52 protein-coding genes (1 of these 52 only partly in view) are annotated in these 56699 nt (G+C 59.7%); 26 read left to right on the top strand and 26 right to left on the bottom strand.

The window, feature by feature from the left end:
• From ACZCWR_RS35200 to ACZCWR_RS35190, 3 genes are all read right to left on the bottom strand, one after another.
• Positions 1-1135: the 5' portion of a GMC family oxidoreductase gene (locus ACZCWR_RS35200; protein ID WP_487306890.1), read on the bottom strand. It extends 620 nt beyond the left edge of the window; the window shows 1135 of its 1755 coding nt (coding positions 1-1135); it begins with the start codon at positions 1133-1135; its stop codon lies beyond the left edge, outside the window.
• Positions 1132-2442: an MFS transporter gene (locus tag ACZCWR_RS35195; protein ID WP_487306889.1), complete on the bottom strand. Its 1311-nt coding sequence runs from the start codon at positions 2440-2442 to the stop codon at positions 1132-1134. Before ACZCWR_RS35195 ends, ACZCWR_RS35200 begins: the two co-directional genes overlap by 4 nt.
• Positions 2443-2689: 247 nt before the next feature.
• Positions 2690-3424: a GntR family transcriptional regulator gene (locus ACZCWR_RS35190; protein WP_487306888.1), complete on the bottom strand. Its 735-nt coding sequence runs from the start codon at positions 3422-3424 to the stop codon at positions 2690-2692.
• Between the two features lie 217 nt (positions 3425-3641).
• Here ACZCWR_RS35190 and ACZCWR_RS35185 point away from each other — a divergent pair, with 217 nt between their 5' ends.
• The 5 genes from ACZCWR_RS35185 to ACZCWR_RS35165 are packed head-to-tail and all read left to right on the top strand — an operon-like array spanning position 3642 to position 10494.
• Positions 3642-4445 (top strand): amidohydrolase family protein, encoded by an 804-nt coding sequence (locus ACZCWR_RS35185; RefSeq protein ID WP_487306887.1) that lies wholly within the window; start codon positions 3642-3644, stop codon positions 4443-4445.
• 7 nt (positions 4446-4452) lie between these two features.
• Positions 4453-7119: an aconitate hydratase AcnA gene (gene acnA, locus ACZCWR_RS35180; RefSeq protein ID WP_487306886.1), complete on the top strand. Its 2667-nt coding sequence runs from the start codon at positions 4453-4455 to the stop codon at positions 7117-7119.
• The gene (locus ACZCWR_RS35175) at positions 7116-8492 is read left to right on the top strand and encodes an MmgE/PrpD family protein (protein WP_487306885.1); all 1377 of its coding nucleotides are present in this window, start codon (positions 7116-7118) and stop codon (positions 8490-8492) included. The genes acnA and ACZCWR_RS35175 overlap by 4 nt, the downstream gene beginning before the upstream one ends.
• Positions 8489-9634 carry a 2-methylaconitate cis-trans isomerase PrpF gene (gene prpF, locus ACZCWR_RS35170; RefSeq protein ID WP_487306884.1) on the top strand — a complete coding sequence of 382 codons (1146 nt, stop codon included), beginning with the start codon at positions 8489-8491 and terminating at the stop codon, positions 9632-9634. Before ACZCWR_RS35175 ends, prpF begins: the two co-directional genes overlap by 4 nt.
• A gap of 23 nt (positions 9635-9657) precedes the next feature.
• Positions 9658-10494 (top strand): shikimate dehydrogenase family protein, encoded by an 837-nt coding sequence (locus ACZCWR_RS35165; protein WP_487306883.1) that lies wholly within the window; start codon positions 9658-9660, stop codon positions 10492-10494.
• Here the strand turns inward: ACZCWR_RS35165 and ACZCWR_RS35160 are convergent.
• Positions 10485-11450 carry a LysR family transcriptional regulator gene (locus tag ACZCWR_RS35160; protein WP_487306882.1) on the bottom strand — a complete coding sequence of 322 codons (966 nt, stop codon included), beginning with the start codon at positions 11448-11450 and terminating at the stop codon, positions 10485-10487. The two genes, ACZCWR_RS35165 and ACZCWR_RS35160, sit on opposite strands and share 10 nt — an antisense overlap.
• 112 nt (positions 11451-11562) lie before the next feature.
• On the opposite strand from ACZCWR_RS35160, the gene ACZCWR_RS35155 reads away from it, so the two are divergent.
• From ACZCWR_RS35155 to ACZCWR_RS35145, 3 genes are read left to right on the top strand one after another with little or no spacing between them, the layout of a single operon-like run.
• Positions 11563-12297: an SDR family NAD(P)-dependent oxidoreductase gene (locus ACZCWR_RS35155; protein ID WP_487306881.1), complete on the top strand. Its 735-nt coding sequence runs from the start codon at positions 11563-11565 to the stop codon at positions 12295-12297.
• A gap of 19 nt (positions 12298-12316) precedes the next feature.
• Positions 12317-12916 (top strand): NADPH-dependent F420 reductase, encoded by a 600-nt coding sequence (locus ACZCWR_RS35150; protein ID WP_487306880.1) that lies wholly within the window; start codon positions 12317-12319, stop codon positions 12914-12916.
• A 17-nt stretch (positions 12917-12933) separates the two neighbouring features.
• On the top strand, positions 12934-13338 hold the full coding sequence (locus ACZCWR_RS35145; protein ID WP_487306879.1) for a nuclear transport factor 2 family protein: 405 nt from the start codon (positions 12934-12936) through the stop codon (positions 13336-13338).
• A gap of 18 nt (positions 13339-13356) precedes the next feature.
• On the opposite strand, the gene ACZCWR_RS35140 is transcribed toward ACZCWR_RS35145, so the two are convergent.
• From ACZCWR_RS35140 to ACZCWR_RS35125, 4 genes are all read right to left on the bottom strand, one after another.
• Positions 13357-13752, bottom strand: a complete 396-nt coding sequence (locus ACZCWR_RS35140; RefSeq protein WP_487306878.1) for a hypothetical protein — start codon at positions 13750-13752, stop codon at positions 13357-13359.
• A 119-nt stretch (positions 13753-13871) separates the two neighbouring features.
• Positions 13872-14111 carry a hypothetical protein gene (locus ACZCWR_RS35135; RefSeq protein ID WP_487306877.1) on the bottom strand — a complete coding sequence of 80 codons (240 nt, stop codon included), beginning with the start codon at positions 14109-14111 and terminating at the stop codon, positions 13872-13874.
• 31 nt (positions 14112-14142) lie between these two features.
• Positions 14143-14397 (bottom strand): hypothetical protein, encoded by a 255-nt coding sequence (locus ACZCWR_RS35130; RefSeq protein WP_487306876.1) that lies wholly within the window; start codon positions 14395-14397, stop codon positions 14143-14145.
• A 1094-nt stretch (positions 14398-15491) separates the two neighbouring features.
• Complete coding sequence (locus ACZCWR_RS35125) at positions 15492-16376, bottom strand: LysR family transcriptional regulator (protein WP_487306875.1); 885 nt, start codon at positions 16374-16376, stop codon at positions 15492-15494.
• A gap of 118 nt (positions 16377-16494) precedes the next feature.
• Between ACZCWR_RS35125 and argC the strand changes: the two genes are divergently transcribed.
• Positions 16495-17424 carry an N-acetyl-gamma-glutamyl-phosphate reductase gene (argC, locus tag ACZCWR_RS35120; protein ID WP_487306874.1) on the top strand — a complete coding sequence of 310 codons (930 nt, stop codon included), beginning with the start codon at positions 16495-16497 and terminating at the stop codon, positions 17422-17424.
• Here the strand turns inward: argC and ACZCWR_RS35115 are convergent.
• The 6 genes from ACZCWR_RS35115 to ACZCWR_RS35090 all read right to left on the bottom strand — a co-directional run bounded on the left by ACZCWR_RS35115 (position 17411) and on the right by ACZCWR_RS35090 (position 26009).
• Positions 17411-19690, bottom strand: coding sequence for a beta-galactosidase (locus ACZCWR_RS35115; protein WP_487306873.1), 2280 nt, complete (start codon positions 19688-19690; stop codon positions 17411-17413). The genes argC and ACZCWR_RS35115 overlap by 14 nt on opposite strands.
• Positions 19687-21651: a beta-galactosidase gene (locus ACZCWR_RS35110; protein WP_487307104.1), complete on the bottom strand. Its 1965-nt coding sequence runs from the start codon at positions 21649-21651 to the stop codon at positions 19687-19689. The genes ACZCWR_RS35115 and ACZCWR_RS35110 overlap by 4 nt, the downstream gene beginning before the upstream one ends.
• Before the next feature lie 76 nt (positions 21652-21727).
• Positions 21728-22579, bottom strand: a complete 852-nt coding sequence (locus tag ACZCWR_RS35105; protein WP_487306872.1) for a carbohydrate ABC transporter permease — start codon at positions 22577-22579, stop codon at positions 21728-21730.
• Between the two features lie 17 nt (positions 22580-22596).
• Positions 22597-23499, bottom strand: a complete 903-nt coding sequence (locus ACZCWR_RS35100) for a carbohydrate ABC transporter permease (RefSeq protein WP_487306871.1) — start codon at positions 23497-23499, stop codon at positions 22597-22599.
• Between the two features lie 54 nt (positions 23500-23553).
• Positions 23554-24771: an ABC transporter substrate-binding protein gene (locus ACZCWR_RS35095; RefSeq protein WP_487307103.1), complete on the bottom strand. Its 1218-nt coding sequence runs from the start codon at positions 24769-24771 to the stop codon at positions 23554-23556.
• Between the two features lie 77 nt (positions 24772-24848).
• Positions 24849-26009 carry an ABC transporter ATP-binding protein gene (locus tag ACZCWR_RS35090; protein ID WP_487306870.1) on the bottom strand — a complete coding sequence of 387 codons (1161 nt, stop codon included), beginning with the start codon at positions 26007-26009 and terminating at the stop codon, positions 24849-24851.
• A 223-nt stretch (positions 26010-26232) separates the two neighbouring features.
• On the opposite strand from ACZCWR_RS35090, the gene ACZCWR_RS35085 reads away from it, so the two are divergent.
• Positions 26233-27255 carry a LacI family DNA-binding transcriptional regulator gene (locus ACZCWR_RS35085; protein WP_487306869.1) on the top strand — a complete coding sequence of 341 codons (1023 nt, stop codon included), beginning with the start codon at positions 26233-26235 and terminating at the stop codon, positions 27253-27255.
• Here ACZCWR_RS35085 and ACZCWR_RS35080 read toward each other — a convergent pair.
• Positions 27246-28256, bottom strand: a complete 1011-nt coding sequence (locus tag ACZCWR_RS35080) for a LacI family DNA-binding transcriptional regulator (protein ID WP_487306868.1) — start codon at positions 28254-28256, stop codon at positions 27246-27248. The genes ACZCWR_RS35085 and ACZCWR_RS35080 overlap by 10 nt on opposite strands.
• A gap of 169 nt (positions 28257-28425) precedes the next feature.
• Here ACZCWR_RS35080 and ACZCWR_RS35075 point away from each other — a divergent pair, with 169 nt between their 5' ends.
• The gene (locus ACZCWR_RS35075; protein WP_487306867.1) at positions 28426-30405 is read left to right on the top strand and encodes a beta-galactosidase; all 1980 of its coding nucleotides are present in this window, start codon (positions 28426-28428) and stop codon (positions 30403-30405) included.
• A gap of 38 nt (positions 30406-30443) precedes the next feature.
• Complete coding sequence (locus ACZCWR_RS35070) at positions 30444-31700, top strand: ABC transporter substrate-binding protein (protein WP_487307102.1); 1257 nt, start codon at positions 30444-30446, stop codon at positions 31698-31700.
• Positions 31701-31758: 58 nt separating this feature from the next.
• Here the strand turns inward: ACZCWR_RS35070 and ACZCWR_RS35065 are convergent, their stop codons facing one another.
• The gene (locus ACZCWR_RS35065) at positions 31759-32691 is read right to left on the bottom strand and encodes a LysR family transcriptional regulator (RefSeq protein WP_487306866.1); all 933 of its coding nucleotides are present in this window, start codon (positions 32689-32691) and stop codon (positions 31759-31761) included.
• A 223-nt stretch (positions 32692-32914) separates the two neighbouring features.
• Here ACZCWR_RS35065 and ACZCWR_RS35060 point away from each other — a divergent pair, with 223 nt between their 5' ends.
• The 4 genes from ACZCWR_RS35060 to ACZCWR_RS35045 all read left to right on the top strand — a co-directional run bounded on the left by ACZCWR_RS35060 (position 32915) and on the right by ACZCWR_RS35045 (position 36620).
• On the top strand, positions 32915-34351 hold the full coding sequence (locus ACZCWR_RS35060; RefSeq protein WP_487306865.1) for an NAD-dependent succinate-semialdehyde dehydrogenase: 1437 nt from the start codon (positions 32915-32917) through the stop codon (positions 34349-34351).
• Between the two features lie 10 nt (positions 34352-34361).
• The gene (locus tag ACZCWR_RS35055; RefSeq protein ID WP_487306864.1) at positions 34362-34709 is read left to right on the top strand and encodes a carboxymuconolactone decarboxylase family protein; all 348 of its coding nucleotides are present in this window, start codon (positions 34362-34364) and stop codon (positions 34707-34709) included.
• Positions 34706-35710 (top strand): NAD(P)H-quinone oxidoreductase, encoded by a 1005-nt coding sequence (locus tag ACZCWR_RS35050; RefSeq protein ID WP_487306863.1) that lies wholly within the window; start codon positions 34706-34708, stop codon positions 35708-35710. Before ACZCWR_RS35055 ends, ACZCWR_RS35050 begins: the two co-directional genes overlap by 4 nt.
• A gap of 202 nt (positions 35711-35912) precedes the next feature.
• Positions 35913-36620 (top strand): response regulator, encoded by a 708-nt coding sequence (locus tag ACZCWR_RS35045; RefSeq protein ID WP_487306862.1) that lies wholly within the window; start codon positions 35913-35915, stop codon positions 36618-36620.
• On the opposite strand, the gene ACZCWR_RS35040 is transcribed toward ACZCWR_RS35045, so the two are convergent.
• Positions 36571-38622: an ATP-binding response regulator gene (locus ACZCWR_RS35040; protein WP_487306861.1), complete on the bottom strand. Its 2052-nt coding sequence runs from the start codon at positions 38620-38622 to the stop codon at positions 36571-36573. The two genes, ACZCWR_RS35045 and ACZCWR_RS35040, sit on opposite strands and share 50 nt — an antisense overlap.
• A gap of 319 nt (positions 38623-38941) precedes the next feature.
• Here ACZCWR_RS35040 and ACZCWR_RS35035 point away from each other — a divergent pair, with 319 nt between their 5' ends.
• A complete protein-coding gene (locus tag ACZCWR_RS35035; RefSeq protein ID WP_487306860.1) occupies positions 38942-39091 on the top strand; it encodes a hypothetical protein in 150 nt (49 codons plus the stop codon).
• A gap of 376 nt (positions 39092-39467) precedes the next feature.
• On the opposite strand, the gene ACZCWR_RS35030 is transcribed toward ACZCWR_RS35035, so the two are convergent.
• The 3 genes from ACZCWR_RS35030 to ACZCWR_RS35020 all read right to left on the bottom strand — a co-directional run bounded on the left by ACZCWR_RS35030 (position 39468) and on the right by ACZCWR_RS35020 (position 43220).
• Positions 39468-40781, bottom strand: coding sequence for a DEAD/DEAH box helicase (locus ACZCWR_RS35030; RefSeq protein ID WP_487306859.1), 1314 nt, complete (start codon positions 40779-40781; stop codon positions 39468-39470).
• A 52-nt stretch (positions 40782-40833) separates the two neighbouring features.
• On the bottom strand, positions 40834-41475 hold the full coding sequence (locus tag ACZCWR_RS35025; protein ID WP_487306858.1) for a hypothetical protein: 642 nt from the start codon (positions 41473-41475) through the stop codon (positions 40834-40836).
• Between the two features lie 164 nt (positions 41476-41639).
• Positions 41640-43220 (bottom strand): isocitrate lyase, encoded by a 1581-nt coding sequence (locus tag ACZCWR_RS35020; RefSeq protein ID WP_487306857.1) that lies wholly within the window; start codon positions 43218-43220, stop codon positions 41640-41642.
• A 462-nt stretch (positions 43221-43682) separates the two neighbouring features.
• Between ACZCWR_RS35020 and ACZCWR_RS35015 the strand changes: the two genes are divergently transcribed.
• The 6 genes from ACZCWR_RS35015 to ACZCWR_RS34990 are packed head-to-tail and all read left to right on the top strand — an operon-like array spanning position 43683 to position 48829.
• On the top strand, positions 43683-44702 hold the full coding sequence (locus ACZCWR_RS35015; RefSeq protein WP_487306856.1) for an AAA family ATPase: 1020 nt from the start codon (positions 43683-43685) through the stop codon (positions 44700-44702).
• Positions 44703-44705: 3 nt separating this feature from the next.
• Positions 44706-45548, top strand: coding sequence for a DUF58 domain-containing protein (locus tag ACZCWR_RS35010; RefSeq protein WP_487306855.1), 843 nt, complete (start codon positions 44706-44708; stop codon positions 45546-45548).
• Positions 45545-46408: a hypothetical protein gene (locus tag ACZCWR_RS35005; RefSeq protein WP_487306854.1), complete on the top strand. Its 864-nt coding sequence runs from the start codon at positions 45545-45547 to the stop codon at positions 46406-46408. Before ACZCWR_RS35010 ends, ACZCWR_RS35005 begins: the two co-directional genes overlap by 4 nt.
• Positions 46405-47391 carry a vWA domain-containing protein gene (locus ACZCWR_RS35000; RefSeq protein ID WP_487306853.1) on the top strand — a complete coding sequence of 329 codons (987 nt, stop codon included), beginning with the start codon at positions 46405-46407 and terminating at the stop codon, positions 47389-47391. Before ACZCWR_RS35005 ends, ACZCWR_RS35000 begins: the two co-directional genes overlap by 4 nt.
• On the top strand, positions 47388-47921 hold the full coding sequence (locus ACZCWR_RS34995) for an MxaL protein (protein ID WP_487306852.1): 534 nt from the start codon (positions 47388-47390) through the stop codon (positions 47919-47921). The genes ACZCWR_RS35000 and ACZCWR_RS34995 overlap by 4 nt, the downstream gene beginning before the upstream one ends.
• A complete protein-coding gene (locus ACZCWR_RS34990) occupies positions 47918-48829 on the top strand; it encodes a vWA domain-containing protein (RefSeq protein WP_487306851.1) in 912 nt (303 codons plus the stop codon). Before ACZCWR_RS34995 ends, ACZCWR_RS34990 begins: the two co-directional genes overlap by 4 nt.
• Here ACZCWR_RS34990 and ACZCWR_RS34985 read toward each other — a convergent pair.
• The 3 genes from ACZCWR_RS34985 to ACZCWR_RS34975 all read right to left on the bottom strand — a co-directional run bounded on the left by ACZCWR_RS34985 (position 48826) and on the right by ACZCWR_RS34975 (position 51110).
• A complete protein-coding gene (locus ACZCWR_RS34985; protein ID WP_487306850.1) occupies positions 48826-49773 on the bottom strand; it encodes a GlxA family transcriptional regulator in 948 nt (315 codons plus the stop codon). The genes ACZCWR_RS34990 and ACZCWR_RS34985 overlap by 4 nt on opposite strands.
• On the bottom strand, positions 49770-50348 hold the full coding sequence (locus ACZCWR_RS34980) for an isochorismatase family protein (protein ID WP_487306849.1): 579 nt from the start codon (positions 50346-50348) through the stop codon (positions 49770-49772). The genes ACZCWR_RS34985 and ACZCWR_RS34980 overlap by 4 nt, the downstream gene beginning before the upstream one ends.
• A gap of 120 nt (positions 50349-50468) precedes the next feature.
• Complete coding sequence (locus tag ACZCWR_RS34975; RefSeq protein ID WP_487306848.1) at positions 50469-51110, bottom strand: dihydrofolate reductase family protein; 642 nt, start codon at positions 51108-51110, stop codon at positions 50469-50471.
• Positions 51111-51536: 426 nt separating this feature from the next.
• Between ACZCWR_RS34975 and ACZCWR_RS34970 the strand changes: the two genes are divergently transcribed.
• From ACZCWR_RS34970 to ACZCWR_RS34960, 3 genes are all read left to right on the top strand, one after another.
• Positions 51537-51905 (top strand): hypothetical protein, encoded by a 369-nt coding sequence (locus tag ACZCWR_RS34970; protein WP_487306847.1) that lies wholly within the window; start codon positions 51537-51539, stop codon positions 51903-51905.
• Positions 51906-52024: 119 nt separating this feature from the next.
• Positions 52025-52309 (top strand): type II toxin-antitoxin system Phd/YefM family antitoxin, encoded by a 285-nt coding sequence (locus ACZCWR_RS34965; RefSeq protein ID WP_487306846.1) that lies wholly within the window; start codon positions 52025-52027, stop codon positions 52307-52309.
• The gene (locus tag ACZCWR_RS34960) at positions 52309-52647 is read left to right on the top strand and encodes a type II toxin-antitoxin system RelE/ParE family toxin (RefSeq protein WP_487306845.1); all 339 of its coding nucleotides are present in this window, start codon (positions 52309-52311) and stop codon (positions 52645-52647) included. The genes ACZCWR_RS34965 and ACZCWR_RS34960 overlap by 1 nt, the downstream gene beginning before the upstream one ends.
• Before the next feature lie 132 nt (positions 52648-52779).
• Here ACZCWR_RS34960 and ACZCWR_RS34955 read toward each other — a convergent pair whose 3' ends face one another.
• The 3 genes from ACZCWR_RS34955 to ACZCWR_RS34945 form a co-directional block, all read right to left on the bottom strand.
• Positions 52780-53916, bottom strand: coding sequence for a Replication protein O (locus tag ACZCWR_RS34955; RefSeq protein WP_487306844.1), 1137 nt, complete (start codon positions 53914-53916; stop codon positions 52780-52782).
• Positions 53917-54168: 252 nt separating this feature from the next.
• Positions 54169-55155, bottom strand: coding sequence for a ParB/RepB/Spo0J family partition protein (locus tag ACZCWR_RS34950; RefSeq protein ID WP_487306843.1), 987 nt, complete (start codon positions 55153-55155; stop codon positions 54169-54171).
• On the bottom strand, positions 55152-56348 hold the full coding sequence (locus ACZCWR_RS34945) for a ParA family protein (RefSeq protein ID WP_487306842.1): 1197 nt from the start codon (positions 56346-56348) through the stop codon (positions 55152-55154). The genes ACZCWR_RS34950 and ACZCWR_RS34945 overlap by 4 nt, the downstream gene beginning before the upstream one ends.
• Positions 56349-56699: the final 351 nt, after the last annotated feature.

The following is a 56699-nucleotide window of genomic DNA, read 5'->3' as shown; positions in this document are numbered from 1 at the left end:
TGGAAAAGGTTTTGCCGACATAAGCGCTCAATGTGCCGAGGCGTTGCCCGACCGCGTGCCACGCCGATTTCACCACGACCATCATGACCATGTCGCTCGCCGGACACGGATCGAGCTTCGACGAGTAGATCAGGTTCACATAGTTATGCCGGAGGATCGGACGACTGCGCACGGCCGCTGGCAAATACGCCGAGAGCGAAATGGACGGATGATCCTGCAGATTCCGGCCCACGCCCGGCAGGTCCAGAACCGGCGCGACGCCATGCTCGCGCAGATGATCGATACCGCCAACGCCTGCGCGCAACAGCAGCCAGGGCGTATGAAGCGCGCCCGCGCACAGGATCAGCACACTGCTCGCGGGCAACGTCAGCCGGCCTCGCCCTTCGACATCGAGCGCCGCTGCCCGTTTGCCCGCCATCACGATGTGCCGCACTTGCGCATCGGTCCAGATCGCTAAGTTAGGACGTCGACGCACTTCCGCGCCCAGATAGCCGACTGCCGTCGATACGCGCCGCTTGCCGTCGTTGGCTAGGGGAATCTGCGCGAAGCCTTCCTCGAAGGTGCCGTTCATGTCCGCGCGCAGCGGGTAACCCTGATCGAGCCACGCACGCGTCACCGCGCACGTGAACGGATCCCAGTGATCCATGTCGATGCGATCGATCGGTATCGGACCGTCTTTGCCATGCAGCGGGCCGCTGAAGTTCCGGTCGCTTTCGAGCTTGCGGAAGTACGGAAGCACGTTCGGCCAGTTCCAGCCCGCCGCGCCCAGTTGCTCCCACGCGTCGAAATCGCGCGGTGCGCCGCGCAGCGCGACCTGACCGTTGATACTGGAGCCGCCGCCCATCACGCGCGCTTGCTCGTAGCGCACCGCGCCGCCGCTCGCGCTTGTTCGCTTCAGTTCGGGCCAAAAATAGCCCGAGTTATTGAACGCGAATCCGGCGTAAGTATTGGCGATGTCGAACGGAACCCGATCGGGTGGATGATCGGCGCCCGCCTCCAGCAGCAGCACGCGGTTCGCGGGGTCTTCGGAGAGGCGGCTCGCCAACACGCATCCTGCCGAACCTGCGCCGACGACGATATGCGTGGGCTCGAAGGGCAAGGTGGCGAGCGCCGCCTGTGGCAGATCACGGGTCATGTACGCGCTTCTTCGAGGGACGTTTCGTGCGGCACGAATCCGAGCAGAAAGGCCGAAATCAGGAGCGAGGCGCCGAGCGCCAACAGCGCATACGTGAAATTGCCGAAGCGCTCGTTGAGCCAGCCGACCATGTACGTCCCGAGAAAGCCCGCCAGATTCGAGAAGCCCGTGATGAACGCAATGCCGGAAGCCGCGCTGGTGCCGCGCAGGATCGTCTGCGGAATGGGATAGAAAACGGCGGAGTAACAGTAAATGCCGATCATGCCCACGGTAATCGAGGCCATGGCCAGCACCGGATCGGTGAGCAGCGCGCTGCCGAAAAGCCCCAGCGCGCCCATGATATTCGCGATCACCGCATGCCGCCGGCGATGTTTCGTGCGGTCCGAATGCGCGGCCCACGCGAACATGGCGATTGCGCCCAGCACGGCCGGAATGGCGATCGCCCATCCGACCTGCCCGTTGCTCAGCCCGAGCTTCTTGACGACCTGCGGCAGCCACAACGCCGCGCTGTACAGGCCCATGGCCCAGAAGAGATGCAGCACCGCGAGCAGCAGCACGCGGCGGTCTTTCATCGCGGCGCGGAAGGAATGCGTGTGGCGCTGATCGTTGGGATGCTCCTCGGCGCGCAGACGTTCCAGCAGCAGGTGTTTTTCGTCATCGCTCAGCCATTTGGCATGCTCGGGCTTGCTGGACATGGTGATCCAGATGTACAGGCCGAGCAGAACAGCGGGAACGCCCGCGATGATGAACGTCCAGCGCCACGGCGCCATGCCGCCGATATTGCCGAGCGCCAGCATCGCCGAACTGAGCGGGCCGCCGATGACCACGGAGACCGGCAACGCCATGGTGAACAGCGCGGTGGTCTTGGCGCGATGATCGGACGGAAACCAGTAGGTCATGTACAACAAAATGCCCGGAAAGAACCCGGCTTCCGACATGCCGAGCAGAAAGCGCATGAGATAGAAACTCTTCGGTCCGACGATGAACGCAGTCGCGGCGGTGACGATGCCCCACGTAATCATGATGCGCGCAATCCAAAGCCGCGCGCCGACCCGTTCGAGAATCACATTGCTCGGGATTTCCAGACAGATATAGCTCAGAAAGAAGAGTCCCGCGCCGAAGGCATAGCGCGTCGGCGACAGTTGCAAGTCCTGATTCATTTCGAGCGACACGAAGCTGAGGATCGTGCGGTCGAGAAAGGCAATCACGTAGCCAAGAAAAACGATTGGAATGATGCGGCGATACACCTTCCGGATCACGTCGGCGAACACCGGCTCGCTCGTCGCTAGCGCTGGGCTGATCAACATGTCGTCTCCATATTTTTGTCTTTTGCCTGTGCCTGGGAAGGCCGGGGCTTCACGTGAATCGCCTGGAGACTGGACCGGTTGCATCGCAGGAAACGGCTGTCATCAAGCTCATCAAGTTGACTACTCAGGTTGAATCCTAGTCCAACGATGTAGTCATGTCAAAACAAGAATATCGAGCGTTTACGCGAACTGCGTCACATCGGTTTCGATGTGTACGGAAACATTCGTGCGAAGCCGGAATGACCGTTCAGGTCCGGTCTGTCGAATGCAGCGCGTAGTGGATTTTGAAGTCGCCGCCGTAGATCGCCCTGCCAAACAGCAGGGGCCGATTCTGCGCCGCGAAGATGGTGTGTTCGCGCACGAGCAATGGGTCGCCCCGGCGCACATGCAACAGACTGGCGAAGCGATCCGTGGCGATCGCCGCGCTCACCGAGTTCTCGATGCGGCTGATCTTCAGCCCCAGCCGATCGCGCAGAATGTCCTGCACGGTGAGGGTACGCAGTTGCTCTTCCTCGATCCGCTGCGCGATGGGTCCGGGCAGAAAGCGCACTTCGATGGCGGTCGGCGCGCCTTCGACCAGACGCAGCCGTTCGAGCTGGTAGACATCGGCGCCTGCGGGCAGTTCCAGCCGTTGCTCCACCTCTGCCGAAGCCGTCATGGGCTTGAAGGAGAGCAGTTCGTATTCGAGCCTTTCCCCGCTGGCCAGCACGTGCTGCTCGTACGAGGCGAACTCGTTGGTATCGACGCGATCTTCGCGCCGGCCGCTGCCGACATACGTACCGCTGCCGATGCGCCGCGAGATCACGCCTTCGAAAGCGAGTTGCTGCAAGGCCTTGGCGACCGTCGAACGCGTGGTCGCAAACCGCTGCGCCAGTTCCGGCTCCGATGGCAGACGATCGCCATCCCGGAAGCGGCCATTGGCAATGCCCCCTCGGATGAAGTTCTGGATTTGGACGTAAAGAGGGACACTCGGCGCGCGCATGACTTGAAGTATGCCATGAAGTCGGAGGCGTTCCGCGTGATCGCCAAGCATCTACCGCGCCAAGTGCTCGTTCTGACTAGTCAACTTCTCAATTGACCCGAGTTGAGTAGTCAACTAAGATGGTCTCTACGCACTCGTTTTTTGGACGGCCGTTGGTTTCGGCCCACGCGAAATGACAGGGCGCGCTTCTAAGCCGTCCACGGAGGAGACAAACGCGATGAATGTGGTCGATACGCATATCCACGTATTTGTGCGTGGCCTCAAACTGGCGCCTGTTCGGCGCTACGTGCCGGAGTACGACGCCACCATTGATGACTACATCGAGCGGATGAACCGTTTCGGCATCACGCACGCGGTGCTGGTGCAACCAAGCTTTCTGGGCACCGACAACAGCTATATGTGCGAAGTGCTGCGCCAGCACCCGGAACGTCTGCGTGGCATCGCCGTGGTCGAGCCCGAAGTGTCGGAAGAAGAACTGGATGCGCTTCAGAAAGACGGCGTCGTCGGCATTCGTCTGAACCTCGACAGTCTGTCCATTCCCGACTTCGACCGGGGCGCGTGGCCCGCTCTGCTGGCGTCGCTCAAGCGCCGAGGGTGGCAAGTGGAGATTCATCGCGAGGCGCGCGATCTGGATCGTCTGGTCGATCCGCTCATCGAGGCGGGCGTGCGCGTGGTCGTCGATCACTTCGGACGTATCGACGACGATCTCGGTGCCGACGATCCGGGCTTCAGACGCATGCTGACGCACGGGGCGAGCAGGCTTTTGTGGGTCAAATTATCGGGCGCTTACCGCAACGGCTCCGACGGACGCGGTTTCGGGCACGCGCCAGCGGCCGCACAACTGCTTCTGGAACATCTGGGCGCCGACCGTCTGGTCTGGGGCAGCGACTGGCCGCACACGCGGCACGAGTCCTATATCGACATTCCGCGCATGCGGCGCGAAGTCGAATCGTGGGTGAAAAATCCCGCCGACATCGAGCGCGTGCTCGGCTCGACACCGCTGGAACTGTTCAAATTCTGAGGTCGCCATGGCGCTTTCCTGTTTCGATACCTTGCGCGATCTCAGCATCGACGGACGCACGGCGGGCCGGTTCCACTCGCTGCCGGCACTTGCCAAAAGCCTGGGCGGTTCGTTGTCGCGCATGCCTTTTTCGCTGCGCATCGTGCTCGAATCGCTGGTGCGCAATGCCGATGGCGCTGCGGTCGAAGCGCATCACGTGCGCGCGCTCGCAGGCTGGCAGCCGAACGCACCGAGAAACGACGAAATACCGTTCGTCGTGGCGCGCCTGATTGCGCCGGATGCCTCGGGCATTCCCTTTCTGGCGGACCTCGCCGCCATGCGCGATGCCACTCGGGCGCTCGGCTTTCCACCGAAGCTGATCGAACCGGTCGTGCCGGTCGATCTGATCGTCGATCATTCGATTCAGGTGGAGCGCGCCGGAAGCGCGGACGCCCTGCTCTACAACATGATGGAGGAATACCGCCGCAACGAGGAGCGTTATAAGTTCCTCAAATGGGCCGCTGGCGCTTTTCAAGGCTTTCGCATCACGCCGCCCGGTGTGGGCATCATTCATCAGGTCAATATCGAACAACTCGCGCGCGGTGTGTGGCAAAAAGACGGCGTGTTCTTCCCTGATACGCTGGTCGGCACCGACAGCCATACCTCGATGGTCAACGGCATCGGCGTGCTGGGCTGGGGTGTGGGCGGCATCGAAGCCGAAGCCGCCATGCTCGGACAGCCGGTGTATCTGCTGATACCGGATGTCATCGGCGTGGAACTGACGGGCACGCTGCGTCCCGGCGTCACCGCCACCGATCTCGTGCTGACGTTGACCGAAACCTTGCGGGCGCACAAGGTGGTCGGCAAGTTCGTCGAGTTTTTCGGCGATGGCGCAGCGCGTCTTCCCGCGCCGGACCGCTGCACGCTCTCCAACATGGCGCCGGAATATGGACCGACCGCAGCCTATTTTCCGGTCGATGAAGTGACGATCGCCTATCTGCGTTCGGCAGGCAGAACCGAAGCGGAACTCGCCCAACTGCGCGCCTACTTCGAAGCGCAGGAAATGTTCGGCATGCCGCGTGCCGGTCAGCTCGATTACACCGCCGTCATCCGAATCGATCTGGGCAAGGTCGTGCCGAGTGTCGCCGGTCCCAGCCGTCCGCAAGACCGGGTGCCGTTGACCGGACTGAAAGCGCGCGTAAAAGACTTGATCGATGAGCAAACCGCCCCGGTCGAATCCGATGAAATACGCAAGCTCGAACACGGTGACATCGTGCTGGCGGCGATCACATCCTGTTCCAATACATCGAACCCCGGCGTGTTGCTCGCGGCCGGTCTGCTGGCGAAAAAGGCCGTGAAAAAGGGCTTGCGCACGAACCCTCACGTGAAGACTTCGTTCACGCCCGGTTCGCGCGTCGTCAATGCCTATATGAACGAAGCGGGCCTGCAAACTTATCTCGACCAACTCGGCTTTCAGGTCGTCGGTTATGGTTGCGCCACGTGCATGGGCAATTCCGGTCCGCTCGACCCTCGAATCGAAGAAGAGATCGCGGCGGGCAAGCTGCTGGTGGCGTCGGTGCTTTCGGGCAATCGCAATTTCGAGGCGCGCATCCATCAGTCGATCCGCGCGAACTTTCTCATAAGTCCGCCACTGGTGGTCGCCTTCGCGATCGCGGGCAAGGTCGGCTTCGATCCCGAGACGGAACCGCTCGGCCTCGGCAGCGATGGCCAGCCCGTGTTCCTCCGCGACGTCTGGCCCTCGCTCGAAGAGATCGACGAGAGCATGCGTTTCGCGCTCGACCCGAACAATTTCAGGCGTCTTTACGCCGACTTCACCGAAGGTGATGAACTCTGGCAAGCCCTGAGCGCCCCGCAAGGCGAACTGTTCGAATGGGACGCGAAATCGACCTATATCCGGCAACCGCCCTTCTTCGAGCACTTCGAGCAGCATCCCCCCGCCGTGAGGCCGTTGCATGGCGCGCGTCTGCTTGCCGTGCTGGGTGATTCGGTCACCACCGATCACGTCAGCCCCGCATCGACCATCAAGCCGGACTCGCCCGCAGGCGCCTATCTGACCGGACACAAGGTGCTCAAGGGCGACTTCAACAGTTATATCGCACGCCGAACCAATCATGAAGTCATGATGCGCGGCACCTTCGGCAATGTGCGCCTGCGCAATCTCATGGCGCCGGGAACGGAAGGCGGAATGACGGTTCATCAGCCCGGCGGCGAAAGCATGTCCATTTACGACGCAGCCATGAAGTATCGCGAAGAACACGTGCCGCTGATCGTGGTGGCGGGCGAGGAATACGGCACCGGTTCGAGCCGCGACTGGGCCGCCAAAGGCCCCGCGCTGCTCGGCGTGCGCGCGGTGATCGCGCGCGGTTTCGAGCGCATTCACCGGAGCAATCTGATCGGCATGGGCATTCTTCCGTGCCAGTTCATCGGCGATGAAAGCGCGGCATCGCTTGCGCTAGACGGCAGCGAAACGCTCGATCTGCGCGGCATCGAAGACGGCGTGACGCCTCGGCAACAACTGGCGCTGCGCATCACCCGCACCGATGGCACGACGCTCGACACCACGGTGCTGTGCCGGATCGACACGCCGATCGAATCCGATTATTTTCGTCATGGCGGCATCCTGCCGTACATGCTGCGCAAGCTGTTGCGCGCGCACGAGGAGGTCCTTGCATGACGCTGCATTCGAATACGGCGCGCCTTGCCGCGTATATCGCCGGGACGAAGCATCGCGCGGTTCCGCCGGAAATCATGGACGAAGCGCGCAAGTGCCTGATCGACTGGACCGGCGTGTGCGTGGCCGCGCGAGACTTGCCCGAGGCAAAAGCGGTGAGCGCGCTGGTGCAGGAATGGCGCACGCCCGGCGCGGCCCTGATGTTCACGGGCGGCACGACCACCGCGGCGCTCGCCGCGCTCGTCAACGGCACGCTGTCGCACTGTCTCGATTACGACGACACGCATATTCCGACCGCCATTCACGTAAGCGGTCCGGTCTGGGCGACGCTGCTGGCGCTCGGCGCCCAGCGTCAGTGTGACGAAATCACGCTGCTCAAGGCCTACGTCACGGGTTTCGAGGTGGCCGCGCGGCTGGGTGACAACGGCATCGGCGTGCGCCTGAACAATAGCGGATGGCATGCCACCGCCACGCTCGGCATGCTCGGCGCGGCGGCGGCCGCCTGTGTCGTGATGGACTTCGACGAAGCGCAAATCTCGCACGCGCTCGGGCTCGCCGCGACGCAAGTGGGCGGCCTGACGATCTCCTTCGGCACCATGGCCAAGCCCTTTCATCCGGGCAAGGCGGCCATGGATGCGATCATCGCGGTGCAACTCGCCGCGAACGGCATGCAGGCCGCCAGCAACGTATTCGATGGCACGACGAGCGTGATCCACACGCTGCTGCAAGACCGCACGTTGGACTACGTGCTTCCCTCGTTCGACGAAGGCTGGGAGATCACGCGCAACAGCTTCAAGCCGTACGCCGCGTGTCAACTGGCGCACGCCGCGATCGACGGCGCGCGCGAGGCCCGCCAACACGTTGGCGCACGCCAGATCGAAAAGATCAAAGCCTTCGTGCATCCGCTGGCGGTGAAGATTGCGGGCATTGCCGATCCGAGGACGTCTACCGAAGGCAAGTTCAGCATCGGCTTCTGCATCGCGCTGGGGCTGGACGGCTGCGCGGTGACCACGCGCGACTTTACGCCCGAGCAACTCGCCGATCCGCGCCTGCGCGATATCACGCGGCGCGTTCAGCTTGTCGTGGAGGACGGCATCGAACGGACCGCCACGCGGCTGGAGTTCGAGATGGTCGATGGCGAGCGCTTCACGCACAATGTCGGGCATGCGTTCGGCAGCATCGGCCGACCCATGACGCGCGAGAATCTCGACGAAAAGTTCATGACGGTCGCGAGCGCGGTGCTGGGCGAGCGCGCGGCGGAGTTGCTGGAAGTCATGCATCATTTCGAAAAGCCGGGCTCGTTGGCGCGCATGTCGTCGTTATGCGCGCGTGATGCGACGCCTTCAGCGCCCCACGTCGAAGAGAGATCAACGTGACTCAACGTTCCATTCCCGCGATCTTCATGCGCGGCGGCACCAGCAAAGGCGTGTTCTTCCGCAGCGATGCCTTGCCGCCGCCCGGTGCCGAGCGCGACGCCATTCTGCTGCGTGTGCTCGGCAGCCCGGACCCTTACGGCAAACAGATCGACGGCATGGGCGGCGCAAGTTCCAGCACCAGCAAGGTCGTCATCGTCGGGCCGGCGAACCGGGCGGGCGTCGATCTCGAATATTGCTTCGGACAGGTGTCGATCGCCGATGCGCTCATCGACTGGTCGGGCAACTGCGGCAATCTCACCTCGGCGGTCGCGCCGTTCGCCGTGCATAGCGGCGTGCTGCCCATGCCTGCGGATGGCATCGCGCATATCAGGATGTGGCAATCCGGAATCCAGAAAAGGATCGACGCGCATGTGCCCATTCGCGACGGACACATCCAGGAACTCGGCGATTTCGAACTGGACGGCGTGACCTTTCCTGCCGCCGAGATCGTGATCGACTTTCTGGACCCTGGCGGTTCGGGCGATGCCGCGCTGCTGCCCACGGGCAACGTGACCGATGTGCTCGACATCCCCGGCATAGGCTCGCTGGAAGTCAGTCTCGTCAATGCGGGGAATCCGGCGGTGATCGTCGAAGCGCGATGCATTGGCCTACGTGGCGACGAATTGCAGGCCCAGATCAATCACGATGCCGCGCTGCTGGCGCGCTGCGAGATCATTCGAGCGCATGCCGCAGTGGCCATGAAGCTGGCGAAAAGCGCCGACGAAGCGAGCCGTCTTCGCCCGGCCACGCCCAAGCTCGCGTTCGTCGCGCCGCCCGCCGCTTACGTCGCGTCCAGCGGCAAAGCCATCTCGAACGCAATGATCGACCTCAACGTCCGCATGCTGTCGATGGGCGTATTGCATCACGCCATTCCCGGCACGGGCGCGATCACCATGGGCGTCGCGGGCGCGCTGCCGGGCACGCTCGTGCACCGGATCGCGCATGCGTCGGGCTGGGCGGGATCGTCGCTTCGGATCGGACATCCTTCGGGCATGCTCACGGTCGATGCCGAAGTGGAAAAAGCCGGCGATCAGTGGAATGTGCTGAAGGCCAGTGTCAGCCGAAGCGCGCGAAGCCTGATGGCGGGACACGTCTTCTATTGATTCGAAGCGCGGGAGATTTCGCGATGCTCAGGAATCCGACAGGTTCGACGCGACTACTCGGCATCGTGGGCGATCCTGTGGCTCAAGTTCTCGCGCCGCCGATCTGGACGCCGCTATTCCAAGAGAACGGCATCGATGCCGTGTGCATTCCCTTTCACGTGCAGCCGCGCGATCTTTGCGCCTTTCTCGAAGGCGTGCGTCTCGTCAGGAATCTGGACGGTCTGATCGTCACCGTTCCTCATAAACCCGCCGTCGCGGCGCTGGTCGACAAACCGTCCGAACGCGCGCGCCTCGTCGGCTCGGTCAATGTTCTCCGATGGGACGAGGATGGCGCATCGTGCGGCGACATTCTCGACGGCATCGGCTTCGTCAAAGGGCTTGGCGCGCGAGGCAAGGATATAAGTGGCAAGCGTGCGATCGTCGTCGGCAGTGGTGGCGTGGGCGCGGCCATCGCGTTCGCGCTGGCGGAAGGCGGCGTCGAAAGCGTTTCGGTTTGCGACATCGAACCGATGCGCGCGCACGCGCTCTGCTCGCGGCTTCAGGCGGCGGGTCATGTGGCGAACGTCGGCCAGGCGGTGGCGGCGGGCTTCGATATCGTCGTCAATGGAACGCCTTTGGGCATGAAGCCGGACGACCCGCTTCCGCTCGACTGCGCGGGGCTGAACCCTGCCACCCTCGTCTGCGATGCCGTGATGCATCCGCCGATTACCCGCTTGCTCGAACGGGCAGCATCTGCCGGATGCTTTGTGCAGTCCGGGACTTACCTTCTGGACTATCAACTTCAACTGATGGCGGAGTTCTTCGGCTTCGAGATGCAGATCGACCTGCCTCAGGCGATGAAGTTCGCTGCTCACGCATGACGAGCCTTGGCGCTTGTCTTGCCTTTGCGTGAGACCGGCCGCTTACTCGCCTCCCTCGATACGCGATCAGGACGCCCAAGTATCTCGACAAGCTGCTTCTCGCATTCGGAAAACGTGTAGCCGCGCCGCTGCGACACCATGAAGGTCAGCGGCCGCATATGCCACGCGCGCCGTTTGAGTTCGACGAGCGTTCCATTCTCAAGGTCTTCCGCCACCATGTGATGCGGCATGTGCCCCCAGCACAAACTTCCTCTGAGCAGATCGTGCTTCGCACCGAGGTCATTCACCCACCATTGACGTTCACTCGCAACGCCTTGTTGCGTCTTCTCCGCGTCGGGCTGATTATCGGTGACGACAAGCTGAATGTGCCGGCCAAACTCCTCCCGCCGGATCGGCCCCGCGATGGCCGCCAGCGGATGCGATGGCGCGCAGACCGTCACCATCCGCGCATCACATAAATGAAGCCTTTCGATGGTGGCCGGACTCAGTTCCGGCACGTCCATGATCGTCACCGCCAATGCACAGGTGCCTTCGAGTACGAGACGCTCGCCGCCCTGCATGGTCGTCATGCGCAGATTGATGGCGACCGTCGGAAAGTCAGCCTGAAGGGTGCGCAGACAGTCGATCAGATGCGCGCGCGGAAAGTAGGTATCCACGGCAATCGAGACTTGTGGAACTCCGGCGTCGGCAATCGAGACCGCGCGCATCTTCATTTCCTCGGTGCGCGCGATCACGCCGCGCGCATCGGGCAGAAGGCTGCGGCCCGCTGCCGTCAGCGTCGCTCGGCGCGTGTTGCGCTCGAACAGCAGCACGTCGAAGGCACCTTCGAGCGCGTTGATGGCGTGACTGATCGCGGACTGTGCGCGCCGCAACTCTCTCGCCGCGCCCGAGAAGCTCCCTTGATCGCATACCGCGACAAAGGCCCGCAGTTGATTGATGGTGACGTTATCGAGCATAAGAAGATGTATCTAAAAAGTAGATGGCATCTATGCATATTCAGTCAGTTGGCTTCATGAATCAAGCGCGTCAGAATCGTGTTTCTCGCTTTTGTTTTGGAGGACGCACGAAATGAACAGACTGAATGGAAAGACCGCTGTCATTACCGGCGGCGCTACCGGCATCGGCCTTGCCGCGGCAAAGCGCTTTATCGAGGAAGGCGCGTTTGTCTTCGTTTTCGGGCGACGGCAGGAAGCGCTCGATGCCGCTCTCGCCGAACTTGGAGCTAACGCCCGCGCAGTAAAAGGCTCGGTGTCCGATCCGGACGATCTCGACCGGCTGTACGCAGCGGTGAAATCGGAACGCGGAACGCTCGATATCGTCTTCGCCAATGCCGGAGCGGGAAGCCCGATGCGGCTCGGCGAGATCACCACCGGGCACATCGACGAAACCTTCGACACCAACGTGAAGGGCACGATTCTCACGGTTCAGAAGGCGCTGCCGCTGATGAGCGCGGGCGGTTCGATCATTCTGACCGGTTCCAGTGCCGGGACCACGGGCGCGCCCGCCATGAGCGTCTACAGCGCGAGCAAGGCGGCCGTGCGCAACCTCGCGCGGAGTTGGGCCGAGGATCTGAAGGGCACCGGCATCCGCGTGAATGTGCTGTCGCCGGGGGCGACCGCGACCGAACTCGCGAAGGAAGCGCTAGGCGAGGAAGGCCAGAAGATGTTCGCCTCGATGACGCCGCTTCAGCGCATGGCCGATCCGGCCGAAATTGGCGCGGCGGCTGTCTTTCTCGCGTCGCCGGACAGCAGCTTCATGACCGCCAGCGAAGTCGCCGTCGATGGCGGTCTGGCGCAAATCTGACACATTCAAGGAGAAACGTATGAGCTACGCAATCATCGGTTTCGGCAAGATCGGTCAGGCGCTTGCCAAGGCATTTGCCCGACGCGGGATCGAAGTATCCGTTGCCACCACGCGCGACCCGGCGAGCTTTGCGCCCGCTGCGGCCGCGATCGCATCCACCGTCATTCCCACGACGCTGGCGGAAGCGGTCAAGGCGGACATCGTGTTTCTGGCTGTAGGGTTCAAGGCCCACTCTGAGGTGGCCCGTGCGCTGCCTGACTGGCAGGGAAAGACCATCGTCGATGTGACCAATGCCTACGGCGTGCCTCCCGAGGAACTCGGCGGCCAGCCTTCCGCCCGCGTGGTCGAGCAGGCTTTCGCTGGCGCAAAGCTCGTCAAGGGCTTCAATCATCTGGGCGCGACGGTCTTGGCACAAGACCCCGCTGTGCACGGTGGCCGACGAGTCGTGTTCCTCACAAGCGATGATGACGCCGCCGCAAAGGAGATCGGGACGCTCGCGGAAAAGCTAGGCTTTGCGCCGATCCAACTCGGCGGGCTTTCGGAAGGCGGACTTCTCGTACATGGACAAGGGAATAGCTGGGGACAACTGATCTTCAAGGACTTGGTCAAATTCGATTAACTAGCACGGAGGTTTCGATGAGCATCGAAAAAAACGTTCAGATCGTGAAGGACTTTTTTGCGGCCATCGGCAGCGGTGACAGGCAAGGCTTGCTGTCGCTGTCTGCCGAAGACATCGAGTGGATCGTTCCGGGTAAGGACTGGCCGCTGGCGGGCACGCATCGCGGGCACGCGGCATTGGCGGCTTTGCTTCAGACGCATTCCGACATGATGGAAACTTCCTTGACGGAACCACGCGAATTCATCGCGCAGGGCGACCGGGTTTTGGTCGTCGGTTTCGCCCGAGGAAAAATCAAGGCCACGAACCATAACTTCGAAGACGATTGGATATTCGCCATTACCGTTCGAAACGGCAAGCTGACGAACATCCGCGAATATATCGACACGCAGGCACTGGCGCGCGCGTGCGAGACCGACGCGTGATTCCTAGAAATGATCCCCTCAACGCATTCGCTTGTGGTTTTGCGTGATTGCTTCGTATAGCTGGCTGGCTGCGACCGTGTCGTAAATCACCTCACCTAGTTTCGCCTCGGTGAATTCAATCACGCCTTCTGGCGTGATTCGCGGTGGAATAAAGAATCCTTGAGCCGCGGTTTCGGCTTTCGATAGCGCCTTGAACTCGCTATGGGTCCACACGTACAGGGCTATATGCGTCAATTCGGTCGCATCGTTAGTCGGGTCCATGTGTTCGCCATCCCTGAAAATCCACGCGTGGGGCTCAAGAATCTGCAGAGAATAGTTGATGATGAAACCGAGAACGTAACCCACATCCGGCTGCGAAATAGCGAGAGCGGCCGAATCTGAAAGCGAGTAGCCACGGCCTTTGAGCTTGAGCATTGCGCATAGCTCGGGCGACGGCGTGAGCTTTCTCCAAATCGCAGGTTTGATGCCCAAAGGGTAGGCGTAAGTGGGATTTCTATCGTGCACTGCTCATTCCTTTTCGTTGTTCTTAGTCGTTAGAAAAGACGCCCTATGAGAAGGCGATATTCCGTCGGTTTCGAGAAAGCAATCGCGCGACATAGTGCGTGCAAGCCTCCTGCTGCGGCTTGGGACTTGGCCAGGTGCGTGACTTCGTCCAGAGTCAGGCTGGCTCGATAAATTTCCTGTTCGCCAGAACAAATGCTGACTTCGAAATCAACTGTCTGCGTTTTTTCGCCGATAGCAATCTTGACGCTCACCAGTCGTACTGAATTCATTGTTCTTTATCGGCCGTGAGATGCAGATGGTCTATTGATGTCTATTGGCAAGCCATTGCGTGAAGCTTTCCTGATCTTCCTTTGTCATCGTGAGCCGGAATTTTCCGGTTTCGCGGCACCACACATCCATTTCCGCTTGCACCCACATGATGAAGCGCAGTGTTGGCAAGGCAGGGTTTTTCGCGGCATCCAATGCATATTGCGATTCCACATCTTCCGCGCCTTGAGAGGCGCAATAGGCGCGATATCGTGGCGAATGAATAAAAGACTCTTTTTTCTTAGTCATTCTTTGTCGTCCTATGTATTGCGGGCTGCTAACTATTTCTCCTGTTTGCTTGATCGTGCCAAGAAAACGATAGAATCAGTCGGGTCGATCAATTGATCTATAGGTGGTCAAATGATCGACGTATCGTATCCCAGAGATTGGCTGATGTGGTTGCACGAAACAAACGTATGTCGTTTATGGGCAAACGCTTGTCGCGTTTTGAATGGATGGAATTATTTCTAGCATGACTAATTGTTTGCGAAAAACGTGCCGATTTGAATGGTTGGTCGGGGAAGGGGCTGCTTCTGTTTGTGTCTTTATTGCAGTAGCCGCCTCCCCGGCGGGGGGTAACTTTCTTTGCTGCTGCAAAGAAAGTCACCAAAGAAAGCAGCTTTTACCCCTCCGCACGATGGCTGGAAAGGGTGGTCTGAATTAACGATACAGTTGCCGCAATAGGACGTCCCTCGGCTGGTTAAGCGTGTGGGCAACCTAGCGATCACGCGCTCGAATCCTTGAGTCTTAGTGGTCCGCAGTCATTCTTTCGGCCATGCGCTTCGCGCGCCGAGAGCTTTAGAACGGAATCCCGCAGTATATGAGCGCCCAGCCGCCTCATGCTTCCTCGCAAGATTGCTATTCGGTCCTACCTTGGTTAATGCTCCAACTAAAAGGTGACTTGCGTTGGTGTGCGTGCTTTGCCCAGAAGCGCTTACCAAGGTAGGGCCCAATGGGAGAGGTGCGATGTGGCGTGATGTGGCTGGGCACTCATACGCTGCGGGATTCCGTTCTTACGTTCTCGGCGCGCGAAGCGCATGGCCGAAAGAATGACTGCGGTCCACATAGGCTTAATGATTCGAGCGCGAAATCGCGAGGTTGCCTAAGCGACTCGATATGCGTGGCACGTCCTATTGCGGCCACTGTATCTGTTAATCCAGACCAACCCTCTCCAGCCATCGTGCATGGGGTAAAAAGCTGCTTTCTTTGGTGACTTTCTTTGCAGCAGCAAAGAAAGTTACCCCCCCGCCGGGGAGGCGGCTACTGCAATAAAAGCACCAACAACAGCAGCCCCTTGCACGACAAAACGCGGCACTATCCAACACCTCGAACAACAAACACACCTAACCCAACCGCAAATCCCACAACACATCAACCACGTGCTGAGTCGCACGCTCGACATGACCAACACGATGCGCAATCCCCAACCGACGCCACAACGCCGGCCGCAACGGCCGCATGACGACGCGCTCGCCGGGTAACGGCGTCATGGCCTCATGCGGCAAAAGCGCCGCCCCATAACCCGCCGCCACGAGACTCTTGATCGCATCGTTGTAATTGAGCTGAATACGCGGCACAGGATGATGCCCCGCCGCCGCGAACCATTCTGACGTCAGGCGCGAAAGACGGGTAGTTGCGTCATTGAGAATAAGCGGCTGGGCAGCGAGCCATTCCGGCGTGACGCGTGCGGGGCATCGCCAATGCGCGGGCACGAAAGCCATCACTGGGTCACGACGCCAAGGCTTGATCACAAGCCCGGCCACGGGTGGCTGAGGCAGCGCAACCAGCCCGACATCCAGCGTTCCATCCGCAAGCCGGGACAGCGTTTCGTGCGACGTAAGCACCGCAAGCTGAATATCGATCGCGGGATGATCCTGCCGCAACACGTGCAATGCCTGCGGCAACAGATACGCGATCACGCCAGTCGAAGCACCGAGGCGCACGCGCCCTTCCAACCCCTGCACCTGGCGTTGAATGTCGTCGAGCGCCTGCTCCGCATCCGCGAGCAGCCGACGCGCGCGCTCCACCAGCACCTCGCCTATCGCCGACGGTTTGACCTGTCCACGCTTGCGTGACAGAAGCGGTGCCCCGATGCGCTCCTCAAGTTCCGCGACATGGAGGCTGACCGTCGGCGGCGCAAGATTCAACGCGCGTGCGGCATCGGCAAACGAGCCACGTTCGGCAATGGCGATCAAAGTGCGCAAGCGGTCCAGACTGATCTCTCGCATGTCCCTGTCCAAGTTCAGAAAAACTGAATGTTCACGTCATGAAATTCAACTTTTCCTATTCTAACGATTCGGGGAACATAAGCTCCAGTCTATCAACGCCCCTCGGAGACTTCCGCACATGAGCACGCCCCTCGTTTTCATCGACGGCGATCAAGGCACGACCGGACTGCAGATCCACGAACGGTTGCGCCATCGGACCGACATCACGCTGCTCACGCTTCCTGCGGCCGAACGAAAGAATCCGCACCGTCGTGCGGACGCCATCAACGCCTGCGACATCGCCATCCTCTGTTTGCCCGATGCCGCCGCACGCGAAGCCGTGGAGGCCATCGTGAATCCCGCGGTCAGAGTCATCGATGCAAGTTCGGCGCATCGCACTCAAGCGGGCTGGACCTATGGCTTTCCGGAACTGACGGCGGGACAGGCCGGGCGCATTGCGAGTGCGAATCGCGTGACCAATCCCGGCTGCTATCCGACCGGGGCGATTGGCTTGCTGCGTCCGCTGTTGCAGGCTGGGCTGATTCCGGAGAACTATCCGATCAGCATTCACGCGGTGTCCGGTTATTCCGGGCGCGGTCGCGCGGGCGTGGAGGAACACGAAGCGCAAGGCGCGGTCAATGCGCCTGCGTTTCAGGTATATGGGCTGGCGCTCGCGCACAAGCATCCGCCGGAAATCCAGATGTACACCGGACTTGCGCAGCGGCCTGTCTTCGTGCCTGCGTATGGTGCGTTTCGTCAGGGCATCGTGTTGACGGTGGCGCTGGAGTTGCGGCTGCTTGCGCCCGGCGTTGATGGTGCGACGTTACACGCATGCCTCGCGCATCACTATGCGGATGCAGCGCACGTGCATGTCATGCCGCCGCACGAAGCACGTGACCTAACGCATCTCGATCCGCAAGCGCTGAACGGGACGAACGACATGCGCCTGAGCGTGTTCTCCAATAAGAAGCACGGGCATGTCTTGCTGTCCGCGGTGTTCGACAATCTCGGCAAAGGCGCGTCCGGCGCGGCGGTTCAGAACCTCGATCTGATGCTCACGCGACAATAAACGCTTCGGATAACTGCACTTCGTATTCCGCTATCCAGCGCACGCTGCGCACTTCGGCGATTTGATCTTCGATCGACACACGCGGATCATGCCGTGCATCGAGATAGATCGGAGCGTCCGCGCGCAGCGGCAACACGGTCAGCACGAGCGGCGCGTGCGGATCGATCGCGACATCGCGCATGCGGATACGCCATAGCAAACCGTTGTAGTAATGATCGTCGATGAGATTTGCACCTGAGAACAGGCGTCCGATATCGCCGACGTATTCGATCTCCAGCAATCCGTTTGCCTCTTTCGGAAGTTCGATACGCCACGCGGCGGCTTTGCCGAACGCTTCGGGTATCGGTGCAGTAGCGCCGATGCGAACCGGTGGCACGGCCTGCGCTTCACGAATGCGCGTCACGCTTACTTGCACGCGCGTTTCCGGCACGCTCACGACGAAGCGCGGAAATGCGTCATCGGAAAGTGTTGCTTCGAGCGGTGGAAACACCGCAACTTCGAACGATGCCGCACCCGTCGAGCGCAGTATCCACGCGCCGTCGCGCTCGAAGGCGAGTGCATCGGTTAGAACGAGATGCTTTTGATTATTTAAAGGCAGGACCGTCGCGCGCCTTGCGTCTTCGTGCGATAGCAGCAGCAAGCCAACGCGCATGCCATTCGCGCTATCGAGATAGGTCACGCGTCCTGTTGAAAGCCTCAGCGTTGAATCTTCGAATGCGAATTCAGCCGCGATGCCTTTAGTTTCGCCGAACACATACACATCACCGTCTGACGTATTCAAACAGGTGATAGGCTGCGCCGTCGCATAACGCAGGCGCATATCGCCGAGCCGCATATTGAGCGGCCACACGAACGATGTCCCCGCTTCGATCGTCACAGGCGCTTCGGGCAGCGTGATCGTTTCAGTCTCAAGCTTCACGACGAAGCGCACGTCCTCGCAAGCAGCCATGGCATGTTGCCGCACATGCCGATTGAAGAAGAGAAATCCGCTATCGCCTTCGGCACGCACTGCAAAGCGCGGCGTGTCGAGATCGTTTGCATCACGTGGAAGCACGTCGGGCGCATACACGGCGCAAGGCGCCAAATCGCGGCCCCATTGCTTGAGAAAGAGATGCCACGGCCTCACCGCGCCCAGCACCGGATGCGCCTCGCCATTGGCACCGAACGGCGCCTGAAAATCGTAATGAACGATGGGCAGATCGTTATAGCCACCGGTCGCGGTGGACTCTTGCCCGTCCAAATCGCCGGGCGGATTGCGTCCGCCATGCAGCATGTAATAGCCATAGAGATTCACGCCCGAGCCGAGTTGCACGGGCAGCATCGCGGCGATGTCGTCGATATCGAGCACGGGTCTGCGGCGGTACATCGTCGGCACGCCGCCGCCGTATTCCGCACCTAGAAACGGTGTTTCGTGCGCGACGGCATCGGCATCGCCGGGTTCGTCGTTGTGGGTTTGCGCGCCGAGATCGCCGCCTACGCGCGTGGTGAAGCGAAAGTTATACGTTTCGTTCGGCGAGGACATGGTTGTCGATGTGCCCCACGGCAAGTCAGGATAACCGCCGAACACAGGCGCTACCTCGCCATGCGGAAAGACGGCGTTATCCCAACCTGTGACCGTGTAAAGCGGCACATCGAGCCCGGCTTCGCAGGCAAGACGCTTGAGCGTCGAGATATGCGCGCGACCTTGTCGTGGTCCGCTCAGGTTGTACTCGTTTTCGAGTTGCACGCCGATGACCGGACCGCCGTCCTTCCACAACAAGCCTTCGAGTTGCCGCGCGATTTCGGCGTAAAAGCGGCGCACGTAGTCGAGGTAAAGCGGATCGTCGCCGCGCGTGGGCATCTGATCGACGATCCAGTTCGGCAGGCCGCCATAGCGCACTTCTGCATGCACCCAAGCCCCGATTCGCACGAAGAACAGCAAACCGCGTTGCGCGCAGAATTCGACGAAACGTCGCAGATTCAGCCTTCCGCTCCAGTCGAACATGCCCGCGCGCGGCTCGTGATAACGCCACATCACATACGATGCGACGATATCCACGGCTGACGATTTCACCTTCGCGAGTTGATCGTTCCAGTTCGCATCGGGGATGCGTGCGTAGTGCATCTCGCCCATGACCGGCAGCCACGGCACGCCATCGCGCGTGAGATAGCGGCTGTTGATGCCGATAATTCTTTTATCGGGCGATACGTTCGCGCCCGTCGCGATGGTGCTTTCGAGCGGCGCAGGCGCGGGACGGCTTGCATCGACGCACAAGAACGTCGTCATTGCGCGATCCATGCGCAGACGTCTGCGGTGCGAAGCGTGCGTTCGCCGAGTACGAAGCGTGCATTAACGGGCGCGGGTGCATCGACGGGATGCGCGCCGAAGTTGAATGCGAACGTCACCTCACCGCGACGACGCACGCGCACCCCTTCCGGCAGATGCTCGATAGCAAGTCTGGCATCACGCGCTGCGCCTTCCAACATTGCGCGATGCAAGGGCGCATCGAAGCACGCGGCAGCATAGCGAATGTTTTTGGCCGCCATGATCGCGGGCCACGAATCGTCGAAACGCGCGAGCACGTCGATACCCTCCCCCGCTTCCACATGTTCACGCCAGAGCAGCGCGATGCCTTCCACGCCATCCAGCGTTGTCGAAGGACGCAAAGTAGGACGAAGCGAATCGACTTCGATCACCTTGAACGGCAACAGCGATTGCAACGCGCCCGGCGGCAAATCAATAGGAATAGAAAAGTCTTGAGTCTTCGATCCGGTGCGCGGACCGATCACCCATTGCGCATTACTTGCCGCGATCTTATTGACGAAGCCCGAAGGCAACACCGCAAGACTCGGCACGACGACGAGCGCATAGTCCGACAGGTCCGCATCGGCTGAAACGATATCGACATCGAGCGCCATCTCGCGCAGCGTGCGGTAATACTCGAACGCAAGCGTCTGATAGTCGAAGCCTTTAGCGTGCGGTTGAATCTCGAAGATCCATTGCGTTTCGTAGTCGAACACCAGCGCGACCGGTGCGCGCGTGCTCGGCGCGAGCGCTTTGAGCGTGGCAAATTGCGCGATCTCCTGCGCCACGCGCGCCACTTCCTTTCCTCCGGGCGACAACGTATTGTTCGGCAAATTCAAGCCCGAATGAAACTGTTCCTGCGCAAACGGCGCTTGCCGCCAGCGAAAATACGAGACCAGTTCCGCACCGTGCGCGAACGCTTCATAAGCCCAAAAACGCGCCATGCCAGCAGCGGGCACCGGATTCCACGGCGCCCAGTTCACCGGTCCGGCTTCCTGCTCCATCACCCAGAAACGACCTTGTCCGATGCCACGATAACGATCGTGATCGAACGCCGATACATCCGGATGCCCGGTGCGCGCATAACGTGCCTTGTCGTCTTCATCGAGCGCGATGACTTCGGTACGCGCAATCGGATAACTGTCCCAGGTCGCGACATCGATGGAACCGTTCGACGCGAATCGATAATGATCGAACGCGGTGAACAGGCCCATGAAATTGTGCAGCATGGCCGCGTGTGGTGCATATCGGCGCAACACATCGACTTGTTCGCGATGAAAGCTCGCCACTTCATCGGACATGAAGCGGCGAAAATCGAGCAGATGAATCGGGTTGAGATCGGTCGGCGTGAGATGCGGCAATTCGATTGCATCGAATGAGGGATATTCCATGCTCCAGAACACATTGCCCCAACGCGTGTTCAGTTCTCCGATGGTTTCATAGCGTCGCGCGAGCCATGAACGAAAGCGCATACACGCTGCATTCGAATAACTCGGCACCGTGTCGTGGCACGCGAGTTCGTTATCCGTTTGCCACGCAATGACTGATGGATGCGCACCATAACGCCGCGCCATCGCTTCGACAATACGCAGGCATTCGCGCCGATACGCCTCGCTCGAAATATCGTAATGACGCCGCGAGCCATAGTGCAGCGTCGTGCCATCGGCGCGCACGGGAAGCATGTCGGGCATGGCATCGACAAGCCATTTCGGCGGCGATGCGGTCGGCGTGCCCAACACGATCTTGAGCCCTGCAGATGCAAGCGTTTCTATCGCACGATCGAGCCACGCCCAATCATATTCGCCCGCACGCGGCTCCATCCTGCTCCACGCGAATTCGGCGATCCGCACCGTCGTGATGCCGAGTTCGACCATGCGTCGCGCATCGTCGGCCCACATCGATTCGGGCCATTGTTCGGGGTAGTAGCAGACGCCGAGTTGCATCGTCGAATTCTCCGGGAAAAGCGGGGCCATGCGCGCGTGAAAACGCGCGCCGGAAGGTTTGTAGAGAGAAGAAGGACTAGCCTTTGCTCGCCCCGAACGTGAGGCCCGCGACGAAGTGCTTCTGCATCGCGAAGAACATCAGCACGGAAGGCAACGCGGCGAGCACGGAACCCGCCGCGACGAGATTCCACGCGGTCGTCCATTGCCCCTTGAGCGCGGCTACGCCGACGGTGATCGGCGCGGCATCGTCGCCTTGTGTGAGACACAGCGCCCAGAAATAATCGTTCCACACGAAGGTGAAGACGAGAATGCCGAGCGCCGCGAGCGCGGGGCGAATCAGCGGCAAGACAATGCGCGCATACACCGTCCATTCGCTTGCGCCTTCCACCCGCGCCGCTTCGATCAGTTCGAATGGCAATTGCTTGATGAAGTTGCGCAGAAAGAGCGTACAGAACCCCGTCTGAAACGCGATATGAAAAATGATCAGCGCCCAGACGGTATTGAACAACCCGAACTTCAATGCCATGTCGCGCACGGGAATCATCAGGATTTGAATCGGCACGAAGTTACCGGCGACGAAGGTGAACAACACCGCCGTGTTGCCGGGAAAGCGATACGTCGCCAACGCAAAGCCCGCCATCGATGCAAGCACGATTGCGCCCAACACCGAAGGCACGGTAATCAGCACGCTATTGGCGAAGTAATGCAGCATCGGCGTTTGCATGAGCGCGGTGCCGTAGTTTTCGACCAGCGCGAAATGCTTGGGCCACGTCCAGTAATCGCCTTGCGCGAGTTCATCGGAGGAACGGATCGATGTGAGCAAGACGGCGAGCATCGGCAGCAGCCAGATAAACAATGCAATCGGCAGCGACACTTTATACAGCGTGCGATTGATGGGTTTCCAGCGTTCGACGGGAAGCGGATACATATCGGTCTCCGAATGAATCAGCGTTCTTCGCGCAGCATGCGGCGCAGATGGAACACGATATAGACGAGCATGATCGCGAACAGCACGACGGCGATGGCAGCGGAATAGCCTTCGCGGTAGTACTTGATCGCCTGGTCGTACATGTAATAGGCGAGCACGGTGGAACTGTCGAACGGACCGCCGCCGCTCATTACCGCGATCAGATCGAAGCTGCGCAGCGCGCCGATCACTGTCAGCACCACCGCCATGAAGGTGGCCGGGCGCAGTTGCGGCAGGATCACGTTCCACAGCAGGTTCCAGCCCTTCGCGCCTTCCATGCGGCCTGCTTCGATCACTTCGGGATTGATCGCAGTCAGGCCCGTGAGATAAAGCACCATGCAATAGGGCGTTTGCGGCCAAAGCGCTGCAAACACGATGCCGAAGGTCACCGTATGCGAATCGCCGAGCACAGGAATGCCGTGACCGAGGATCGCTTTCAGCAAGCCAAAGGTCGGATCGTAGAACCAACTAAATACGAGACCCACGACCACGCCCGACAGCACGAACGGCGCGAAGAACAGCGACTTCACCACGCGCATGCCCTTGACCTGCTGATTCAGATACAACGCGAACACCAGACCCAACGGCGGCGCAAGCAGAAACACCACCAGCCAGATCATGTTGTTCTTCAGCGCCGTGTAGAACGTATCGGTCTGGAACAACTCGACGTAGTTGGCAAGGCCGACGAACGTCTTCGGCGTCATGCCATCCCAGTTATAAAAACTGAGCGAAATACTGCTGATGATAGGATAGATCACGCACAGCGCGAACAACGCGCAGCCCGGCAGCAGAAATAAAAACGCCGCCCGATGATGCGCACGCCGCGACGACGATGCGCGTCGCGTGCGTGCAGAAGGCAGCCGGTCGATGGATGTAGACATGACGAACACCTCATTGCACGCTGTCCGCACGAAGCGGACAGCGCGCGTGCTTGCTTACTTGTGATAGATGCGCTTGCGCGTGGCTTCGAGACGCGTGAGCAGCGCATCGAGTTGCGACGGGTCGTTATAGAACTGCTGCATGGTCTTCATGCCCTCGTCGGCCATTTCCTTGGTCATATCGCGATCATAGAACTGCGCGATGCCGCCCGTCGTGCTCGACAGAATCTGAAAGCCGACTTTGGAGATTGCATCGTCGGGTTCGGCGGCCTTGCTGTTCGACGGCAACTGGCCCCAGCCGCGCGCGAGATCGGCGTTGATCTCGGGCGTTTCCATGAACGCGAGCAGCTTGCGCGCGTCGGCCTTGTTCTTCGCTTTCGCGGGAATCAGCAACACGTTGACGGGACCGTCTTCCGCCATCGGCACTTTAGGATCGAGCACGGGGAAGCGCATGAAGCCGATCTGATCCTTCACGTTAGCGGGAATGCTCGATGAGAAGAACGTGCCCATCAACATCATGGCCGCTTTACCGTTGGCGAGGAACGGCGAGATCGAATCGAGATCGTACGCAAGCGCGTTGTCGATGTAGTAATGATCGTCCATCAACGTCTTCCACGTCGTGTAGACCTTCTTCACGCGCGGGTCGGTATAAGGCACGTCGCCTGCCATCAGCTTTTGATGAAACGCATTGCCGTTGATGCGCAAGTCGAGGTAATCGAACCATGCGGCAAGCGTCCAGCTATCGCGCGCGGCCACCGCAATGGGCGCGACGCCGCTGGCCTTCAGCTTCTTGCAGGCATCGAGAAATTCATCCCATGTTTTCGGCTCGCTGGTGATGCCCGCTTTCTGAAAGAGATCCTTGCGATAGAAAAAGCCGTACGCGTCGTAGCCGAGCGGCGCGGCGTATTGCTTGCCGTTATACGTCGATGCTTCTTTCACCGATGCATATTGCTGGTCCCAGCCGTTCTTCTTCCAGTCCGGCGACAGGTCTTCCAGCAGGCCGCGTTTCGCGTAATACGCCATGCGTTCGCCGTCGTGCCAGGAAACCATGTCGGGCGGATCGGTCGCGAGCCACCCGCCCATCTGCACCTTGTAGGCTTCCTCGGTGATGTACGTCACCTTGAGATCGACATCGGGATTCGCCTTCTTGAACTTGTCGAACGCATCTTGCCAGGTCGAGCGCTGATTGCCGCGCGCCGATACGTTGATGTTCAGTTGTCCTGCTTGCGCATCCGGCATGGCGACCGAGATGAGCGCTGCGGACACGGCGCACATCGCGAAGAACGCGCGCGCCTTCAATTGCGGTTTCATCATTGCTTTGTCTCCTGGAACTGCGTTGTAGTCTTGTGTAATCAGGCAGTCTGCAAAATGAATGGCTGGCTGGTGGTGCTCACCGTGCGTTCCAGCGCGAGTCCGTCTTCATCGAACAGATGACAAGACTCCGCAGGCAAGCGCAGCGCGACGCGTTCGCCATTGCGCACCGCGACTTCACCCGGCGCTTTCGCGATCAACGTTCCACCCGCGAATTCGACATGCAGATAGCTATGCTCGCCGAGTTGTTCGGTGAGCAACGACTTGACCGCGAGCGCCTGCGCGTCGCCATCGAGACGAATATGTTCGGGACGAATGCCGATGCTCACAGGTTGCCCGCGCGTGAGCCGCGTACCATTCACGGCGACACGCAACGCTTGCTGCGTGCTGTCCGCTTGCGTGAGGCGCACGAGCACGCTCTCTGCATCCGCGGATTCGACTTCGCCCGCGATAAAGTTCATGCGCGGCGAGCCGATGAATCCCGCAACGAACTTCGAACGCGGCCGGTGGTAGAGATCGAGCGGCGCGCCCACTTGCGCAATGCTGCCGAAGCGCTGCGTATCCGCGCCCGCGTGCAGCAGCACGATCTTGTCGGCGAGCGTCATCGCTTCGATTTGATCGTGCGTCACGTAGATCACACTCGCTTGCGCAAAGCGCTGATGCAGGCGCGCAATCTCCACGCGCGTTTGTCCGCGCAATGCAGCATCGAGATTGGAGAGCGGTTCGTCGAAAAGGAACACGCCCGGTTCGCGCACGATGGCGCGCCCGATCGCCACGCGCTGACGTTGACCGCCCGACAACTCGCGTGGTTTGCGTTCGAGCAGCGTATCCAGTTGAAGGATGCGCGCGGCTTCGCGCACGCGTTTATCGAGTTCGGCTTTCGGCGTCTTCGCGAGCTTCAGGCCAAACGCCATGTTCTCGTACACCGACATATGCGGAAACAACGCGTAGCTTTGAAACACCATCGCGACGCCGCGCTCGGCTGAAGGCACGCCGTTCATCGTGCGGCCGCCGATGTTCACATCGCCATCGGTTTGATCTTCGAGTCCCGCGACGATGCGCAGCAAGGTGGACTTGCCGCATCCCGATGGCCCGAGAAACACGCAGAACTCGTGCGCGCCGATTTCGAGGTTCAGGTCGCGAATGACAGGCGCATTGCTGCCGAAAATCTTCTGGATATTGGTCAGGGAAATAGCAGACATGGTGTTTTCCCTAGGTCTACCAACTAAAACCGACGTAGCGAAATGCGCCGCAAAGACTTGCGCTGCATCGATTTAAGCGCTTAAATTCCGCTGTATGCGTGTTGGTGTCCATGTCTGTCTCCTGTGTATTTGCTGCAAAAGTTAGCGTAGCTGAGGATAAGTGCGCAACATTTGAATACAGGTCTCTCAATGTGGGATTTCTTTTAATTTCGATGCTATCGATATGGCCACACTGAGCGATGTAGCCAAGCGCGCCAAGGTAACCGCCGCGACGGTCTCCAACGTGCTGCGCAATCCTGACAAAGTGAGCCCGGAAACCACGAAGCGCGTGACGCGCGCCATCCGCGAACTCGGTTATCGCCCGAACCTGAACGCGCGTGCGTTGGCGGAAGGCCGCTCCACCACGCTCGCGCTCATGTTGTCGAGCATCGCGAATCCGTTTTATCCGGAGTTCGTGCTGGCCGCGGAACGTGCGGCGCGGCGCGCGGGCTATTTCCTGATGGTCTGCAATACCGACGACGATGCCGAGATCGGCCGCGCCTATCTCACGCAGATCGCGGGCACGCTGGCCGAGGGCGTGTTGGTGCTGAACACCGACATCGCGATCAACGAGTTGTGCGAGTCGGCGGCAGTCGGCACGCCGATCGTGCTGAGCTTGTGGGAGCATCCGAAGCAGTTGCCCGCCCTGCCCTGCGTGGCCGTCGATTTCGAACAGGCCGGTGCGCTTGCGGCGCGGCATCTGCTGGAACTGGCGCATCGCGATATCGGCATGTTGATCGGCGATGGTTGCGGTGGCTTGCAGGACGCACGCGCCACCGGCTTTCGCGACGTCATGCGCGAAGCCGGACTCGAACCCGAAGATGCCGCCGTGCGCGAGATTCCCGATACCATCGACGGCGGTTTTGAAGCGTGTCTGGATTTGATGGCGCGCAAGCCGGACCTGACCGCCTTGTTCGCGACCAACGATCTGCTCGCCATCGGCGCATTGCAGGCGTTGGCGGCGCTCGGGCGCAAGGTGCCCGACGAGGTATCGGTCATCGGCATCACGGATATTCAACTCGCGCATCAGGTGCGCCCTTCGTTGACGACCGTTGCGATCAACACGGCGGCTATCGCGGAGGCGTCCATCGACTTGCTGATTCGGCTGATCCGCGAACCCGCGTTCGATACGCCACCCGCCGTCACAGCGCCCGTGCCGGTGCTCGTGCAACGACAATCGACGGTTGCGTTCGCGCGTCATGATTGAGAGCGCGTCGAGCCACGCACGACCAGTTGCGGCGCCGATGTCACGCATACCTGCGATGCAGGCTCCGCTTGTTCGATAAGTTCTCGCAACAGGTTCACTGCCATGCGCGCGGCTTCGACCGTCGGCACTGCGACTGTAGTAAGCGGCGGACGCGATTCCCGCGCCAGTTGAATATCCGTGATGCCGATGACCGAAAGATCGCGCGGCACGTCGAGCCCGAGATCGGCGGCAGCGTGCATCGCGCCGAGCGCGGGGAGATCGTTGGTCACGAACAGCGCGGTGAGCGTCGGATCGCGTTCGAGCAATTCGCGCGCGGCGGCGTAACCGCCTTGCACCGTATCGGGCGTATAACGCGTGTTCTTCGCGACGATCTTGAGACCCGCGTTGCGCATTGCATCGACATAACCGGTATAGCGCGGCGCATGAATGCCCGAACGCTTGCTGCCGACAATTGCGCCAATGCGCGTATGCCCCAGCTCGATGAGATGCTCTCCCGCAAGTCTTCCCGCCAGCCGGAAATCCACCGCGACGCAGGGTAATCCCGGTGGATCGTCGGGACGTTCCCACATGCACAGCACGACCGGCGTGCCACGTTGCTGCGTGGCGTGAAGATCGTTGAAGTCGAGATTCGCGTTCATCACGAGCACGCCTTCGGACAGGTTGCCCGCGATCTGATCGAGGTACGCGCGGCCGGCGATCGAATCATCGTTCGTATTGCAGATGATCACGAAATGTCCATGCTCGCGCGCAGCCCGTTCGACCGCCAACGCGAACTCCGGATAGAACGGGTTGGCAATGCTCGATACCATCAGCGCAAGCGTCGGCGCGCGCCCTTCCGCGAGCGCGCGCGCCGCGAGATGCGGACGATAGTCGAGCGCGGCGACGGCATCGAGCACGCGCTGACGCGTGGCTTCGCCGACTCTTCCACGATTGCGTAATACATTCGACACGGTGGCGGATGTGACGCCTGCGTGCTGCGCGACTTCCGAGAGCGTTGGCATCGTCGATGAATTATTCAATATGTGAGATGCGCATGCATCCCATTGCGTTGATGGATGATTAAGCGCTTAATCATTCCTGCCGCCGATTACATCACGAATGCCTCAGCCATGGCGAGACGTTTCTGCAAAGAACGATGCTGCTGCGCACAACGAAATGATTAGGAGACACATGCGCCTCGGAGTCTGCTACTACCCGGAGCATTGGCCGGAATCAATGTGGGAAGACGATGCGCGCCGCATGAAGGCGCTGGGCATCGAACATGTGCGGATTGCGGAGTTCGCGTGGAGCCGCATGGAGCCATCGCCCGGCGAATACGATTGGGGCTGGCTCGATCGCGCCGTCGATGTGCTCGGCGCGGCGGGTCTGAGAGTGGTGATGTGCACGCCGACCGCGACCCCGCCGAAGTGGCTGATCGATCGTCATCCGGACATCTTGCCTGTAGGCGCGGATGGCCGGCCGCGTGCGTTCGGTTCGCGACGACATTACGATTTCTCGTCGCCGTCTTACTTCGAGGCATCGCGCAAAATCTGCACGGCGGTTGCGAGCCGATATGGCAAGCATCCCGCCGTCGCGTTCTGGCAAACCGATAACGAATACGGTTGCCACAATACGGTCGTCAGCTACTCGCCCGCTGCGGTGCAGCGCTTTCGTGAATGGCTGAAGGCGCGGTATCACAGCATCGACGAATTGAATCGCGCGTGGGGCACGGTGTTCTGGAGCATGGAATATCGCAGCTTCGAGGAGATCGACGCGCCCATCGCAACGGTGACGGAAGCGCATCCTTCGCATCGGCTGGATTATCGGCGCTTCGCCTCCGATGAAGTCGCGCGCTATAACCGCATGCAGGTGGAGATCATCCGCGCGCATTCGCCGGGGCGGCCCGTCGCGCATAACTTCATGCAGTTGTTCACCGAGTTCGATCATTACGATGTCGCCCGCGATCTCGATATCGCGACATGGGACAGCTATCCGCTCGGCGCGTTGGAGGAGCAATGGTTCGCACCGGAGTTCAAGGCGAAGTTCCTGCGCATGGGCCATCCGGATTTTGCATCCTTCAATCACGATGTTTATCGCGGCATGTCGAAGCTGCCGTTCTGGGTCATGGAGCAACAACCCGGACCGGTGAACTGGGCGCATTGGAATCCATCGCCGTTGCCGGGCATGGTGCGTTTGTGGAGTTGGGAAGCCTTCGCGCACGGTGCGGGCTGCGTATCCTATTTCCGATGGCGGCAAGCGCCATTCGCGCAGGAACAAATGCATGCAGGCTTGAACACGCCGGACAACCGGCTCGATATCGGCGGTGGCGAAGCGGCGCGCGTGGCGCAGGAAATCGCCGCCGTGGAAGCGGCCAACGCGGATGCGAATGCCGACGTGCACGGCAAGATCGCGCTGATCTACGACTACGAAGCGAAGTGGTTGCTCGAGATTCAGCCGCAGGGCGCGGACTTTCACTATCCGCGTTTTGCGTTCGAGTATTACTCGGCTTTGCGCGCGCTTGGTTTCGACGTGGACATCATCTCGGCGCATGCGTCGCTCGATGGTTACGCGATGATCGTCGTGCCGCCCTTGCCTATCGTGCCTGACGATTTCGCGGCGCGTTTGAAGGCTTCCGGCGCGCAAATCGTGCTCGGTCCACGCACGGGCTCCAAGACCGCCGACTTGCAGATTCCGTCGAATCTGCCGCCGGGCACGCTTTCAACGTTATTGCCGTTGCGCGTGTGGCGCGTCGAATCGATGCGGCCGAACGTCACCGAAGCGGTAAGCGGCGAGAACGGCTTTGAAGGTCATGCACGTCACTGGCGCGATCTGATCGACTCGGACGATCAATCCGCACTCAAGGTGCATGCCCGTTACGCGGACGGCCATCCCGCTTACGTGCAGCATGAATCGACACATTACTTCGCCAGCATCTTCGACGAAGGACTCACGCAAGCGATCTTCGCCAGCATCGCGGATCAGGCGGGCCTCAAGCCCACCCCGCTCGGCGATTCGTTGCGCATGAGCCGGCGCGGCAATCTCACCTACGTGTTCAATTACGCGACGCAACCGCACACGATTGAAGGCGTGACCGACGACCGCTTCGTGATCGGCGGGCGCGAAGTTGAACCGCAAGGCGTGGCCGCGTATCGCACCTATACGGCGATTTGATCGAACAGACCAATAATCAGGAGACAAGCATGACACTCATGAAAGGCAAGACGCGCAAGACAATCGCCGCTGCCGTGATGGCGGTCGCGGCGAGCATCACCGCCATCGCGACGACGCCGGTGCAGGCCGGCACGATGACCATCAACATCGCGTTCAAGGGCGCGAGCCAGCGCGCGGTGTGGACGGAAATTCTCGAAGCGTTCAAAAAGGCGCATCCGGATATCGACGTGAAGGCTTCATTCGTCGATGAAGAAGCGTACAAGGTGCAGTTGCCGGGATGGCTCACGACCGTTGCGCCCGATGTCGTCAACTGGCACAACGGCGAACGCATGGCTTATTACGCGAAGCGCGGCTTGTTCGAAGACTTGAGCGGCGACTGGCAGAAGAACGGCTGGGACGGCATGTATGCATCGACGAAGGAATCGTCGAGCTATCAAGGCAAGCAATATGCTGCGCCGACCGTGTATTACTCGTGGGGCATGTTCTATCGCAAAGATCTGTTCCAGAAGGTCGGCATCACTGAAGAACCCAAGACGTGGGACCAGTTGATGGACGCCTGCAAGAAGCTCAAGGCTGCGGGCATCACGCCCTTCGCGGTCGGCGGCCGCGATGCATGGACGCTCGCCGGATGGTTCGATTATCTCGATCTGCGTCTGAACGGCAACGCGTTTCATCAAAAACTGATGGCGGGTGAAGTGCCCTACACCGACCCGCGCGTGAAGAAGGTTTATACGACGTGGAAGCAGTTGCTCGACGATCACGACTTCATCGACAATTCGTTATCCTACGATCTCGATTCCGCGCAGCCGTTCCTGTTCCAGGGCAAGGCCGCGATGATGTTGATGGGCACGTTCATCACCGGCGGATTCCCGGCGGCGGTGAAGCCGAACATGGGCTTCTTCCAGTTCCCGATCATCGATTCGAAAGTGCCGACTGCGGAAGATGGTCCGGTCGAGTCGTTGCATATTCCGACTAAGGCGAAGAACAAGGCCGAGGCACATGCGTTCCTCGCGTTCATCGAAACGCCGGAGAATGGCGCGAAGCTTGCGACGGGGCTGGGTTCATTGTCGGCCAACAGCAAGTCGCCGGAACCTGAAGATCCGATCTCGAAGATCGGCTTTCAGATTCTGTCGAACACGAAGGGCGGCATTGCGCAGTTCTACGATCGCGACATGACCAAGGAAATGGCCGATGAAGGCATGAAGGGCATGCAGCAGTTCGTGTCCGATCCTTCGAAGCTCGATAGTGTTCTTGCGCAACTTGAGGCTACGCGGAAGCGGATTTATAAGAAGTAAGGTGATGGCGTGAAGGGCAGTGTGTTGCGCTGCCCTTCGCGTTTGTCAATCTTGCGCGCTACTCCGCTATCCCAAGTTCGTTCGCATAGCTAGCGAGTTGCTCGCCGACCTGCACCTTCAGCGTTTCGACGAAGCGCTTGACTTTGGCATCGACGAACTGCCTCGACGGATAGATTGCATACACGCTCCGCACATACGTGTGAAAGCGCGGAAGCACCCGCACGAGCGCGCCGCTGCGAAGATCGTCCATTGCGGCGTATCCCGCGAGCAGGCCGATGCCCGCGTCCTGTCGCAAGGCCAGCGACATCGAATCCATGTCATTGACGCTGAAATGCGGACCCGACGGACGAAAAACCGCGTCACCCGCCGCGCTTTCGAGGTGCCATTCGTCCGGGACGTAATCCACAGTCTGAAGCAGCACGCATTGATGATCGATCAGGTCTTCAGGCGTTTCCGGTGCAGCTTGCCGAGCCAGATAAGCAGGCGACGCAGCAAGAATGCAATGGCTCGCGCCGATCTTTTGACTGACGTACGCGGAATCGGGCAGCGTCCGCGTGATCACGACCGCAAGGTCCAGTTGTTCCTCCAGCAGATTCGGCATTCGCTGCGACAGCAGAAGGTCCACGGACACATCCGGATATGAAGCGCGGTAAGCCAACGCGGCGCGCGTCACGAGGTCGCGTCCGATTCCGGGCACCGCGTGAACGCGTAGCGTGCCGCGCGGTTCCATCAGTGAGTCGCGGGCTTCGGACTCTGCGTGTTCGACATCGGTGAGGATGCTCACGCAGCGCTCATAGAAGCGCCTGCCTGCATCCGTAATCACAAGGCGACGCGTCGAGCGTTGCATGAGCCGCGTATCGAGCGATTCTTCCAGCACCGAAATGGCGCGCGAGATATTGCCGACGGTCGTATCCAGATGATTCGCGACCGCCGTGAAGCTGCCCATTTCCACCACTTTCGCAAAAATCGACATGTTGTTCAGTTTGTCCATTCCACGAATCCTTATCGTCTAAACATCGGATTAAAGCTTACAGGCCTTTTGCATCGCGATTTTCCCTTTCCCGGAAACATTGATTCCTTCCGCGACGGCTAAAACCGAAGCCGCTTCCTGCATAGACTGGGTTCCGTTGACAGGCACTCGTTGCCGACCGAATAAAGCAGTGTGAAGCATGAAAATCCATTCGCATGCCGAATCTTATTCAAAGGAATCCATCATGAACACGAACTACGACGCACTCTATCTCTTCATCGACGGAAAATGGATCGATGCCCGCGAACGCGAAAACGCGCCCGTCATCAATCCCGCCACGCTCGAAGAGTTGGGCCGCGTTCCGCTTGCAACCGCTGCGGACCTCGATCGCGCATTGAACGTCGCGAAGTCTGCGTTCGACGTTTGGCGCAACACCGTCCCCGCCGAACGCGCTCGCATTCTGAAAGATGCCGCCAATCTGATTCGCGAACGTTCCATGCATATTGCCGAATTGCTGACGCTCGAAGAAGGCAAGCCGCTGGCCGAAAGCCGCGACGAAGTGCTGCGCGCAGCGGATTACTTCGAATGGTTCGCGGAAGAAGCGCGCCGGATCGACGGACGCGTCGTGCCTTCGAACCGTCCCGGCGTACAGCAGTTGGTCAAGAAGCAGGCCATTGGCCCGGTTGCCGCCTTCACGCCGTGGAACTTCCCCGCCATCACACCGGCGCGCAAGCTGTCGGCGGCGCTTGCCGCAGGGTGCAGCGTCATCATCAAGCCCGGTGAAGAGAGTCCGGCAACCGCGTTGGCTCTGGCTCGCGCGCTCGACGATGCTGGCTTGCCCAAAGGCGTGCTGCAAGTGGTATTTGGCATTCCCGATGAAATTTCCAAGACGCTGATTGCATCGCCGATCATTCGCAAAGTAACGTTCACCGGCTCGGTCCCTATCGGCCGCTTGCTGGCCACACGTGCGGCGGAAGGCGTGAAGCCGATCACGCTCGAACTCGGCGGACATGGTCCCGTGCTTGTTTTCGAAGATGGCGATGTGCAGAAAGCCGCCGTCGAAGGCGCGGCGAATCGTTTCCGTGGCACGGGTCAGGTGTGCATCTCATCGACGCGCTTTTTGATTCAACGCAATGCCTACGATGAATTCGTCGAACATTTCGTGCGCGCGGCGGAAGCGCTCAAGATCGGCGACGGCATGCAGCCCGGCACTCAGGTCGGCCCGCTCGCCAACGCGCGTCAGATTGCCAAGATGGAAGAACTCATCGCCGATGCGAAAGCACGCGGCGCAAAGGTTCTCACGGGCGGCAAGCGTATCGCAGGTAATGGCTATTTCTTCGAGCCGACAGTCCTCGCCGATGTCCCGATGGACGCACGCGTGATGCACGAAGAACCGTTCGGCCCCATCGCCATGCTGATGCGTTTCGATGCTCTCGAAGACGGTCTCGCCGAAGCGAACCGGCTGCCGTACGGTCTCTCCGCTTATGCGTTCACGAACAATGCACGCACGGCCATCGACGTGAGCGATGGTCTGCAAGCGGGGATGATCGGCATCAACCAATATCGGATCGTCGCGACCGAATTGCCCTTTGGCGGGATCAAGGAAAGCGGCATCGGCTCGGAAGGCGGCGCCGAAGGCATCGAGTTCTATCTGACCAACAAATTCATCAGCCAAATTTGAGGAGGCAACCATGTCCAACACGAAATTCAATAGCCCGCGTGAAGCCGCGCGTGCGTTCACCCCGAAACTCGCCGCGCTGGTCGATAACGTTCTGTTCCCCGAAGTGTGGAGCGATGCCGCGTTGTCACCGCGTGATCGCAGCCTCGTGACCGTCGCGGCGCTCATCACGGGCGGTCATCATGACGAGCTTCCCGCGCATTTGCGTCGCGCGGTGGATAACGGCGTCACGCACGCGGAATTATCGGCGTTGATTACGCATCTCGCGTTCTATGCGGGTTTTCCGGCGGCCATTTCCGCCTCCGCCGTCGCGCAATCGACACTCGGCCACACGCAGACAGACGAGGACACGCAATCATGAAAGCCATCGTATTCGATGAATTCGGCGACGCAGACGTACTGAAACTCGATGACGTGCCGAACCCCGAAGTCCGCCCGGATGACCTTCTGGTTCGTGTCCACGCGGCAGGCGTGAATCGCGCGGACCTGACGCATCGGCGCGGCGGTTATGGCCGGCCCAATTTTGGCGATTCGACCATCATGGGGCTGGAAATCGCAGGCGAAGTGCTCGAAGTCGGCGCGGCGGTCGAAGGCTACAAGGCCGGTGATCGCGTGATGGGCGTGGTCGGCGGCGGGGCGTATGCCGAAGTCGCACGCATCGACTGGCGCATGGCGATGCCGATTCCTGAACCGCTCGACTATATTCACGCGGCGGCGATTCCCGAGGTCTTCGTCACGGCGCACGAGGCGATGATGCATCTCGGCCGACTGAAACAAGGCGACTCGGTGCTGATTCACGCGGCGGCCGGTGGCGTGGGTTCGGCGGCTGTGCAACTGGCGTTTGCAACGGGAGCCACTGTTTTTGCAACCGCCGATGCATCGAAGCGCGAACGCGTGCTTCAACTCGGCGCGGACCACGCCATCGATTATCGCGCGCAGGACTTTGCGGAAGTCATCGCGAAGCAGACGAACGGGCGTGGCGTGGATGTCGTGATCGACTTCGTGGGTGAGCCTTATTTCGCGCGCAACATCGCGTCGCTCGCGAACGGCGGACGGCTCGTGCAAGTCGGTATTCTCGGCGGCGGCGGCTCGGTCGGCGTCGAACTCGAATCCATTCTCTATCGGCATATTCAGATCATTGGCACGGTGATGAAGTCGCGTCCGCAAGCCGAAAAGCACGCGATGGTCCGACGCTTTCGCGAGCACTGGCTCGGCCGGTTTTCGGGCGGGCGAAGTCTTGAGCCGGTGGTGGACAGCACGTTTGCGCTCGAACGCGCGGCGGATGCTCATCGTCGAATGGAATCGTCGATGAACGTCGGGAAGATCATTCTGACCACGGCGGCGAATGGGAAAGCGGAGTGAATGGGCCGCACCGCTTGATTCAAGCCGGGAAACGTCTACGCTAGATCTTAGTTGTCCGGTTGCAACCGAATTGGTATGTCGAATAAGACGTGCCCTCGGTTGCAAACGTGCGAACGTCCTTAGGCACGATCACGACAAATGTCGGATTGGCAAATAGCGAGAGAAGGCTAGACTACATAACAGCCTGATCGGGAATCCGTCGATGAACCACGAACTCACATTGAGCGTCCTGCTGGTTGAAGACGAAGCACTTCAACGTGCAGGCACAAAAATGCTCATCGAGAAGACCGTGCGTCAGGCGCGGATTCAGGACGTTGGTTCGTACGACGACGCAATACGCAAACTCACTGACGAGCCCTTCGACATCGCGTTTCTCGACTATAGTCTGCGCGATCAAAGGAGCGGTCTGGACCTGCTGAAGGAAATGAGGGAGCGCGAACTCGATACGCGCGCCATCATGCTTTCTTCGTTTCAGGATCGCGATTTGATTCTGGCCTGTATTGCCGCCGGCGCCTGTGGCTACATTTCCAAGAACATGGATCCGGACGGTCTGTTCGACCGCGCCTTCTGCACGGTGTTCGAGGGCGGCATATTCTTGCCGACCGCCGTGTTCACCAGCGGACCACGCGGGCTCAACCGGGGCACGTTCCAGTCGTCGGTCACGGCGGAGGCACTGGGATTGAAGGGCCGGAAACTCGAAGCGTTGTATTACATCTGTCAAGGCTATCCCAACAAACTCATTGCTCGAAAGATGGGCGTATCGGAGGACACGGTCAGGAAAGACTACAACCCGTTTCTTTTCCGGTTTTTCGGCGTCGTGCGACGAACCGATCTCATGCTGGAAGTTTCCCGGCGGAAGATCATTGTCCCGAAGCCTGAACCCGAACAAGAGCACGCCGCGCTTTATTGATCTGTTCGAGTAATTCCTGCGACAGGAACGGCTTGCAGAGCGTGTGCCGCGTGTGATCGATCCACGCCGGTCGAGAAGGACCTTCGACGAACAATATCGGAATATCGGCGCCGAAAAAACTCGCCTTCTCCCGGATGAGGTCAAGGTCGGAATCCGCATGGAGCAGGCTTGTGTCGAGCAGCACGATATCAGGCGGCGTCTCCACGTCGCGCATGAGCGCCTGCAATCCCTGGAGCGAGGAGGATGATTCGACATGCACGTCGTAGCACTGCAGGCATTCGATCATCGACTCACGAGTCATGTCGTTTTGTTCCATGAGCAAGGCGTACAACCTGGGCTGTTCAGCGGTCTGGAGTGGATCTTTGGGTTCGACGATCCGCGCAGGCCACGCGCGGTCGGCCAGCGGAATGTGTACCGAAAACCGGCTGCCCCGGTGCTCGACCGATCTGACCTTTATCCGATGATCCTTCAGGCGCGAGATCATGCCCTGGACGAGCGACAGGCCAAGCCCGAGGCCCTTCGTCAGATCGCCCTGATGCGTTCTGATCTGAAAAAAAGGACTGAAAATATCGCCCAGGAACCGCTCCTCGATGCCAATTCCGTTGTCGATGACATCGATTCGGAAAGCATGCTCCAGCCGAGTCGCGGCAATCACCACTTTCGGCGATTTGTACCGATCGCAATATTTGATACCGTTGCCGATCAGGTTACACAACACGCGAAGTAAGAACGAATAGTCACTGCGAATCAACGGCATGTCATGGCGGCTTGGAATGAGTTTGATCCAGACACCGTTGCTTTCCGCAGCCAGTCGCGTTGCTTCGATCGCAGAGGCCATGACTTCGTTGACCTTGAAATTTTCATACTCCGGCGCAGTCAGTCCCGATTCGATCCGTGAAAGATCCAGCACGTTGCTGAATGAGTTATTCATGATCGCCCCGGCGCGCGCCATCTTCGAAAGAAGGACCGATGCTTTGTCCAGTTCGCCCGCCGAGAGCGCTGTTTCGATAGGACGAATCAGGCTAAGCATGGCCGTGGCCGGCTGTCGTACATCGTGTATGGCGCACGATATAAAATAAGATTTCTCTTTATTGCCCTCCTCCGCAAGCCGCCTTCGCTCATCCATGCTTTTAATCAGTGCGTCGGTCTTACTCTCTAATTCGGCCTGTGCATTCAATAAGTCCTGATTGAGTGCCGCCAACCGAAAATTCTTGACCTGTTCTTCGGCTTTCGATTCGGCGAGTTCGAATCCACGCATGAATACGGAGCGCGAGGTCTTTTCCAGCTCCGTCACGATGGCGGTTCCGCAAAGTATGATGATGCAGAGATAGCATGACGCCATCCAAATATAATTTCCCGTGAGCGAAAGAATACTGCCATCGCCCAGGATTGCGTTTCTGACGACCATCAAACCCACGGTCGACGCCCCGCACGAGACACTCATCAACACGGCCGGCCGCGACAGGATGCGGGATAGTCCGTATACGAAAACAAGCGTGAGACAAAGGCCAGAGTAAAAATGGATAAAGGCGTACGGAATTGGAACGCTTGTGAACATGGCCAGCATCAGACCGTAGAGCACGCCGGCGTGAATAATGATCTGACGTGTGGCGTGACGTTCGTTCTCGAACGAACGTTCAAGCGATTTAAAACGAAAATGCGCAAAGACCGCAATTCCGAATGCTCGTAATATAAATACCGTGAATGCCGCTTCACGATAATTTTCATCCGTGTAGGAATAGAAAACGTCCCAGCCAATAAAGACAATCCAGCTCAGGAACGAAAAAATGATGGCGTTCCTGCGGTAACCGACATAGTGCTCGCCGTGGTACGCAAGATACTTTTCTTCGATCTCGGGGGTGAATCGCGACGGAGGACTAAACAGTTTCGGACGCGCGAGCGCTCCCCATCGAGAATCGGTTGGGGCCCGGGAAACCTTTGAGCGCGAGAAAAAGTACATGGGGTCACCAGAAAGACGCTTCTTGGGAATCGACCAGTCCATGGTTCAGCACACCGCGACATAGTAGGTTCTTTAATTCCTACTTGGAAGCAGTTCAGATTTATCGTTGCATCATCGACACGCCCTGAAAATGCACCTGTTTGGAATACTAAGACTATTACGAATGCGCCTTCGAGTGTCGGATGACATGCGTCGGACATCTAAACGACAAAAGAGGGATTTCAATTGCTTATCTCGTAGCCGATTATGTCTACATCGGCAAACGAAAAGCCGATGAGGCCGGAGATTCAAAATAAAACGGCTTCGCATTCACGGGGATTCGAAGAAGGCCGGACCATTTCATGAAGTTTGGAGAGTCAAAATGAAGAAAGGTTTGATGTTCTTAAGTGTCATGCTCGCCACGGCAATCGGAACGATGTCGACAGCTCAGGCGTACGGCTGCTATTACACGTGGGTGCAAACTGGCCCGTACTACGGTCAGGGCTACTGGACGCCTACGTGTTCGTACTGAATCGCAGGAAATCTGTTCGGGGCGTTTGAGGAGGTCAGGCTTCTCAAACAAGGTGTGCGACGGGGCCAAAAATGAAAAGTCGTCTAGCTGGATACATTCTCATGTGTATCGTCACGGCCAGTATTTATCGCATTGGCTATTTGAATCATGTAGCCATCAAGGACTTGTGCATGCAGGTCTGGAAAGGCGAAGACAGCCGTATTCATGATCCCAATCGCGTTTGTCAGACTTCTTCTACCCATTCGTGATTCGGAAAATTTGCAAACTGACTACATGACTAAACGTCGAGGTGACAACAATAACCAGCCTCACAAAAGACGATGTGAATGATTCAAAAGCCCGTCCGTCGACGTGTCGATCTTTTTAACCGATGCGTTTATGGACGGGATTTGTTTCGGCTGCCCGCAGACTTGCTTACGGATTTGCCGCGCGCCTTTTGCACATTGAATGGATTACCGCCGGACTCTCTCACTTCTTTAATCGCCACTTTGGGTTTCTTCGGCTTCTTCGGTTTCCTGACGATCTCGCCCGTCGCGCTGGTTTGCGGCACGCGATGTTCGGCCTCAAACCCCGGCTCCTCCTCACGACGCAACGTCTGCCGGATCAGCGCTTCGATGGCGGCGAGTTGCGGCGCTTCATCGGCGCAGACGAGCGACACCGCCACGCCGCTCGCGCCCGCACGACCCGTCCGGCCAATGCGATGCACGTAGTCCTGCGCCACGATCGGCAGATCGACGTTGATGACGAGCGGCAGATCGTCGATGTCCAGCCCGCGTGCAGCCACGTCGGTGGCGACCAGCATATCGACTTCCCGTGTCTTGAAGCGCTCCAACGCACGCAGGCGCGCAGGCTGCGGCTTATCGCCGTGGATGGTGTCCACCGCGTAGCCCGCTTCATCGAGCATGGACGCGAGGTAATCCACGCCGTTGCGCGTCTTGACGAACACCAGCGCATGCTTCCAGTCGTTCTGCGCGACCAGATGCATGAAAAGCTCGGGCTTGTTCCTTTTATCCACCGTCACCACCCACTGCGTGATCTTGCTGGCGGTGGCATTGGGCTGACTGACGCTGACATCGACCGGATCGCGCAGAATGCCTGCCGCCATCGCGCGGATTTCATCGGAAAAGGTGGCGGAGAACAACAACGTCTGGCGCTGCGCGGGCAAGGCCGCGAAGACGGCGTCGAGTTCGCGCGCGAAGCCCAGATCGAGCATGCGGTCGGCTTCGTCCAGCACGAGCGTTTGCACCTGATCGAACTGCACGGCGTTTTGGCGGTTCAGGTCCAGCAAGCGGCCCGGCGTGGCAACAAGCACGTCCACGCCTTTACGCAACTTCATCATTTGCGGATTGATGCTCACGCCACCGTAGGCCGCCAGAAAACGCAAGTCGAGGCCGTGGCCGTAAGCAACGAAACTTTGCAGCACTTGTTCGGCCAACTCGCGCGTTGGCACGAGCACCAGAACGCGCGCGCGATTGCTCGAAACAGCCGGGCCGTGTTGCACCAGCCGTTGCAACAACGGCAGCGCAAAACCCGCCGTTTTGCCCGTGCCGGTCTGCGCGGCAGCCATGACATCGCGACCACCGAGCACGGCAGGAATCGCCTTGGCCTGCACCGGCGTGGGTGTCTGGTAATTGAGTTCCTGCACATTGCGCAGCAACGGTTCGATCAGGCCGAGCGAGGCAAAAGACATGCGCGTATTCCGGCTAAAACTAAAACCGCGATTTTAGCCGTTGCCGCGCAGATCAGGAGTTGCCGGACGTAAGCACGGGGGCGGCACCGGCCGCCGGTGCTGGCGTCAACACGTGATCCGCGCGCAAACGCTCGGCGATCGCGAGTCCCATGTCCTGCGCGCGCTTGTCGAGGCCGCCCATCAGGAAGTCCAGGCCGACCCTCACGACCGAACTGATCTGCTCGCGATAGAACGGCCTGATATCCACGCGCGTATTGCGCCGGGAAGGATCGCGCTCGTCGGGGACGTAGGACGCGCTGACATCCGAGATGGTCAGTTGCCAGACGGCTTCGGCGTCGCCATTCGACGTGGTCCTGAGACGCGTCGCCTTGACCGTCATGAGTTGTGTCGCGTGCGACGACATGATGGTGCGCGGCACGGCTCGCTCATCGATGTCCGAATCGATCTGCAACAGCGCCGTCGGGATCGAACCGGCCGTGTTTCTCAGCGTGGCGCCAAGCGTGCGTGCGAAGTCGTGGCCGTCACCCATGCGCGATGCCTCGGCGAACAGCGAGTCGTCGACGACGATCAGGAGGCTGCGAACGGGCGTCGGCTCGTGCCGCTGATAGCTGGTGGTGCGCACCTCGGGCGCGCTTGCGCAGCCCGCGACGGCGAGGGTCGCGCCGAGCATCGCCAGAATGGCGCTTTTCTTCATGGACGTTTCCGGTTACTTGGTTGCCAGTGGATCGAACAACGAAGTTATCGGCGGAAACGGCCGGAAGTTAAGCGTTTGCTGCGCGGGTGTCTGCCGGCACATCAAAAAAAAACGCCAACCCGTAAGGGCTGGCGTTTTGCATGAAGCATGACCGCGATCAGCAATCAGAACTGATTCATCGTGTTGTCCTTGCCTGCGGCCTTCAGGGCCGCTTCGCCGCTGAAGTATTCCTTGTGGTCATCGCCAATATCCGAGCCGGACATGTTCTGATGCTTGACGCACGCGATACCCTGACGAATCTCCTTGCGCTGCACGCCCGCCACATAACCCAGCATGCCTTGGTCGCCGAAGTATTCCTTCGCCAGATTGTCCGTCGACAAAGCCGCCGTGTGATAAGTCGGCAGCGTGATCAGGTGATGGAAGATGCCCGCTTCACGCGATGAATCGGCCTGGAACGTGCGGATCTTTTCATCGGCGAGTTTCGCCAGTTCGGTCTGATCGTATTCCACGCTCATCAACTGAGCGCGGTCGTAATCGGCCACGTTCTTGCCTTCGGCTTTCATCGCGTCGTACACCTGCTGGCGGAAGTTCAGCGTCCAGTTGAACGACGGGCTGTTGTTGTACACCAGCTTCGCGTTCGGAATCACCTTGCGAATCTCGCTCACCATGCCGCCGATCTGCGCGATATGCGGCTTCTCGGTTTCGATCCACAGCAAGTCGGCGCCGTTCTGCAACGCGGTGACGCAATCCAGCACGCAACGCGCTTCGCCCGTGCCGGCGCGGAACTGGAACAGGTTGCTCGGCAGACGCTTCGGACGCATCAGTTTGCCGTCGCGCTTGATGATGACATCGCCATTGCCGAGCTGGTCCGCCGACAACTCTTCGCAATCGAGGAACGAGTTGTATTGATCGCCGAGATCGCCCGCCGTCGTCGTCACGGCGATCTGCTTGGTGAGGCCCGCGCCCAGCGAATCGGTACGGGCGACGATCACGCCATCGTCCACGCCGAGTTCGAGAAACGCGTAGCGGATCGCGCGAATCTTGGCCAGAAAGTCCTCGTGCGGCACAGTGACCTTGCCATCCTGATGGCCGCACTGCTTCTCGTCGGACACCTGATTTTCGATCTGGATGCAGCACGCGCCCGCTTCGATAAATTGCTTGGCAAGCAGATAAGTAGCTTCCGCGTTGCCGAAGCCCGCGTCGATATCGGCGATGATCGGCACGACGTGCGTCACGTGGTTGTCGATCTTTTCCTGAATCGCGGTTTTGGCCGGACCTTGCGCGGCATCAAGCTGACGGAACAGGCCGCCGAGTTCGCGCGCATCGGCTTGACGCAGGAACGTGTACAACTCGCGGATCAGCGCGCTGACCGACGTTTTTTCGTGCATCGACTGGTCCGGCAGCGGGCCGAACTCGGAGCGCAACGCGGCGACCATCCAGCCGGACAGGTACAGGTAACGGCGGTCCGTGCTGTTGAAGTGCTTCTTGATGGAGATCATCTTCTGCTGCCCGATGAAACCGTGCCAGCAACCCAGCGACTGGGTGTATTTCGACGGGTCGGCATCGTAGGCGGCCATGTCGGCGCGCATGATCTTCGCCGTGTATTTGGCGATGTCCAGACCCGTCTTGAACTTGTTCTGCGCACGCATGCGAGCGGCGTACTCGGGGCTGATGGCATTCCACGCGCTGCCGTAAGTCTCTTTCAAACCGGCAACTGCCTTGATGTCGTTCTGATATTGAGCCATGTGAATCTCCTGAGAGCAAAGCGGGTTTGACTAGATTCGTTCAGCGTGTCGCTGTGTTTTTCCGTGCGACTGCATGACTTAATAGTAACGCCGCTTTATCGCGTCAGGCGAACTCTTATATAAGACATAAGAGATTATTTATCGTTACTTTTCAATGACATACGCATACGTTTTTGCGATGCAAAACGCAGTTTCGAGCGGTAAAAAGCACCTGCAGCAAAAAGCCGAAGGAAATCCCGTCATGTGAAACGGGCTTTCGATGAGTGAAGTTCGCGTTGGGTGGACATGGCAGCCTCTCGGTGCGACAGATGTGCTACCTGTTACGAGAAGCCGTCACAGTATGTCTCGCGCGCTTGACACTGTGCCCCGCTCCTCGGCTCGCGCAGCCACGCGCGCCGATCGGCACGTCTTATGCTCCGCACTCACGCCCGCGCGCATTCGCGCTGTACCGCCATCCGAGCCATGACAACGGAAAGCGAACTCAACGACTCCCGCAGCGACGCCCTCAAGATGGAAGATGCGGTCGCGCGTGCCGTCGTCGGGCAAAAAGAGACGATCCATCTGATCAACGTCGCGCTGTATGCGCGCGGACACGTTCTGCTCGAAGGTGGCGTGGGCGTCGGCAAGACCACCTTGCTGCGTGCCTTCGCGCGCGCCACGGGCGGCGACTTCGAGCGTATCGAAGGCACCATCGATCTGATGCCGGGCGATCTGATCTATCACACCTTCGTCGATGAAGAAGGCAAGCCGCGCATCGATCCCGGTCCGTTGCTGCGTCACGGCGAAAAGCTGACCACGTTCTTCTTCAACGAGATCAACCGCTCGCGCCCGCAGGTTCAGTCCTTGTTGCTGCGTGCGATGGCCGAGCGTTCCGTGTCGGCTTTCGGCCGCGAATATCGCTTTCCGCATATGACGGTTTATGCGGATCGCAACAAGGTGGAAAAGGACGAGACTTTCGAACTGGCATCCGCCGCGCGCGACCGCTTTCTTTTCGAACTCAACATGCCGACGCCTGCTGCGCCCGACATCCGGCGCGCACTGGTGTTCGATCCCGTCTTCCACGATGTCGATACGCTCCTGCAAAGCGTACCCGCCGCCGTGATCGACGCCAAGCGCCTGAACGACATCGGCACCGCGATACAACGCAGCGTGAGCTTGAGCCCGAGCCTCGAAAAATACGTGCTCGATATCTGGCAAGCGACCGAGACGCCGCAACGTTTCGGTATCCAGATCGATGACGTGGACATGAATCGGCTGATTCTCGCGGGCGCAAGCCCTCGCGGCATGAGCGCGCTGGTCCGTGCGATGCGCACGCACGCGTGGCTCGACGGACGCCTGCATGCCGTGCCCGAGGACTGTCACGCGGTCCTGCTGCCGGCGCTGGGTCATCGCGTGTTCTTTACGCCGGTGTACGAAATGCGCCGGCAGGAACTTGCGGAACGTCTGACCGATTCCATCGTGAAGAAGATCGCGGTGCCGTGAGCCATGAAAGAGCCAGTCGAATTTCATTATCGGCTGCCGGGGCGCGCGAAAGGATTCCGGCCCGGCACGCATCCGGGCACGAGCTTCGGCGCGGGTCAGGAATTCGCCATGCACGCGCGTCTGTTCGATCATCCCGATCCGCGCAGACTCGATCTGCGTGCAAGCCAGCGTTCGGTGCCGCCGCAATGGCTCGTGCGTCTGCATTTGCAGCGTGTCGCCGTTCCGGTGTACGTGGTCGTGGATGTGTCCGATTCCATGCGCTTCGACACGAAGCTTCAACTCGCCGCTGATTTCGTCGCGTCATTGGGTTATAGCGCGTTCAGGGCGGGCGATCAGGTCGGCATGCTCGCCTTCGATCACGGCGCGCGTGAAGACCTCTTCGTGCCGGCGCGTCATGGCCGCGCGGTCGGCGAGGAAATGGCGACGCTGCTTCGCAATGCCGCCCGCATGCCTTCGAAGGTCAATGGCGATATCGCGCTGGATCGTCTTGCAGGCCGTCGCGGGCTGGTGTTTCTGGTGTCCGACTTTCACTGGCCGCTGACGCGGCTCGACGCGGCGCTGCATCGGCTCGTCAGTGCGCGTGTCGTGCCGATCGTCATCTGGGACAAGGCGGAAACCGAGCCGCCGGATGCGGGGCGTTTTCTGCCTATACGCGACATCGAAACGGGCGGAAAACGCACGCTTTGGTTGCGGCCGCGCATGGTGCAACAGTGGCGTGACAACGTCGCGAAACGTCGCGCCGAACTAAAAGCCCTCTTCAGCCGATACGGCGCGACGCCCTTCTTCATCGAAGGTTTTTTCGATGCCGAAGCGCTGTCTCGCCATTTTCTGGAAACGAGCGCATGAGACGCGGCTGTGCGTTCATCGCGATCGCGCTCGCCATGATGTGTTCGGGCGTGACTCAAGCCGCGCCGACCGCCGATGCCACCGTCCAGCAACCGCGCGCGTTCGGCTACGTGCTCGGCGACAGGCTCACTCAGCGCGTACTGCTTACTATCGATGGCGACATTCCCCTGCCCTCGGCGGGACGCATCGGCGTGTGGCTCGAACGCCGTCAGCCGCGCATCGAAAGAGATGCGCAAGGCCGCTCGTGGATGGTCATCGATTATCAAATCGTCAACGCGGCCCCGGCGCTCACGCAAGCCGAGGTGCCCGCGTTCGATCTCAAATCGGCGAACGGCGCGGTGTTGCATGTGGCCGCGTGGCCCATCAGCATCAACGCGCTGACGCCGCGTGCGTCGTTTCGCGCAGGCGATCTTCAGCCGATGAGACCTGATCGCCTCGTCATGCCGGAAAACGGCGTGGCAAGACGGCGTCGCTTAATGACGTCCCTCGCGCTCATGGCGGTCACGCTGCTCGGCTGGTTCGCGTGGTGGTCGTGGCGCAGACGCGAAGATGCGCGGCGGCTTCCTTTCGCACGCGCGTGGCAGGCGATCCGCAGCATCGATTCGGCGAACATCGACGACAACGACCGCGCGTGGGTACAACTCCATCGCGCACTCGACGAAACCGCCGGTCAGGTCGTCACCGCCACTTCGCTATCGACGCTCCTTCAGCGCGCGCCCTTTCTCGAAGCGTTCGAACCGCGCCTCGAAGCGTTCTATGCTAACTCGCAGCAACGCTTCTTTGGCGGCGATGGCGGGCGCGCATCATTTCCGTTGTCGGAATTTGCCCGTGCGCTCTATCGCGCCGAGAAAAGGCAATGACGATGTCCGTCGACTTTCTCCGACCGTGGCTATTGATCTTGATGCCGCTCGCGTTTCTGCCCTTGCTGCCAAAGCATTCGGACGCTTTCGCGTTTTCCTTCATCGACTGGCTGCCGCGTGATGTGCTCGGCGCGATGACGGAACACGCACGCCGCTTCTGCGCGATGGCCGCGATGCTGGCGATCGTCATCGGACTCGCCGGGCCGGGCCGCACAAACGTAAGCGTGACGCGCACGGGCGCCGCGTCCGAGATCCTTATCCTGATGGATCGCAGCGCGAGCATGGACGCCGTCATGTCGAAGACGCCCGTCGCGGAGCCGAGCGGCCAGACCAAGAACGCGGTCGCGCGCCATTCGCTCGAACGCTTCGTCGCGGGGCGGCCCGATGACCGCTTCGGTTTCATGATGTTCGGCATCAGCCCGATTCTCGCGGTGCCCTTCACGGCGAATCACCGAATTATCGATGCCGCGCTCGCAGGCACGGCTATCGGACGCGGCACGCCTGATACGCGGCTCGATCAGGGCTTGATCGCCGCGATCAGACAGTTCGATAACCAGCGTTATGCAGGAAGCCGCGCCATCGTGCTCGTGTCCGATGGCGGCGCACGTCTCGATGCCGACGCGCGCGCCACCATCGGCCGTGGACTCGCGCGCAATCGCATCGCGCTGTACTTCGTGTATCTGCGAAGCGGCGTGTACAGTCCCGACCTCACGAAACTCGCGCCCGCCGACGATCAATCGGAGGAAGCGGAACTGCACCGCTATTTTCAGGGGCTTGCGTCGCCGTATCGGCTTTATCAGGCGGAAGATTCGACGGCAATGGCCGAAGCGATGTCGGCCATCAACCGCCAGCAAAACGAAGTCGTCACCTACGAAGAACGTTTGCCGAGACAGGATGACAGCGCGCGATGCTTCGCCGTCGCGTTAATGGCGTGCGTGGCGCTGCTTGCATTGCGGCTCGTTCAAGTACGGAGTCTGCGATGAAGCGCCGCGTGATTCACCTCGCCTTCGCAGCCGCGACGATCTTCTTCGCCGCCCTCGCCTGCTACGACTGGGCGATGCTGCGTCACGCGCAAGCCGTATCGAACGCCATGCGCGATGCAACCTCGCAAACGGACGCGCCCGAAGTACGCCTTGCGCGCGCCGTATCGCTTTCGAAGGCGGGACGTCCGAACGATGCCCAGCATCTCTTCGATTCAGTCATCGCACAAGACGACGACCGCGCCCTGCAAGCCGCCGCGCTGTTCGATCTCGGCAACATGAATCTGCGCGAGGCAGCGGGCCCGGACGCCGCCGGTCCGATCCGCTCGCTGCCGTTGCTTGAGCAAGCGAAGGAGCGCTACCGCGCGGCGCTCCGGCTCTCATCAGAAGACCCGAACGATTGGGATACGCGCTACAACCTCGAACGCGCGTTATGGCTCGCGCCAGAAACGCCCGACGATCAGGAGCAACTCGATGTGAAGAAGCGTTCGAGCGTGAAGCTGCGCGGCGCGCAAAGCGACGACCTGCCATGAATGCCTTCTCGTCGATACAGACCGTGATGCGGCGTCGAAACTGGGCCGTGGTGCTCGCCGTGCCCTTGCTCGTCGCTGCCATCTGGATGCCGGACGCCATGTTTCAGCGCGACGTGTTCAGCTACGTCGTGACTTTCGATATCACCCAAAGCATGGATACGGAAGATGTCGGCATGGGCGCGACGCCGGTCAGCAGACTGACGCTCGCGCGCGAAGCCATGCGAGACAGTCTCGCGCGTTTGCCTTGCGGGTCGAAGATCGGCTGGAGCATTTTCACGGGGCAAAGCACGTTGCTGCTGGTGCCGCCCATCGAACTGTGCGCGAATTTCGATGCCCTGCTCGCTTCGCTGTACAGCATCGGCGGAGACATGCGCTGGACCAACTGGAGCCGCGTGGCCGAAGGCGGCGTCTATGCCGCCGTGCGCACCGCAAACAACGAGGGACACGATGCCGCTGTCCTGTTCGTCACCGATGGTCAGGAAGCGCCGCCTATCCTGCCCGACAATCAGCGCGTGCGTGACATTCCGCGCGGACAGGTGAAGGGATGGCTCATCGGCGTGGGCGGCGATCAACCCGTGCCGATTCCGCGCACCGATCGGAACGGCAAGCGGATCGGCTACTGGCGCGCGGAAGACGTGATTCAGGTGCCGCCGCAATCGCGTGCCGAGGGTGTTTCCGAAAGTCATGAAGAACTGTCTTCGTTGCGCGGGCAATATCTTGAGGCGGTCGCGCAACAAGTCGGTTTCGAGTATCGACGGTTGCGGGTTTCGCACGATCTCACCGATGCCATGATGGACCAGCGATACGCGCATCGCGAACGCGTGCCGACGCGTCTGAACTGGATCCCTGCCGCGCTCGCGTTCGTGCTTCTCTTGTGGCGATTCGCGCCTCAACGACGCGCTTTCTAAAAGACCTTTCGTGGCGACGTATCGTGATAGCGTCGCCAGACTCGCCGAAAATCACGCGCGGACGCAAAGCCGGATTCCTCCGCCACACGCTCGACGGTGAGATCCGAGTGTTCCATGAGTTGCTGTGCCCGCGCTATACGCAAGCTCTGCTGATACGCCAATACCGTGATGCCAGCATGCTCGGCAAACAGCCGGCTGAGGTGCCGCGGACTGACATGCGCCAATCGCGCGAGATCGGCCATATGCCACGTCCGCGCCGGGTCCGCTGCGATGGCGTCCTGCGCCCGATGCACCGCCGGATGCACATGATTACGATGCGCGAGCCACGGCGACACTTGCGCATCGTCACCGGCGCGGCGCTGATACACCACCAGCCGACGCGCGATGTCGGCCGCCAGCGGCGCGCCTGCATACTGCTCGATCAGATACAGCGATAGATCGATACCCGCCGTGATGCCTGCGCTGGTCAGCACGTTGCCGTCATCCACGAAAAGGCAGTCATCCTGAACATGTGCGGAAGGCTCGGTAGTCCTGAGCAGATCGGTCAGCCCGAAATGCGTGGTGCAGCGCCGGTCTGTCAGACGTCCGGCGCGCGCCAGCAACACGGCGCCCGCGCAAATGCTCGCGAGGCGCGTGTCGGCGCTCGGCACGTTTCGGAGCCATCGCGTGACCGCATCGAATGCCGGGCTTGCGCCGGGTTCGGGCACGTCGGCCGTGCCCGTCACGATCACCAGACTGTCCGGCGGCAAGGTGTCGGCGAGCGGTTCGAGTCCATCGATTGTCGTGCCGATGGAAGTCGCCACTTGCGGGACCGGCGCGCAATGATGCAGCTCGAAAGCAGCGCCGGATTGCGCCGCCATGCGCAATGCCTCGGCCGGTCCCGCATAGTCGAGCATCAGCACGGGCGGCGTCAGCACGAACCATACGGACGTTCGCTTGCTCACGCTGCGCGCGCCGTCCGCCAGCCATCCAACACATCCTCGACACTCGCGATGCGCGCAAAGCGTCCCGCCAGCACCAGTTCCGTGCGCGCCTTGATCTCGTCGGCCGTATAGGTGCGGCCGCTGCCCGCGTGCGTCATGGGGAACGTGAGCGTGGCGTCGGTCACATAGTCGATGGCATAGCCGATATCCGAGCCCACCCGCGTCGTGGTCTCGCAGCATTGCTCGGTGCGTATGCCGCTGATGACGAGATGCCCGATGCCATGCCGGCGCAGCCACAGATCAAGTCCTGTATCGGTGAAGGCGTTGTGCGTGTGCTTCTCGAACACGGCGGCAGGCGTTTGCGGCAACCACTCAAGCGGTTTGACGAAACCCGATTCCAGCGTGAACGGCTTAGCCTTGCCAATATGAAAAACGTGGATGACCGGAACGCCTTGCTCGCGTGCGCCATGCACCAGTTGCAGGACGGTTTCCTTGAATGCGGGCAAATCGGCTTCAGACCAGTCGGGCATGTGACGAAACGATTCCTGCACATCGATGACGACGAGCGCCGAGCGCGCCGGGTTGGATGAGGACATTTCTTGATTTCCGGGAAGTAGTGGACGCATCCATCATAGAGCCTGTTTTCAGTCCTATCGAGCCTGTTTCGAGACAGGAAGAGGACAAAATCGGCCCTGATGACGGATGCGCCGCACACGTTACTTCGCAAGCACGATGTGCGTGGCGCGCTCCGTCGGAACATGCTCGACCGTTCGATAGCCGAGCGCGCGAAGATCGATGCCGCTGAAGAGCGATTCTCCCTCGCCGAGCACGACCGGCGCGCACGCGAGGTGAATCTCATCGACGAAGCCGCCCTGAATGTATTGCCTCACCGTCTCGACGCCCCCTCCGATCTTGACGTCTTTTTCGCCCGCGGCTTCGCGTGCCCTTTCCAGCGCGGCCTCGATGCCATCGGAGATAAAGTGAAAGATCGTTCCGCCCAGCATCTCGATCGATGGCCGCGGATAATGCGTCAGCACGAAGGTCGGCGCGTGATACGGCGGGGTGTCGCCCCACCAGCCCTTCCATTCGTCGTCCGGCCATTCCCCGCGAATCGGACCGAACATGTTCCTGCCAAGAATGAACGCGCCGAAACCCTCCATTGCGCGGCGGGCGAACGTATCGTCGGGGCCGGTATCACCGCCCTCTTTTCCCACCATCTGATGGAACGTCCGAGTGGGAAAGAACCATTGGAAGATTTCCGGGCCTCGCGCGCCGAGCGGGTTTTCGAGACTTTGAGCGGTTCCCGCGCCAAAGCCATCGATCGATACACCGAACCCGGCAACCTTGACTTTCTTCATTGACTTCTCCGTTTGCGCCGTGAGTCGGCAGACTAGAAACGTGCCGATGATGACACGCGTCCTCATACGACGGGCGATGCATCGGTAAATCGACATCCGCCGCGTTTGGCGTGGACAAACTCGAATATGTCAGCGATGAGGCAGTCCGGTGGCCAACAACGCGGGTGCATCTTCGCTTGCGCATCCCGTTCAACGTGTTGCAAATCAGGGCGTGCAACCTTGGAGCAATGAGACAACGGTGCCGTGAAGAAGCATTGATTTTTCGGTGCAGTCACTTCTCATGTAATCGTTCTGCACCGCAAAACATACTGCGTATTCGCGCGTTGATAGACACTATTCATCTGTATTCCGGAATACCTCAGACAAGGTATGTCAATTGCATTATGAATGGCTCGAATGATAAGTGATCCTTGAGGGGTGGGCGCAATGACAAACGAAAACGTTGGCTATTTGTATCTCGGCATCCCGGAACCACTCGCGGAAGTGTTGTGGGCAACCGTCCGCGATCTGCGCAAAAGCTTGTCGGGCCATGAGCATCGTGCGTGGGCCCAACTCACCAGCGCCTCGCTCAGCCGCTGTGTGCTTCACTTCTCCTGTATTTATCGAGAGCAATACTTCGAAGAAGACGCACCCGAGATTATCTGCGCCGAAGTGTTCCACTACTTCGCAAGACAGATGATGACGGATTCGACCGCTGCCGAATGGGGCATTCCCCGGCATATCACGCCGTTCATTGCCGCTGTCCTGGACGCTTGTGGAAATCTTGTCGTCGAGCGCGTGCGCGGAACGGTGTGAGTGCTTCTTTTTGGCCAAGACGGGGGTTTGAGACAGCGGCTCCGCGTTCTTGGCGCGGTTAGATTGTGAAACGACCAAAAATGGTCTATATTTGGTCCGAACCTAGCTCAGAGACTGTCATGCACATAGCCGACCACGTAAAACCCATCAGTTATCTAAAGAGTGAAGCTGCAAAAATCGTGAAGGACCTGACGGATTCGGGCGAGCCGCTGATCATCACGCAGAACGGCGAGGCAAAGCTGGTGGTGCAGGACGTTCGAAGTTACGAGGCAACTCAGCAAACCATCGCGCTACTTAAAATTCTGGCAATTGGGCAGAAGCAGATCGAACAAGCAGACCATGAAGACGGCGACGCCTTCTTCGCAGAGCTCAACGAACTCGATCGTGAGCAGAAGCTGCGCTAATGACGGGACAGTTGCTGAAGTACAGAATCCTTCCGACAGCGCGGATTGGGATCGATGAATTGCGAAGCTACGTTGTTCGCACGTTCGGTTGGGAAACATGGCGCCACACATCGGCACAGCTGCAAGAGACGATCACCCACATTCGTCAATTCCCGGAGACCGGTCACGTACCCGCCGAACTCGAGGGTTTCGTCGATGAACGTTATCGCCAAATGATCTCGGGTAAGAACCGGATCATTTATCAGGTTCAGGGGGAGACGCTCTACGTTCATCTTGTCGTTGATACGCGACGTGACTTGCAAGCCCTGCTGCAACGAGTCGTGCTGCGGCTGATGTAAGGCGGAGAGATCCACCGAATCGTGCGCGCGTTGCTCAAAACGGCCAAGCAAGGCCATCGGCTCGGCGACGTCCCGCACTCCCCTGCTCGCCTGTTCCAATCTGGAAAATCTGCATGATTTTAAGCCGAGTCGCTAAGCGGTCCTCGTAGGATGACGTGCCGACAGGAGGCTTCGTAGTCCTGCAATGTGCTCGCGAATTTGCGCAGTGACAGGTGGACGCGCCCTACCCTCTGCTTCATTTGTACCGCCTCGCCGCTGGGCGAAAATTTCGATATCGACGATTGTCGCGGCCCGGATTTGGCCGCGAGTCTTCGCATGAGCAAAGCTCTGCTTCCATCCGGCTGCCTGACGACCTGCGCTTTCGGTAAGCGTGTAGACGACCATGGTCTCGCCGTCCGCATCGATCACGTATTTGCGTTCGCCGGAAGCGTCGACGAAGGTTTGTCCGGCGCTTTCACGGGCGACCCGATCCGCTTCGTTCGCTTGCTCCACGTGCGCAAGTGCTTCCGCTTGGGCTTCCATGCGACGACGAACTTGATGCGAAAAATCGACCGTGCTGCGTAAAAGGGTGCGGAGATAGTTGATGGGCGCGTTGGCGCGCTTCAAATGTTCCCACGTGGCTTCCACGACATCCGAAAGGCGTTTGCCATTCTCCCGCGCCTCTCGCATGAGCCTGAAGATCAGAAAATCAACGAAACCCAGGGTGCGCAGGCGCTGAAGGTCCGCAGGCACGCTTCCCGGTTGTCTCTTTTGAAAAGATTGAGGGTTTAGATCCTTATATTTACCGCCGTCTGCCACATTGGCAGACGGATGCTCAAACGTAGAAGCGGCGGGTTCCGGAGAGGGAGCGCTGACAGCGTCAGAGAGGCCGAGGATGATCGCGGCACGCTCCGTGAGATGGATGTAAGCGCGCCCGAACAGCCCGGCCTCGACGTAGCGGCACTGAGCGCGGCGGTCAATCAAGCCGGCTGATTCGAGATCGGCAAGGCTTCGATAGAAGGTCCGCATAGATTGCAAGGCACGGCCGGTAAGGAGTTCCCGGCGAGCGAATATAGCCGCAAACGGTTTGTTGGCGTCAACAGTGCGGGCGAGGGCGGAGAGCACTGCTCGCGCTCGTGCTGGGATATCTTCGATATGAGCGGCTCGAAACGCCGCACGAAATACGATCCAAGGCAGGTTGGTCGAATCACAGCGGAAGGCAGAAAGTGCGGCGAGATCTTCGGGGTGTGCGTCACCCTCGCCAGCAACGAAACGTTGCGCGATAGACATGTCGAGCGATCCATTTTCAAGAAATGGTTTAATAACGCTTGACTGTCCTGCTCGTTTCGCTACACTCGGGACTTGTAGATGGGCCCACGACCAGTTTCCAGCTGGTGAGTGTAACGAGCAAGGTTTCCAGCCAAGCCCGTACCGCAAAAGCCTCCAGTTTCCAGCTGGGGGCTTTTGTCTTTATGTCTTCAACTAATTCATAATGCCCTCGTTTGTCCGCTGCGTACTACGAAGTCCAATCAAATCAATCACTTAGTTTTTTTGAGCCTGTGCGAGTGTTTCGAGATGTTGGCGAATTGCCTCACGCACGGAATTCGCCACTTCTTCCGACTGGAATTCGATTCGCATCACGTTCTTGGTGCTTCGGACATCACACCAGGTCGATTTCCCCATCTTTATCTTGAACGTCGCCGCGCTCAGCTTTGCGGGCCGGGTCGTTTCCGTTGTGCGGGCAAACTTCACGGCCTGCGCCTGATCGAGCTTCCTGTCGAGCAGGTGTCGAACAGCTTCCACCACGCGGTCACGTTTTCCGCTGTCTACGATCACGGCCAATTCGGCCGCCGCGTTGGCGCCAAGGATCGACATGTTGGATTCGATCATCTCTCGAACTTCTGGCGGAAGGCGATCGAACGAAAGCAGGGCGCTGATGTGTGACGGACTGATGCCGACGTGCTCGGCCACCGCGGCCTTGTTCAATTCTGGATGCTGTTCCTGATAACGCTTCAGACCGACGTACTTCTCGTAGTCGGTCAGGTCGGACTGCATGAGGTTTGCGAAAAAAGCCCCTTCGTCCGCTTCGTCGGCCGTCGCTTCTCCAAGAACACATCGAATCGTCTCGCGTCCCAAGTCCCGGTAAGCATCGCTTCGATGGTGACCGGAAATAATCTCGAAACCGCCTGCAACGCGGGGCAGGACGACAACCGGATGGATCAGTTTGTTGTGCCCCAGGTTTTCTCGCAGCTCCGCGTATTTTTCGGCAGACATATGCCGGCGCCGGCCGGGAACTTCGTGCAAATCGGCCAGCGGAACGTCTACCGCACCGCCCGCCCTTTTCGCTTCTTCCAGTTCCTTCTTGAGCTTCTCGATCTCGTCGTGCTGCCGCTCCGATGTCGCCTGGAGATGCATGAGTTGGCCGGGCGCTGTGCGAGGCGTACCAGGGCCGCGATTTTGCGCCTTGTCCATTTCTTCTGCCGACAATTGAATGCCCGCTGCACGGTTGGCGAAGCTTTTCATGCTCATTGCGCATTGCTCCCGTTTTGCCACAGACTAGAGACTCGATCATCGACGCGGTCGACGAATTGGTCGCACGGGGTACGAATGCGTCGTAGTGTCTCCGCCCCGCCTTCGTACGTCGAGATGTCATACACCGTCGCAAACCGCATGTTCGTGTTCCGTGCGACGTCGGTTTCCGGGATTTCCACCGGAATCACCCGCGACCCGTACAGTTGGCTGATCCACGACTGCACGGCTTTGGCGGCAGGTTTCGGCGTCATCCGCGTGACCAGGATGTCGAGAAAGTCGAATTCTTTACGGGACCCTTCCCCTCGTGCCGCCATGCCTGTGACGAGGTCTGAAAAGAGATGCCAGAACTGGACCATCGAGGCGAAGGAGAGCACGTCCGGAACAACGGGAACGATCACACCGTCTGCAGCGAAGATCGCATTGATGGTGAGATAGCTGAGCGTCGGCGCGGTGTCGAGAATGATGTAGTCATATTCCTCACGCAACGCCTCAATTCCGGAATGCAAAACGTTCTCGAAGCGCTCACCCCGCGCGCCTGCAGACGCACGAGCCGGCAGCATGAACTCTGCGTTGAAAAGCTCGGTGGAGGAGGGGATCAGATCGAGATTCGGCCAATAAGTCTCTTGGGGGAGCGTTCGCATGTCGAACTCATCGCCCTTCAGATAGGCCTCGATCAAGGGCATGATCGTCTGACTGGAATCCACTTCCGCATGCGGATTGATCCCATACAATGTCGTGGCGCTACCTTGCGGGTCCAGATCGATGTGACACACCCGGCGGCCGCGTCTGAGCGCCAGACCTTGAGCGAGGATGGTCGACATGGTGGTTTTCGTCACGCCGCCCTTGAAATTGGCGACCGCGATGATTTTTCCCGGACCGACACGAGCGGTAGGGGAGAGCGACGCCTTCACCCACTGGATGGCTTCTTCCACCGTAAACTGGCGAGGCGCCCCCCGCCGATGCTGGGAGCCTTCAGGCAAACCGCCCTTTTTGAGCAGGTAGGCCATGCGCTGCACGTCGATCCCGCACATTTCCTGAACGCGAGATGAGCTGACAAGCGGCGCTACCTTCCGCGGAAACGGCTCCAGAAGTTCATCTCTGATCTTCTGAAGCATATAGTCGGAGAGGCCGGCCAGCTTGATCAGGTCTTCTGGCGTGGTCTTCCCAGGATTGGCGAGATCGAGATCCATTTTTGAGAGAGGCTTCCATCGTGGCGATTGATTTCTATCGAGGGGATTCTTTTTCATCCAACCGATAGAATTGACCAGCAATGTAGTCTCGTTGCGGAATAAACGCAAGTTTACTTTCCGCTCGACTGTATGCATTCAGCCGCGTGCGTAAGAGAATCTCGAATCACCTTCAACGTGAAACGTGCCCGTGAAACATCCAATTTTTGATCGATAGGAAAGAAAAGCCTTTTTCTTCAAGATGATGATGCGTTTACGTAGCCCTTGTTTCACGCGAGAAAAGTGTTTTTTGGCCTGACAGGCGCGATTTCCCAGCAAGGCAAAAGACCTTTGCAGGGCGATGAGGCAGAAATG

It is taken from the genome of Caballeronia sp. A2-2 (genome assembly GCF_057612605.2).
Note: the sequence above shows the minus strand (reverse complement) of the source record. Positions and strands in the feature narration are given on the sequence as shown.

Bases quoted from the DNA above. Each gene is read 5' to 3' on its own strand.
- ACZCWR_RS35195 (WP_487306889.1), bottom strand. From the start codon at position 2,442: ATGTTGATCAGCCCAGCGCTAGCGACGAGCGAGCCGGTGTTCGCCGAC.
- ACZCWR_RS35190 (WP_487306888.1), bottom strand. From the start codon at position 3,424: ATGCGCGCGCCGAGTGTCCCTCTTTACGTCCAAATCCAGAACTTCATC.
- ACZCWR_RS35185 (WP_487306887.1), top strand. From the start codon at position 3,642: ATGAATGTGGTCGATACGCATATCCACGTATTTGTGCGTGGCCTCAAA.
- acnA (WP_487306886.1), top strand. From the start codon at position 4,453: ATGGCGCTTTCCTGTTTCGATACCTTGCGCGATCTCAGCATCGACGGA.
- ACZCWR_RS35175 (WP_487306885.1), top strand. From the start codon at position 7,116: ATGACGCTGCATTCGAATACGGCGCGCCTTGCCGCGTATATCGCCGGG.
- ACZCWR_RS35165 (WP_487306883.1), top strand. From the start codon at position 9,658: ATGCTCAGGAATCCGACAGGTTCGACGCGACTACTCGGCATCGTGGGC.
- ACZCWR_RS35160 (WP_487306882.1), bottom strand. From the start codon at position 11,450: ATGCTCGATAACGTCACCATCAATCAACTGCGGGCCTTTGTCGCGGTA.
- ACZCWR_RS35155 (WP_487306881.1), top strand. From the start codon at position 11,563: ATGAACAGACTGAATGGAAAGACCGCTGTCATTACCGGCGGCGCTACC.
- ACZCWR_RS35150 (WP_487306880.1), top strand. From the start codon at position 12,317: ATGAGCTACGCAATCATCGGTTTCGGCAAGATCGGTCAGGCGCTTGCC.
- ACZCWR_RS35145 (WP_487306879.1), top strand. From the start codon at position 12,934: ATGAGCATCGAAAAAAACGTTCAGATCGTGAAGGACTTTTTTGCGGCC.
- ACZCWR_RS35140 (WP_487306878.1), bottom strand. From the start codon at position 13,752: ATGCTCAAGCTCAAAGGCCGTGGCTACTCGCTTTCAGATTCGGCCGCT.
- ACZCWR_RS35135 (WP_487306877.1), bottom strand. From the start codon at position 14,111: ATGAATTCAGTACGACTGGTGAGCGTCAAGATTGCTATCGGCGAAAAA.
- ACZCWR_RS35130 (WP_487306876.1), bottom strand. From the start codon at position 14,397: ATGACTAAGAAAAAAGAGTCTTTTATTCATTCGCCACGATATCGCGCC.
- ACZCWR_RS35125 (WP_487306875.1), bottom strand. From the start codon at position 16,376: ATGCGAGAGATCAGTCTGGACCGCTTGCGCACTTTGATCGCCATTGCC.
- argC (WP_487306874.1), top strand. From the start codon at position 16,495: ATGAGCACGCCCCTCGTTTTCATCGACGGCGATCAAGGCACGACCGGA.
- ACZCWR_RS35115 (WP_487306873.1), bottom strand. From the start codon at position 19,690: ATGACGACGTTCTTGTGCGTCGATGCAAGCCGTCCCGCGCCTGCGCCG.
- ACZCWR_RS35110 (WP_487307104.1), bottom strand. From the start codon at position 21,651: ATGCAACTCGGCGTCTGCTACTACCCCGAACAATGGCCCGAATCGATG.
- ACZCWR_RS35105 (WP_487306872.1), bottom strand. From the start codon at position 22,579: ATGTATCCGCTTCCCGTCGAACGCTGGAAACCCATCAATCGCACGCTG.
- ACZCWR_RS35100 (WP_487306871.1), bottom strand. From the start codon at position 23,499: ATGTCTACATCCATCGACCGGCTGCCTTCTGCACGCACGCGACGCGCA.
- ACZCWR_RS35095 (WP_487307103.1), bottom strand. From the start codon at position 24,771: ATGTGCGCCGTGTCCGCAGCGCTCATCTCGGTCGCCATGCCGGATGCG.
- ACZCWR_RS35090 (WP_487306870.1), bottom strand. From the start codon at position 26,009: ATGTCTGCTATTTCCCTGACCAATATCCAGAAGATTTTCGGCAGCAAT.
- ACZCWR_RS35085 (WP_487306869.1), top strand. From the start codon at position 26,233: ATGGCCACACTGAGCGATGTAGCCAAGCGCGCCAAGGTAACCGCCGCG.
- ACZCWR_RS35080 (WP_487306868.1), bottom strand. From the start codon at position 28,256: ATGCCAACGCTCTCGGAAGTCGCGCAGCACGCAGGCGTCACATCCGCC.
- ACZCWR_RS35075 (WP_487306867.1), top strand. From the start codon at position 28,426: ATGCGCCTCGGAGTCTGCTACTACCCGGAGCATTGGCCGGAATCAATG.
- ACZCWR_RS35070 (WP_487307102.1), top strand. From the start codon at position 30,444: ATGAAAGGCAAGACGCGCAAGACAATCGCCGCTGCCGTGATGGCGGTC.
- ACZCWR_RS35065 (WP_487306866.1), bottom strand. From the start codon at position 32,691: ATGGACAAACTGAACAACATGTCGATTTTTGCGAAAGTGGTGGAAATG.
- ACZCWR_RS35060 (WP_487306865.1), top strand. From the start codon at position 32,915: ATGAACACGAACTACGACGCACTCTATCTCTTCATCGACGGAAAATGG.
- ACZCWR_RS35055 (WP_487306864.1), top strand. From the start codon at position 34,362: ATGTCCAACACGAAATTCAATAGCCCGCGTGAAGCCGCGCGTGCGTTC.
- ACZCWR_RS35050 (WP_487306863.1), top strand. From the start codon at position 34,706: ATGAAAGCCATCGTATTCGATGAATTCGGCGACGCAGACGTACTGAAA.
- ACZCWR_RS35045 (WP_487306862.1), top strand. From the start codon at position 35,913: ATGAACCACGAACTCACATTGAGCGTCCTGCTGGTTGAAGACGAAGCA.
- ACZCWR_RS35040 (WP_487306861.1), bottom strand. From the start codon at position 38,622: ATGGACTGGTCGATTCCCAAGAAGCGTCTTTCTGGTGACCCCATGTAC.
- ACZCWR_RS35035 (WP_487306860.1), top strand. From the start codon at position 38,942: ATGAAGAAAGGTTTGATGTTCTTAAGTGTCATGCTCGCCACGGCAATC.
- ACZCWR_RS35030 (WP_487306859.1), bottom strand. From the start codon at position 40,781: ATGTCTTTTGCCTCGCTCGGCCTGATCGAACCGTTGCTGCGCAATGTG.
- ACZCWR_RS35025 (WP_487306858.1), bottom strand. From the start codon at position 41,475: ATGAAGAAAAGCGCCATTCTGGCGATGCTCGGCGCGACCCTCGCCGTC.
- ACZCWR_RS35020 (WP_487306857.1), bottom strand. From the start codon at position 43,220: ATGGCTCAATATCAGAACGACATCAAGGCAGTTGCCGGTTTGAAAGAG.
- ACZCWR_RS35015 (WP_487306856.1), top strand. From the start codon at position 43,683: ATGACAACGGAAAGCGAACTCAACGACTCCCGCAGCGACGCCCTCAAG.
- ACZCWR_RS35010 (WP_487306855.1), top strand. From the start codon at position 44,706: ATGAAAGAGCCAGTCGAATTTCATTATCGGCTGCCGGGGCGCGCGAAA.
- ACZCWR_RS35005 (WP_487306854.1), top strand. From the start codon at position 45,545: ATGAGACGCGGCTGTGCGTTCATCGCGATCGCGCTCGCCATGATGTGT.
- ACZCWR_RS35000 (WP_487306853.1), top strand. From the start codon at position 46,405: ATGACGATGTCCGTCGACTTTCTCCGACCGTGGCTATTGATCTTGATG.
- ACZCWR_RS34995 (WP_487306852.1), top strand. From the start codon at position 47,388: ATGAAGCGCCGCGTGATTCACCTCGCCTTCGCAGCCGCGACGATCTTC.
- ACZCWR_RS34990 (WP_487306851.1), top strand. From the start codon at position 47,918: ATGAATGCCTTCTCGTCGATACAGACCGTGATGCGGCGTCGAAACTGG.
- ACZCWR_RS34980 (WP_487306849.1), bottom strand. From the start codon at position 50,348: ATGTCCTCATCCAACCCGGCGCGCTCGGCGCTCGTCGTCATCGATGTG.
- ACZCWR_RS34975 (WP_487306848.1), bottom strand. From the start codon at position 51,110: ATGAAGAAAGTCAAGGTTGCCGGGTTCGGTGTATCGATCGATGGCTTT.
- ACZCWR_RS34970 (WP_487306847.1), top strand. From the start codon at position 51,537: ATGACAAACGAAAACGTTGGCTATTTGTATCTCGGCATCCCGGAACCA.
- ACZCWR_RS34965 (WP_487306846.1), top strand. From the start codon at position 52,025: ATGCACATAGCCGACCACGTAAAACCCATCAGTTATCTAAAGAGTGAA.
- ACZCWR_RS34960 (WP_487306845.1), top strand. From the start codon at position 52,309: ATGACGGGACAGTTGCTGAAGTACAGAATCCTTCCGACAGCGCGGATT.
- ACZCWR_RS34955 (WP_487306844.1), bottom strand. From the start codon at position 53,916: ATGTCTATCGCGCAACGTTTCGTTGCTGGCGAGGGTGACGCACACCCC.
- ACZCWR_RS34950 (WP_487306843.1), bottom strand. From the start codon at position 55,155: ATGAGCATGAAAAGCTTCGCCAACCGTGCAGCGGGCATTCAATTGTCG.
- ACZCWR_RS34945 (WP_487306842.1), bottom strand. From the start codon at position 56,348: ATGGATCTCGATCTCGCCAATCCTGGGAAGACCACGCCAGAAGACCTG.